The organism is Mycobacterium sp. NGS68, from assembly GCF_059812195.1.
The window spans coordinates 1-57,671 of sequence record NZ_JCALCE010000002.1 but is presented as its reverse complement, the minus strand read 5'-3'; the positions used below and the strand labels follow the sequence as shown (position 1 = coordinate 57,671).

53 protein-coding genes and 1 tRNA gene (1 of these 54 running past the window's edge) are annotated in these 57,671 nt (G+C 67.1%); 22 read left to right on the top strand and 32 right to left on the bottom strand.

Annotated elements, in window-relative coordinates:
- The 18 genes from atpA to argS all read right to left on the bottom strand — a co-directional run.
- Positions 1-303 carry the 5' portion of a F0F1 ATP synthase subunit alpha gene (gene atpA / locus AC5Y5V_RS03185; RefSeq protein WP_499931163.1) on the bottom strand. The gene continues 1,377 nt to the left of window position 1, outside the view, so the window shows 303 of its 1,680 coding nt (coding positions 1-303); it begins with the start codon at positions 301-303; the stop codon falls past the left edge of the window.
- Between the two features lie 60 nt (positions 304-363).
- Positions 364-1,719, bottom strand: a complete 1,356-nt coding sequence (locus AC5Y5V_RS03180; RefSeq protein WP_499931162.1) for a F0F1 ATP synthase subunit B/delta — start codon at positions 1,717-1,719, stop codon at positions 364-366.
- Positions 1,720-1,722: 3 nt separating this feature from the next.
- Positions 1,723-2,235, bottom strand: coding sequence for a F0F1 ATP synthase subunit B (locus tag AC5Y5V_RS03175; protein ID WP_499931161.1), 513 nt, complete (start codon positions 2,233-2,235; stop codon positions 1,723-1,725).
- A gap of 6 nt (positions 2,236-2,241) precedes the next feature.
- Complete coding sequence (locus tag AC5Y5V_RS03170; protein ID WP_499931160.1) at positions 2,242-2,502, bottom strand: F0F1 ATP synthase subunit C; 261 nt, start codon at positions 2,500-2,502, stop codon at positions 2,242-2,244.
- A gap of 70 nt (positions 2,503-2,572) precedes the next feature.
- Positions 2,573-3,328 (bottom strand): F0F1 ATP synthase subunit A, encoded by a 756-nt coding sequence (gene atpB, locus AC5Y5V_RS03165; RefSeq protein ID WP_499931159.1) that lies wholly within the window; start codon positions 3,326-3,328, stop codon positions 2,573-2,575.
- Positions 3,321-3,794 (bottom strand): ATP synthase subunit I, encoded by a 474-nt coding sequence (locus AC5Y5V_RS03160; protein WP_499931158.1) that lies wholly within the window; start codon positions 3,792-3,794, stop codon positions 3,321-3,323. Before AC5Y5V_RS03160 ends, atpB begins: the two co-directional genes overlap by 8 nt.
- A gap of 228 nt (positions 3,795-4,022) precedes the next feature.
- On the bottom strand, positions 4,023-5,261 hold the full coding sequence (gene rfe / locus AC5Y5V_RS03155) for a UDP-N-acetylglucosamine--decaprenyl-phosphate N-acetylglucosaminephosphotransferase (protein WP_499931157.1): 1,239 nt from the start codon (positions 5,259-5,261) through the stop codon (positions 4,023-4,025).
- 6 nt (positions 5,262-5,267) lie between these two features.
- Positions 5,268-5,924: an L-threonylcarbamoyladenylate synthase gene (locus AC5Y5V_RS03150; RefSeq protein ID WP_499931156.1), complete on the bottom strand. Its 657-nt coding sequence runs from the start codon at positions 5,922-5,924 to the stop codon at positions 5,268-5,270.
- On the bottom strand, positions 5,917-6,768 hold the full coding sequence (gene prmC, locus AC5Y5V_RS03145; protein ID WP_499931155.1) for a peptide chain release factor N(5)-glutamine methyltransferase: 852 nt from the start codon (positions 6,766-6,768) through the stop codon (positions 5,917-5,919). The genes AC5Y5V_RS03150 and prmC overlap by 8 nt, the downstream gene beginning before the upstream one ends.
- Positions 6,765-7,853, bottom strand: a complete 1,089-nt coding sequence (gene prfA, locus AC5Y5V_RS03140; RefSeq protein ID WP_499931154.1) for a peptide chain release factor 1 — start codon at positions 7,851-7,853, stop codon at positions 6,765-6,767. Before prfA ends, prmC begins: the two co-directional genes overlap by 4 nt.
- A 99-nt stretch (positions 7,854-7,952) precedes the next feature.
- Entirely contained in the window at positions 7,953-8,189 is a 237-nt protein-coding gene (rpmE, locus tag AC5Y5V_RS03135; RefSeq protein WP_499931516.1) for a 50S ribosomal protein L31, read from the bottom strand.
- 172 nt (positions 8,190-8,361) lie between these two features.
- Positions 8,362-9,957, bottom strand: coding sequence for a fatty-acid--CoA ligase FadD1 (gene fadD1, locus AC5Y5V_RS03130; RefSeq protein WP_499931153.1), 1,596 nt, complete (start codon positions 9,955-9,957; stop codon positions 8,362-8,364).
- A gap of 31 nt (positions 9,958-9,988) precedes the next feature.
- Positions 9,989-11,905, bottom strand: a complete 1,917-nt coding sequence (gene rho / locus AC5Y5V_RS03125) for a transcription termination factor Rho (RefSeq protein ID WP_499931152.1) — start codon at positions 11,903-11,905, stop codon at positions 9,989-9,991.
- 275 nt (positions 11,906-12,180) lie between these two features.
- Positions 12,181-13,134 carry a homoserine kinase gene (gene thrB, locus AC5Y5V_RS03120; protein ID WP_499931151.1) on the bottom strand — a complete coding sequence of 318 codons (954 nt, stop codon included), beginning with the start codon at positions 13,132-13,134 and terminating at the stop codon, positions 12,181-12,183.
- 13 nt (positions 13,135-13,147) lie between these two features.
- A complete protein-coding gene (thrC, locus tag AC5Y5V_RS03115; RefSeq protein ID WP_499931150.1) occupies positions 13,148-14,218 on the bottom strand; it encodes a threonine synthase in 1,071 nt (356 codons plus the stop codon).
- A complete protein-coding gene (locus tag AC5Y5V_RS03110; protein WP_499931149.1) occupies positions 14,215-15,549 on the bottom strand; it encodes a homoserine dehydrogenase in 1,335 nt (444 codons plus the stop codon). The genes thrC and AC5Y5V_RS03110 overlap by 4 nt, the downstream gene beginning before the upstream one ends.
- 3 nt (positions 15,550-15,552) lie before the next feature.
- Positions 15,553-16,971: a diaminopimelate decarboxylase gene (gene lysA, locus AC5Y5V_RS03105; RefSeq protein WP_499931148.1), complete on the bottom strand. Its 1,419-nt coding sequence runs from the start codon at positions 16,969-16,971 to the stop codon at positions 15,553-15,555.
- Complete coding sequence (argS, locus tag AC5Y5V_RS03100) at positions 16,968-18,620, bottom strand: arginine--tRNA ligase (protein WP_499931147.1); 1,653 nt, start codon at positions 18,618-18,620, stop codon at positions 16,968-16,970. The genes lysA and argS overlap by 4 nt, the downstream gene beginning before the upstream one ends.
- A 114-nt stretch (positions 18,621-18,734) precedes the next feature.
- Here argS and AC5Y5V_RS03095 point away from each other — a divergent pair.
- Positions 18,735-18,810 (top strand) — tRNA-Arg (locus tag AC5Y5V_RS03095).
- Positions 18,811-18,899: 89 nt separating this feature from the next.
- A complete protein-coding gene (locus tag AC5Y5V_RS03090) occupies positions 18,900-19,781 on the top strand; it encodes a hypothetical protein (protein WP_499931146.1) in 882 nt (293 codons plus the stop codon).
- Between the two features lie 303 nt (positions 19,782-20,084).
- Here the strand turns inward: AC5Y5V_RS03090 and AC5Y5V_RS03085 are convergent, their stop codons facing one another.
- Entirely contained in the window at positions 20,085-20,321 is a 237-nt protein-coding gene (locus AC5Y5V_RS03085) for a hypothetical protein (RefSeq protein WP_499931145.1), read from the bottom strand.
- A gap of 182 nt (positions 20,322-20,503) precedes the next feature.
- On the opposite strand from AC5Y5V_RS03085, the gene AC5Y5V_RS03080 reads away from it, so the two are divergent.
- The 3 genes from AC5Y5V_RS03080 (at position 20,504) to AC5Y5V_RS03070 (ending at position 24,175) form a co-directional block, all read left to right on the top strand.
- The gene (locus AC5Y5V_RS03080; RefSeq protein ID WP_499931144.1) at positions 20,504-21,835 is read left to right on the top strand and encodes a DUF1214 domain-containing protein; all 1,332 of its coding nucleotides are present in this window, start codon (positions 20,504-20,506) and stop codon (positions 21,833-21,835) included.
- 23 nt (positions 21,836-21,858) lie between these two features.
- On the top strand, positions 21,859-23,241 hold the full coding sequence (locus tag AC5Y5V_RS03075) for a DUF1254 domain-containing protein (RefSeq protein ID WP_499931143.1): 1,383 nt from the start codon (positions 21,859-21,861) through the stop codon (positions 23,239-23,241).
- Positions 23,242-23,836: 595 nt separating this feature from the next.
- On the top strand, positions 23,837-24,175 hold the full coding sequence (locus tag AC5Y5V_RS03070) for a hypothetical protein (RefSeq protein WP_499931142.1): 339 nt from the start codon (positions 23,837-23,839) through the stop codon (positions 24,173-24,175).
- Between the two features lie 252 nt (positions 24,176-24,427).
- On the opposite strand, the gene AC5Y5V_RS03065 is transcribed toward AC5Y5V_RS03070, so the two are convergent.
- On the bottom strand, positions 24,428-24,934 hold the full coding sequence (locus AC5Y5V_RS03065) for a DUF4334 domain-containing protein (protein WP_499931141.1): 507 nt from the start codon (positions 24,932-24,934) through the stop codon (positions 24,428-24,430).
- A gap of 83 nt (positions 24,935-25,017) precedes the next feature.
- Positions 25,018-26,442, bottom strand: coding sequence for a PE domain-containing protein (locus tag AC5Y5V_RS03060; RefSeq protein ID WP_499931140.1), 1,425 nt, complete (start codon positions 26,440-26,442; stop codon positions 25,018-25,020).
- A gap of 266 nt (positions 26,443-26,708) precedes the next feature.
- On the opposite strand from AC5Y5V_RS03060, the gene AC5Y5V_RS03055 reads away from it, so the two are divergent.
- Positions 26,709-27,122, top strand: a complete 414-nt coding sequence (locus tag AC5Y5V_RS03055) for a hypothetical protein (protein ID WP_499931139.1) — start codon at positions 26,709-26,711, stop codon at positions 27,120-27,122.
- Between the two features lie 326 nt (positions 27,123-27,448).
- Complete coding sequence (locus AC5Y5V_RS03050; protein ID WP_499931138.1) at positions 27,449-27,898, top strand: hypothetical protein; 450 nt, start codon at positions 27,449-27,451, stop codon at positions 27,896-27,898.
- A 62-nt stretch (positions 27,899-27,960) separates the two neighbouring features.
- Here the strand turns inward: AC5Y5V_RS03050 and AC5Y5V_RS03045 are convergent, their stop codons facing one another.
- On the bottom strand, positions 27,961-29,976 hold the full coding sequence (locus AC5Y5V_RS03045) for a serine/threonine-protein kinase (RefSeq protein ID WP_499931514.1): 2,016 nt from the start codon (positions 29,974-29,976) through the stop codon (positions 27,961-27,963).
- Between the two features lie 347 nt (positions 29,977-30,323).
- Here AC5Y5V_RS03045 and AC5Y5V_RS03040 point away from each other — a divergent pair, with 347 nt between their 5' ends.
- Positions 30,324-32,588, top strand: coding sequence for a SpoIIE family protein phosphatase (locus tag AC5Y5V_RS03040; protein ID WP_499931137.1), 2,265 nt, complete (start codon positions 30,324-30,326; stop codon positions 32,586-32,588).
- Between the two features lie 11 nt (positions 32,589-32,599).
- Here AC5Y5V_RS03040 and AC5Y5V_RS03035 read toward each other — a convergent pair whose 3' ends face one another.
- On the bottom strand, positions 32,600-32,836 hold the full coding sequence (locus AC5Y5V_RS03035; protein ID WP_499931136.1) for a hypothetical protein: 237 nt from the start codon (positions 32,834-32,836) through the stop codon (positions 32,600-32,602).
- 179 nt (positions 32,837-33,015) lie between these two features.
- On the opposite strand from AC5Y5V_RS03035, the gene AC5Y5V_RS03030 reads away from it, so the two are divergent.
- The 4 genes from AC5Y5V_RS03030 (at position 33,016) to AC5Y5V_RS03015 (ending at position 36,547) form a co-directional block, all read left to right on the top strand.
- The gene (locus tag AC5Y5V_RS03030) at positions 33,016-34,194 is read left to right on the top strand and encodes an SPFH domain-containing protein (protein ID WP_499931135.1); all 1,179 of its coding nucleotides are present in this window, start codon (positions 33,016-33,018) and stop codon (positions 34,192-34,194) included.
- Positions 34,191-35,579, top strand: a complete 1,389-nt coding sequence (locus AC5Y5V_RS03025) for a TFIIB-type zinc ribbon-containing protein (protein ID WP_499931134.1) — start codon at positions 34,191-34,193, stop codon at positions 35,577-35,579. Before AC5Y5V_RS03030 ends, AC5Y5V_RS03025 begins: the two co-directional genes overlap by 4 nt.
- Before the next feature lie 3 nt (positions 35,580-35,582).
- Positions 35,583-36,092: a hypothetical protein gene (locus tag AC5Y5V_RS03020; protein WP_499931133.1), complete on the top strand. Its 510-nt coding sequence runs from the start codon at positions 35,583-35,585 to the stop codon at positions 36,090-36,092.
- A 113-nt stretch (positions 36,093-36,205) separates the two neighbouring features.
- The gene (locus tag AC5Y5V_RS03015) at positions 36,206-36,547 is read left to right on the top strand and encodes an SdpI family protein (RefSeq protein ID WP_499931132.1); all 342 of its coding nucleotides are present in this window, start codon (positions 36,206-36,208) and stop codon (positions 36,545-36,547) included.
- Positions 36,548-36,564: 17 nt separating this feature from the next.
- On the opposite strand, the gene AC5Y5V_RS03010 is transcribed toward AC5Y5V_RS03015, so the two are convergent.
- Positions 36,565-37,518, bottom strand: coding sequence for a 2-hydroxyacid dehydrogenase (locus tag AC5Y5V_RS03010; RefSeq protein ID WP_499931131.1), 954 nt, complete (start codon positions 37,516-37,518; stop codon positions 36,565-36,567).
- Positions 37,519-37,566: 48 nt separating this feature from the next.
- Here AC5Y5V_RS03010 and AC5Y5V_RS03005 point away from each other — a divergent pair, with 48 nt between their 5' ends.
- The 5 genes from AC5Y5V_RS03005 to AC5Y5V_RS02985 all read left to right on the top strand — a co-directional run bounded on the left by AC5Y5V_RS03005 (position 37,567) and on the right by AC5Y5V_RS02985 (position 45,199).
- Entirely contained in the window at positions 37,567-37,920 is a 354-nt protein-coding gene (locus tag AC5Y5V_RS03005) for a VOC family protein (protein ID WP_499931130.1), read from the top strand.
- A 123-nt stretch (positions 37,921-38,043) separates the two neighbouring features.
- The gene (locus tag AC5Y5V_RS03000; protein ID WP_499931129.1) at positions 38,044-39,840 is read left to right on the top strand and encodes a fatty acyl-AMP ligase; all 1,797 of its coding nucleotides are present in this window, start codon (positions 38,044-38,046) and stop codon (positions 39,838-39,840) included.
- Between the two features lie 26 nt (positions 39,841-39,866).
- On the top strand, positions 39,867-40,142 hold the full coding sequence (locus AC5Y5V_RS02995; protein ID WP_499931128.1) for an acyl carrier protein: 276 nt from the start codon (positions 39,867-39,869) through the stop codon (positions 40,140-40,142).
- Entirely contained in the window at positions 40,139-44,401 is a 4,263-nt protein-coding gene (locus tag AC5Y5V_RS02990) for a type I polyketide synthase (RefSeq protein WP_499931127.1), read from the top strand. The genes AC5Y5V_RS02995 and AC5Y5V_RS02990 overlap by 4 nt, the downstream gene beginning before the upstream one ends.
- Positions 44,402-44,518: 117 nt before the next feature.
- Entirely contained in the window at positions 44,519-45,199 is a 681-nt protein-coding gene (locus AC5Y5V_RS02985; protein WP_499931126.1) for a thioesterase II family protein, read from the top strand.
- 246 nt (positions 45,200-45,445) lie between these two features.
- On the opposite strand, the gene AC5Y5V_RS02980 is transcribed toward AC5Y5V_RS02985, so the two are convergent.
- Positions 45,446-47,233, bottom strand: a complete 1,788-nt coding sequence (locus AC5Y5V_RS02980) for an alpha/beta hydrolase domain-containing protein (protein ID WP_499931125.1) — start codon at positions 47,231-47,233, stop codon at positions 45,446-45,448.
- Between the two features lie 122 nt (positions 47,234-47,355).
- Between AC5Y5V_RS02980 and AC5Y5V_RS02975 the strand changes: the two genes are divergently transcribed.
- A complete protein-coding gene (locus tag AC5Y5V_RS02975) occupies positions 47,356-47,727 on the top strand; it encodes a hypothetical protein (RefSeq protein WP_499931124.1) in 372 nt (123 codons plus the stop codon).
- On the opposite strand, the gene AC5Y5V_RS02970 is transcribed toward AC5Y5V_RS02975, so the two are convergent.
- Positions 47,704-48,201 (bottom strand): Rv2253 family sensor-like surface protein, encoded by a 498-nt coding sequence (locus AC5Y5V_RS02970; protein WP_499931123.1) that lies wholly within the window; start codon positions 48,199-48,201, stop codon positions 47,704-47,706. The genes AC5Y5V_RS02975 and AC5Y5V_RS02970 overlap by 24 nt on opposite strands.
- 85 nt (positions 48,202-48,286) lie before the next feature.
- Positions 48,287-48,853, bottom strand: coding sequence for an NUDIX domain-containing protein (locus tag AC5Y5V_RS02965; RefSeq protein ID WP_499931122.1), 567 nt, complete (start codon positions 48,851-48,853; stop codon positions 48,287-48,289).
- Positions 48,854-49,036: 183 nt separating this feature from the next.
- On the opposite strand from AC5Y5V_RS02965, the gene AC5Y5V_RS02960 reads away from it, so the two are divergent.
- A complete protein-coding gene (locus tag AC5Y5V_RS02960) occupies positions 49,037-49,867 on the top strand; it encodes a cellulose binding domain-containing protein (RefSeq protein WP_499931121.1) in 831 nt (276 codons plus the stop codon).
- Positions 49,868-49,928: 61 nt separating this feature from the next.
- A complete protein-coding gene (locus AC5Y5V_RS02955) occupies positions 49,929-51,650 on the top strand; it encodes a potassium channel family protein (protein ID WP_499931120.1) in 1,722 nt (573 codons plus the stop codon).
- A 24-nt stretch (positions 51,651-51,674) separates the two neighbouring features.
- On the opposite strand, the gene AC5Y5V_RS02950 is transcribed toward AC5Y5V_RS02955, so the two are convergent.
- Positions 51,675-52,556 carry an LLM class flavin-dependent oxidoreductase gene (locus AC5Y5V_RS02950; RefSeq protein ID WP_499931119.1) on the bottom strand — a complete coding sequence of 294 codons (882 nt, stop codon included), beginning with the start codon at positions 52,554-52,556 and terminating at the stop codon, positions 51,675-51,677.
- A gap of 37 nt (positions 52,557-52,593) precedes the next feature.
- On the opposite strand from AC5Y5V_RS02950, the gene AC5Y5V_RS02945 reads away from it, so the two are divergent.
- A complete protein-coding gene (locus tag AC5Y5V_RS02945) occupies positions 52,594-53,007 on the top strand; it encodes a VOC family protein (RefSeq protein ID WP_499931118.1) in 414 nt (137 codons plus the stop codon).
- A gap of 21 nt (positions 53,008-53,028) precedes the next feature.
- Positions 53,029-53,418, top strand: coding sequence for a VOC family protein (locus AC5Y5V_RS02940; protein WP_499931117.1), 390 nt, complete (start codon positions 53,029-53,031; stop codon positions 53,416-53,418).
- A 108-nt stretch (positions 53,419-53,526) separates the two neighbouring features.
- Here AC5Y5V_RS02940 and AC5Y5V_RS02935 read toward each other — a convergent pair whose 3' ends face one another.
- Genes AC5Y5V_RS02935 through cysD form a run of 4 tightly spaced genes read right to left on the bottom strand, consistent with a single transcriptional unit; the run spans position 53,527 to position 57,522 of the window.
- Positions 53,527-53,997, bottom strand: coding sequence for an Rrf2 family transcriptional regulator (locus AC5Y5V_RS02935; protein ID WP_499931116.1), 471 nt, complete (start codon positions 53,995-53,997; stop codon positions 53,527-53,529).
- Between the two features lie 17 nt (positions 53,998-54,014).
- Entirely contained in the window at positions 54,015-54,743 is a 729-nt protein-coding gene (locus AC5Y5V_RS02930) for a 3'(2'),5'-bisphosphate nucleotidase CysQ (RefSeq protein ID WP_499931115.1), read from the bottom strand.
- A complete protein-coding gene (cysC, locus tag AC5Y5V_RS02925) occupies positions 54,740-56,593 on the bottom strand; it encodes an adenylyl-sulfate kinase (protein WP_499931114.1) in 1,854 nt (617 codons plus the stop codon). The genes AC5Y5V_RS02930 and cysC overlap by 4 nt, the downstream gene beginning before the upstream one ends.
- Positions 56,593-57,522 carry a sulfate adenylyltransferase subunit CysD gene (gene cysD / locus AC5Y5V_RS02920; protein ID WP_499931113.1) on the bottom strand — a complete coding sequence of 310 codons (930 nt, stop codon included), beginning with the start codon at positions 57,520-57,522 and terminating at the stop codon, positions 56,593-56,595. Before cysD ends, cysC begins: the two co-directional genes overlap by 1 nt.
- Positions 57,523-57,671 lie beyond the last annotated feature (149 nt).

Below are 57,671 nucleotides of genomic sequence, written 5' to 3'. Positions count from 1 at the left end.
CGGAACCGACAGGACTTCGCCGGTGCGCTTGACCTGCTGGCCTTCTTCGATGTTTTCGAAGTCACCCAGGATGACCGCGCCGACGCTGTGTTCGTCAAGGTTGAGGGCCACGCCGAGGACCCCGCCGGGGAACTCCAGCAACTCCTGGGTCATCACCGACGGCAAGCCCTCCACGTGCGCGATGCCATCCCCGGCGTCGACGACCGTGCCGACCTCTTCGCGGGAGGTGTCGGCGGTGAAGGAGCTTACGTACTCCTCGATGGCACTCTGAATGTCATCGGCGGAGATTGTCAGGTCTGCCATGGCTTTTCGTACTCCTACTTCGGTTTGTACAGGCTAGTTCGGGTTTGTCGGGCTGCGCTTCTAATCTGGCAGTTGGGCTTCGGCCGCGGTCAGGCGAGACGAGAGCGTACCGTCGATCACCTCGTCGCCCACGGAGATCAATAGTCCTCCCAGCAACTCCGGGTCGATCTGCAGCTGGATTGCCACCGGGTGGGCGTAGATGCGGCTCAGCACTTCGGTAAGGCGCGTGCGCTGGGCGTCGCTGAGCTCTGCCGCCGCACTGACCTGCGCGACGACTTCGCCCCGGCGCGCCACCGCCGCCTCGGCCAGAAACAGCACGGCCTCGTCCGCCGACTGGCCGCGCAGCAGCTCCACGGTGTGGGCCAGCAGCGAGTTCGTGATCCTGTTGGCCCTGCCGGTCGCGCACTTGAGCACATTGCGCAGCAATCCGACGCGTCCTTCGGCCGGGACACCGTAGTCGCCCAGGAGGATGGCCAGGCGAGGCTGAGCTGCGAGAATGCGGGAGAAGCGGAACAATTGGTCTTCGACCTCGTCGACCCGCTCTTCGCGTTCGGCGACCTCCAACAGCGCTTGCCTGGACACGTGTTCGATCGCGTCGACTAGATCCGAGTTGGTCGACCAACGCTCCGAAACGGCGGCCCGCAGCACGTCGAGGGTCGGGGCGCCAACCTTGTCGGCCACCAAGCGCTCGAGCAACTTCACCCTCGGGGACGCGTCTTCGGCGGGCACGGTGAGGTACCGGGTGACGACGAGTTCCTTATTCAGCAGTTGCGCCACCGATACGAGCTCGTCGGAGAGCTTCTCCAAAGCCGGGTTGTCGAGGTCCTTGGCGATGGAACCGAGCCGGTCCCCCAGGTTGCCCAGCGCGCGCCGGCTGGCCGAGCGGAACTTCGCCAGCAGGGGGAACTGAACTTCCGCCGGCTCCGGCGCCATCTCGTCGAGTTCGTCCAGGAAACGATCGACGGTGGCCGACTGCTGACCCGGGTCCGCGACGTAGTTGCGCACCAATTCCCCTGCCTGGCGCACGGACTCGTGGCCCAGCTCCAGACGAAGCTGACGGCTGAGCTGTGCCCGCAGCAGGTCGACCTGGCGGCCGCCTTGTGCCTTGATGCGGTCCGCATCGACTTCGGACTGGGCCTGCAACTGTTCCCTGATGCGTTCGGTATCCGCCTTGGCCTCCGCGACGACCCGCTCGGCCTCTTCCTTAGCGGACTCCACGGCGTTGCTGTGCGCCGTGGTCGACTCGGTCAGCCGCTCAGCGGCCGCCAACGAGTCCTTCAATTGCTGGCGCACGGTGTCCTGGCGCGCGGTCATCAACTTGCGCACCGGCGGCACGGCGTAACGCACCACGATGAACACGATGATCGCGAACCCGGCGAGCTGCGAGAAGAAAACCGGCCCGAAAAACGTCGACATCGCCTACCTCGTCGTGGTTGAAGGGGTGACGTCGACACCGAGGATTCGGCTGGCCAGGGTCGTCGACATGGACGCGACATTGGCGCGCAGATCCAATTCGACGGCGTCGCGCTCCCGCTTCAATTGGTCGTTGGCCTGCGCCAACGTCGCGGCAACGTGCTGCTCGGCCGCGGCGCGAGCGTCGTCGACGACCTTACGGCCGTCCGCGCGGGCATTGTCGCGCAACGCCGACGCCTCGACCCGGGCCTCTTTCAACGCCGCTTCGTAATCGTCCTGCGCAGCGGCGAACTGCTCGGCCGCCTTCTTGCTGTCGGCGGCCGTCTTGGCGACCATGGCGTCGCGTTCCCGCAACACCTTCATGATCGGCGGCACCACGAAGGTGCCGATGATGGCCAGCACGAGAAGGAAGATGGCCAGCACGAAGAAGAACGTGCCGTTGGGGATGAGGAAGGAGCTTCCGCCGCCTTCTCCGCCCTCGCCTCCGGCCAGAACGAGAGTGCTCGCGTCGCCGATCACAGTGGATTACTGAGTGGGAGAGATTGGCGCGCCGAAGACGAACAACGCCATGAAGGCCAGGTTGATGAAGTACGCCGCCTCGACCAGACCGACGGTGATGAAGAACGGGGTGAACAACCGTCCCTGCGCCTCGGGCTGCCGGGCGATGCCGGAAACCAGCGCGTTACCCGCAATACCGTCACCGATACCGGCGCCGATCGCACCGCCGGCCATGATCAGGCCACCGCCGATGTAGGCGCCGAGTCCGAGCAGATTTGCATCCGCCATTTCTTTATCCTCCTTGATAACTGGTAGCGCTCTACCAGGCTTCTGTTGTGGTGCTTCGGCTAGTAGTGGGCTAGTGGTGTTCGTCTTCCAGCTCCATCGCCTGACTGAAATACAACACGGTCAGAATGGAGAAAATGAAGGCCTGAATAGCCCCGACGAACAGGTCGAACGTTTTCCAGATCGCATTCGGCGCCCACATTACGGCCGGCCCCAGGAGCGCGATCAGCGACACGAGGATGCCGCCGGCGAAGATGTTGCCGAAAAGACGGAGGGACAACGAGATCGGCTTGGCGAGCTCTTCGACGATGTTGATCGGCGCCAGGAAGGCGACGTGTCCCTTGAGCACCCTGACCGGGTGCCCGATGATGCCGCGGCGCCAGATTCCGGCGGCGTGGTAGCACAGGAACACGAACAGAGCCAGCGCGAGCACATAGTTGATGTCCCCGGCGGCTGACGAAAGCAACTCCTTGGGATGCCCGTCCTTGTCGGCGTACTGCAACGGAAGGACCGACAACCAGTTGGAGATCAAAATGAACACGAAGATGGTGACCGCCAGCGGAAGCACGAACGGGGCGATCCGCATCCCGATGGCACTCTCGATCTGGTCGCGCATCTGGATGGTGATGGCCTCCCAGAACAACTGCACGCCGCCCGGCACGCCCTTCGAGGTCACCTTGGCTTTCAGGTAGAACGCCAGCGCAATCACGATCACCGCGGCGATCCCCGTCGACAACACCGTGTCGACGTTGACATGCATCCCCAGCCAGATCTTGGTGTCGTGGTGGCCGACCTCGATTCCGGTGCCGGCCAGGACCGTCTCAGTCATCGCTGGTAATGCTCCCTTCGGACCCGTCGGCGCCGCCGCCCGCGGACGCGAGGCGCTGCTCCTCGCGCAACTTCTTCAAGACCGGCAGCGACGTCGAGAACACCAGCATCACCTGGAACAGCGCCAGGCCGAACATCGCGCCCAGGCCATTGGGCCGGAACACACCCGCGAGGATCAGGGCGGCGATGGTGATGATCGCCAGCCGGGACGCCGAGTTGAGCGCCATCGCCTTCTTCAGCGGATGTTCTTTCGCCGTGATCGCGCCCACGGAACGCCGCACCAGAAGCGCGTTGAGCAAACCGAGCAACAGTCCGATACCGAAGAACACCCCGAACATCAGGCGGCCGGCCAGACCGGTGAGCACGGTCACCCCCGCTGCGAGCACGACGCTGATAACAAGGAGACGAACCGGGCGGAAGGCAACGGCGGGAAACACCAACGGCGCGTCCTGCGCTGGTGTCGTCACTTCAGTACCTCAATCCCGGGTTGGCGGAGCCGGTACCACCCATCCGACCGATCGGTGGCCCGCAGAGCGTATCGCAGTCGTCGCGCTGGAATCACCCAAGGGGTAGCTCCCTTTGTCGGTCGTGCGTCGGCGCGCTCGGATAGGTATCCGATGAGCCGGGTGGCCGGCAACCCACGAGGTTTGATTTCGGGGTTCTAGCTGCACCGTACCACAAGGTAGAGCCCCCTACTACCGAGCGTCGTAGTCTTTGCCGTCGTCCTCGTCGTAGTCGTCTCGGTAGTCGTCCTGGTAGTCGTCGCGGCGGCGCAGCAGCGGGATCGCCGTCGCGATGCCCGCGACGACAATCGCGCCCAGCATCACCGCCGCGGTATGGCGCGGATTGAAGAAGATCGTGCTCGCCGCCCCGAACGCGACGATGCCGACCCACAGATAGATCAGCAGGACCACTCGGCGATGGGAATGACCGATCTGCAGCAACCGGTGGTGCAGGTGCATCTTGTCGGGGCTGAACGCGCTGCGGCCCGCGCGGGTGCGGCGGACGATCGCCAGCAGAAGGTCGAGCATCGGCACGAACATCACCGCCACCACCAACAGGAACGGTGACAGCAGAGCAAACACGTCGCGGGCGCCGTAGGCGTTCTGCGAGATGGGGCCGGCGGCGGTGGTGGACGCCGCCGCGAGCATCAGGCCGATCAGCATCGAGCCCGAATCGCCCATGAAGATCCGGGCCCGGTGGAAGTTGTGCGGCAGAAAGCCCAGACAGGCGCCGGCGAGCACCACCGAAATCACGGCGGGCGGATAGAAGAGCACGTCACCGCCGTGGTCACGGAGCAGGCCGACCGAGAAGACACAGATCGCCAGCGCGGTGATCAGGCCCAGCCCCGCGGCCAGCCCGTCGAGCCCGTCGACGAAATTCATCGCGTTGACGATCGATACGGTCAGCGCCAGGGTGAGCAGGATCGACGACGCCTGGTCCAGGACGATGGTGCCGACGCCGCCGATCGGGATGTATAGGACGCTCCACGCGACGCCCATGGTGACCAGCACGCTCGCCGCGGTGATCTGGCCGGCGAACTTGGTCAGCGCGTCCAGCCCCCAGCGGTCGTCGATCAGGCCGATGCCCATGATCACCGCGCCCGCCACCAGGACCGCGGGCATGCCGGTCGAGTAGACGAAGCCGCGGGTCAGGGCGGGCAGCTGGGACGCCAGAAACACGGCCGCCAGCACGCCCAGAAACATCGCCAGCCCGCCCATCCTGGGAGTGGGTGTGACGTGCACATCGCGCTCTCGGGGGTAGGCGACCGCTCCCAGCCGGGTGGCCAGCACACGCACCGGACCGGTCGCGAAGTAGGTGATGATCGCCGCGGTCAGCCCGACCAGAGCCAACTCGCGCAGGGGCACCCCGGCGCCACGATCCGCCAATGCGAGCAACCCTGCGGCAAGGCTGGTTACGTCGCTGGACACCACGAGACCCTACTGCACCGTCAGGCTTGCCGGGTCCAGGCCGAGGACCTCCGCGATGCGGTCGGTGCCGACGGGGCCCGGCCGCAGGACGCGCGGCGCGTCGCCGGTCAGGTCGACGATCGTGGACGCGGCCTGCTGGGCGGACGGGCCGGCATCGAGGTAGACCTCGACGAGGTCACCGAGTTGCCTGCGCGCGTCGTCGGCGTTGACCGCGGGCGGGCGGCCGGAGACATTTGCGCTGGACACGGCCATCGGACCCACCTCGCGGAGCAGTTCGATCGCGACGGGGTGCAACGGCATTCGCACCATCACCGTGCCGCGGGCATCGCCGAGGTCCCACTGCAACGACGGGGCCTGCGTCACCACGAGGCTCAGCGCGCCGGGCCAGAACGCGCGGATCAGTTCGCGCGCGCCCTCGGGCATGGCGTACACCAGACCCTCGATCGTGTGCCACGAGCCCACCAGCACTCCCACCGGCATGTCGCGTCCGCGCCCCTTGGCCGCCAGCAGCGCGGCCACCGCGTCGCTGTCGAAGGCGTCGGCGCCGATGCCGTAGACGGTGTCGGTCGGCATGACGACCAGCCGGCCCGCCTTGAGTGTGTCTGCCGCCGCCGAGATTCCGCGCGCACGCTGCTCGTGGTCGGCGCAGTCGTACAGTTCACTCATCTGCGCCGCCCCCTCTGCGAGCCGTCACGAACCTGGGTCGGCCGGCCAGATCCTGCCGAGCCCGGATGTCCTCGAAAACCCCTGCATCCGACAGTAATTCGATGGTCGATGCCGATGTCGAGTCGTCGTGCTCGATGGCCACCAGGCCGCCGCAACGCAACCAGCGCGCCGCGCGGGCGACGACGCCGGCGATCACCGCCATCCCGTCCGGCCCGCCGAACACCGCGTGCGCGGGATCGTGTTGAGCCACTTCGGGTTCCAGCACCGCGCCGTCCGGAACATAGGGCGGGTTGGCGACGATCAGATCGACGCGTCCGTCGAGTTCGGGCAGCATGCCGGGCGTGCCGACGTCGGCGCGCACGAGTTCCACCGCGGTGCCCTCGATGTTGCGACGGGCGTAGCGCAGGGCCGCGTCCGAGTCGTCGATGCCGATCACCCGGGCCGCGGGCCAATGGTGGGCCAGGGCCACGGCCAGCGCGCCGGAGCCCGTGCACAGGTCGACGATGACCGGCCGCGCCGCGATCGGCTGCGCCGTGGCCCATGCCAACATCGCCTCGGTCTCCGGCCGCGGGATGAACACCCCCGGACCGACGCGTAGCTCGACCGGCCCGAACATCACGGATCCGGTGATGTGCTGCAAGGGAATCCGTCGTGATCGTGCGGCGACGGCGTCGTCGTAGCGCCCGAAGAACTCCGCGGCGGGCGGGGCGAGCAGCGGCAACCGGCCGCGGTCGGTGCCCGTCAGATGAGCGGCCAGAAACTCGGCATCGTGACGCGCGGAGTCGATTCCGGCGTCGGCCAGGACTGCCGTCGCGGAGTCGATCGCGCGCCGCAGGCTGGTCATGGCGCCTGTTGCAGCCGGGACTGCTTGTCGGCCGCGCTCAGCGCGTCGAACAGCGCATCCAGGTCGCCGTCCAGCACCTGATCGAGGTTGTGGGATTTGTAGTTGATTCGGTGATCGGCGATCCGATTCTCCGGGAAGTTGTAGGTGCGAATGCGCTCGCTGCGGTCTACCGTGCGGATCTGGCTCGCCCGATCCGCCGAGGCGTCGGCCAGTGCCTGTTCCTCGGCCGCGGCCTGCAACCGCGCGGCCAGTACCTGTAAAGCGCGCGTCTTGTTCTGCAGCTGCGAGCGTTCGTTCTGGCAGGTGACCACGATCCCGGTGGGAAGATGGGTTATCCGCACCGCGGAGTCGGTGGTATTGACACCCTGGCCGCCCTTGCCGGAGGAGCGGTAGACGTCGATGCGCAGGTCCGACTCGTCGATCTGGACCTCGCCCACCTCCTCGGGTTCCGGGTAGACCAGCACACCCGCCGCCGAAGTGTGAACGCGGCCTTGGGATTCCGTCACCGGAACGCGCTGCACCCGGTGCACGCCACCCTCGAACTTCATCTTCGACCACACTCCGTCGGCCGTGTCGCCCTTGCTGGCGATGGCCAGCGTGGCGTCTTTGTAACCGCCCAGGTCCGAGGTGGTTTCGTCCAGCACCGTCACGTTCCAGCCGTGCCGCTCGGCGTAGCGGATATACATCCTGGCCAGGTCCGCTGCGAACAACGCGGACTCCTCGCCGCCCTCACCGGATTTGACCTCGAGCAGAATGTCGTCGGCGTCGTGCGGGTCACGCGGCGCCAACATGTCGGTCAGCTGGGTATCCAGTTCGGCCACCCGGGATTCCAGTTCGGTGACCTCTTCGGCAAAAGACTCGTCGTCGGCGGCCAACTCGCGCGCGGTCTCCAGATCCTCGCGCGCGGACACCAGCTTGCGGTGCGTGGCGACGATCGGGGCCAGTCGGGCGAACCGGCGGCCGGCCTTGCGGGCCTCGTCGGGCTTGCTGTGCAGTTCGGGGTCGGCCAGCGCGCGCTCGAGGTCGGCGTGTTCGGCGAGCACCACGTCGATGGTCTGCGTCGGCTTCTGAGCTGGTGGTGTCATGTCAGACCTCCTAGCACCTTGCCTCCGCTGTCAACCGCAAACACGAACCGACGCCCGGCCTGTGCGGTTACCAGCACAGTTCGGGCGTCGGTCAGCCAGCTATTTGTCGGCCGCGGCGGCGTCGGTCTTGGTGCGCTTGCCGTAGCGCTTCTCGAAGCGGGCGACCCGGCCGCCGCTGTCGAGGATCTTCTGCTTGCCGGTGTAGAAGGGGTGGCACTGCGAACAAACCTCGACCACGATGCGGCCGCCCGGCTTGGTGCTGCGGGTCTGGAAGGTGTTGCCGCAGCCGCAGTGCACTGTGGTCTCTTCGTACGCGGGATGAATGTCAGCTTTCATCATGTCCTCTTCGATCGTTGGCCGCCCGGTGCCGCCGTGTTAAGCAGGGCTCGATCAGGCGTTTGGGCTCGAACTCCTAAGGACCTTTGCCGGTCCCGGGTGGTCGACCGTCGATTATGCCAGGTCAACCGCCATCACCCCAAACACCGAGATGCGCCCCCGCATTCCCGGGTCACCCGTCGCGGTCCAGGCGGGTGTAGACCTTGCTTCTCGCGTCGCGCGTCCAGATCGCACCGCCGTCGGGCAGCGGGCCGCGGGCGGAAAGCTCCCGCTTGAGGACCTTGTTGGTCGCCGTGGCGGGCAGCTCGTGGGTGAGCCAGACCCGGCGGGGCCACGCCTTGGGCGACAGATCGGGCTGGGCGGCCAGAAAATCGCCGAACTCCTCGGGCGTCAGGTGGGCATCGTCGGCCAGCACGATGGCGGCCATCACCTGGTCGCCGACGTGCTCGTCGGGCACCGCATACACCGCCACCTGGCTGATCGGCGCCAACCGCAGCAGGATCCGCTCGATCGGAGCGGCGGTCATGTTCTCGCCGTCGACGCGCAGCCAGTCACCGCTGCGGCCGGCGAAATAGATCCATCCGTCGGCGTCCCGATAGGCGAGGTCTCCCGACCAGTACATCCCGTTGCGAAGCCGCGAACTGGTGGCGTCGGGGTCGTTGTAGTAGCCGGAGAACAAGCCGCCGCCGGTGGTGTTGACCAACTCCCCGATCGCCTCGTCGGCGTTGGTCAGCGACCCGTCTTCGTCGAACGTGGCCACGGGGCATTCGGCCAGCGTGTCCGGGTTGTAGATGGCGACCCCGGGAAATCCGCGGCCCAGCGATCCCGGCGGGCAGCCGTCTTCGCGGGCGATGATGATGGCGCCCTCGGTGGCGCCGAAGCCGTCCCACACCGTGCAGTCGAAGCGTCGGCCGAATTCGGCGATGTCGCGCTCGCTGGCCTCGTTGCCGAACGCGACCCGCAGCGGATTGTCCTGGTCATCGGGCTGCTCGGGAGTGGCCAGGACGTAGGCGAGCGGCTTGCCGACGTAGTTCATATAGGTGGCGCCGTACCGGCGCACATCCCGCAGTAGCCCGGAGGCCGAAAACGTCGCGGGAACCATGGCCGCGCCCGCACCGACCGCCACGCTCCACCCGGCCAGCAGCGCGTTGGAATGGAACAGCGGCATCGACAGATAGCAGACGTCGGAAGAGTCGACCTTAAACCTCTGGGTGAGGTTGATACCGGCGAACAGCACGGTCAGGTGGGCTATTTGCACCGCCTTGGGCTCGCCGCTGGTGCCGGAGGTGAAGATCATCATGAACGTGTCCGTCGGCGTGACCTCGCGATGCGGGGTGAGCGTTCCGGCATCCAGCGACGAGGCCAGCAGCTCCTTCCAGGACTCGCTGGTCACGTCGAACACTTGCACGCCGGGCAGGTCGAGGCCGTCCAGCAGCTCGCGGTGCGCCGGGTCGGTGACCAGGATCTGGCAGTCGGCCCGCAGAATGTCTCTGACCAGCGCCTCGCCGCGGCGCGTGGTGTTGATGCCGCACAGCACGAACCCGCCCAGCGCGGCCGAAGCCATGAGGGTGAGCATCTCGGGCGTGTTGCCCAGCAATGCGCCCACGTGCAGCGGGCGGTCGGGGTCGGCCGCGCGGATCAGGGCCGCCGCGGTTGCGCTGGCATCCGCGAGATGCTCCCGCCAGGTCCACACCTGGTCGCCGTATCTCAGCCCTGGCGTGTCCTGGTCCAGCCGCTCACGAAGCAGTTGTTGAAGCGTCTCCGGCACGGCTCAACAGGCTAGTCCGGCTAATCCGAAACTAGTCATTGTCCATGTTGCCCGGTGTCGTCTTGGACACCTGGACCAGGAACTCGTAGTTGGTCTTCGTCTTGCGCAACTGCGACATCAGCAGGTCGATGGCCTGATGCGAGTCCAGACCCGACAGCACGCGGCGCAGCTTGTGCACGATGCCGAACTCGTCGGGCGAGAGCAGCAGCTCGTCCTTGCGGGTGCCCGAGGGGTTGACGTCGACGGCGGGGAAAACCCGTCGTTCCGAGATCTTGCGGTCCAGCTTGAGCTCGGCGTTGCCGGTGCCCTTGAACTCCTCGAAGATGACCGTGTCACCGGTGGACCCGGTCTCGACCATCGCGGTGGCGATGATGGTCAGCGACCCGCCCTCTTCGATGTTGCGGGCGGCACCCAGGAAGCGCTTGGGCGGGTAGAGCGCTGTGGAGTCGACGCCACCGGACAGGATGCGGCCCGACGCCGGCGACGCGTTGTTGTAGGCACGGCCCAGCCGGGTGATCGAGTCGAGCAGCACGACGACGTCCTTGCCCTGCTCGACGAGCCGCTTGGCGCGTTCGATGGCCAGCTCCGCGGCCTGGGTGTGGTCCGACGGCGGCCGGTCGAAGGTGGAAGCGATGACCTCGCCCTTCACCGAGCGCTGCATGTCGGTGACCTCTTCAGGACGCTCGTCGACGAGCACGACCATGAGGTGGCATTCCGGGTTGTTCCTGGTGATCGCGTTGGCGATGTCCTGCAGGATCGTCGTCTTACCCGCCTTGGGTGGCGACACGATGAGCGCGCGCTGGCCCTTGCCGATCGGCATGATCAGGTCGATGACGCGGGTGGTCAGCCGATCCGGGGTGGTTTCCAGGCGCAGCCGCTGGTTGGGGTACAGCGGTGTCAGTTTCTGGAAGTCGGGGCGCTTCCTGGCGTCTTCGACCGGTCCGCCGTTGACGCTGTCCAGACGCACCAGCGGGTTGAACTTCTGCCGCTGATTGGGCTGCTCGCCCTCCTTGGGCACTCGAACCGCGCCAGTCACCGCGTCGCCGCGGCGAAGGCCGTTCTTGCGCACCATGTTCATCGAGACGTAGACGTCGTGCGGGCCGGCGAGGTAACCCGACGTGCGCACGAAGGCGTAGTTGTCGAGCACGTCAAGGATGCCCGCCACTGGCTGGACGACGTCGTCCTCGCGCAGTTCGGTTTCGGTGCCTTCGCCGGTGCGCTCGCCGCGCCGCCTGCGGTCGCGGAACCGGCGCCCGCGTCGACCCTGACGACCGTCACCGTCGTCGTCCTGCTGATTCTGGTTCGAGTTCTGGTTCGAGCCGCCGCGCTGCTGACCCCCGGAGCCTTGCTGGTCACCGCCGTCCGATCCGCTGTCGTCGGACTTGCGGTTGTCGTCGGACTTGCGGTTGTCGTCCGTCTTGGCGTTCTGCTGGCCCTTCTGGCGCTTGCCGTCCCCGTCGGCGGCCGCGTTGCTGTCGCCGTCCTGTTCGCCGTCGCGGGAGGCTGATCCCGCTTCGCGGGCGGCGCCGCGACGTTCGCGACGGGGTGCCTCGGCAGATGAATCCTTTTGTTCCTCTTGGGCGGCGGTGGCTTTCGCGCTGGCCTCTTTGGGCTCTTTCGGCTCTTTGGGCTCTTTAGGCTCTGAAGCCTCGGCGGTGCCGTTGGCTTCGGTCGACGGCGCCCGCGAGGCGGCGGAGGCGCCGTTGGCTTGTCCCCTGGTTTCCTGAATCGCCGCGATCAGTTCGTTCTTACGCATGCCCGACGTCCCCTTGACGCCGGCCTGGTTGGCCAACGCGCGCAACTCGGGCAGCACCATCGTGGACAGTGAGCCGCCCGGCGCAGCCGCCTTGACGTCCGGCGTGGCAGGGGGTGTGTCAGTGGTCACAGAGTTCGACGGCGCACCGCTCTCAGTGCTTTCGCCAGCCGTGATGAGGTCCGTATCAGTCACGGATTTCCTTTCTTCCCTCGCTGATCAGTTGATGCGGGGGTTTCTAAAAGCCGCGCATTCAGCACAGTTGCCGAGTGCGTCCAAATCATCGACTTCGCAACGGTGATCGCCAGGACTGGCGGTTGAGACGGCGAACCTCGTTTACGAGAAGAATTGGTGGTGTCCTAGCGGCAAGGCAGTATGGATGCAGATGCAGATGCTGCGATTGCTGGACGGCTCCGAGGATAGCCCGCTTCCCAGCCTGAAGCAAGCAAACTCACCCGCAAAGGTGTGGATCAACTTGGGACTGTGACTCCCGGGCTCCAGCGTACTCCGTCGCCGGCGGTCATCGTGACAATCTTGAATCCATTTGCGGAGCCGTACTCCAACGCTTCCGCAGGCAACTGCGAGTCGGTGCTCAAGGCAATGACCGCAGGTCCCGCCCCAGAAAGCGTCGCCGCGACGTTATGACGCCGCAGCAGCCCCAAATATTCCGCGGACGCCGGCATCGCGGGGGCGCGTTGCGGCTGATGCAGTACGTCTTCGGTGGCCGCGAGCAGTAGGTCGGGGCGTTCGGTCAGCGCCACCACCAGCAACGCGGCGCGGCTGAGGTTGAACCGCGCGTCTTCGTGGCTGACCTGGGCGGGCAGCAGCACCCGCGTCTCCGCGGTCGACGAGCGTTCCTCGGGAATCGCAAGGAACAGCCGGATTTCGGGATGCAGCCGCAGGGGCGCCGCCGAATAGACGGGCTCGTCGCCGCCGCAGTCGGTCCACGAGACCACCGCACCACCGAGTACGGCCGCCGCGGCGTTGTCGGGATGACCCTCGAACTCCGACGACAGCTGTATCAGCTGCCGCTGGCTCAGCGGTGTCGAATCAGTCTGCGCGACAAGCCCATTGACCGCCGCGAGCCCACCCACCACCGCCGCCGCGGAGGAGCCCAGGCCGCGGGAGTGCGGGATGGCGTTGCGGCAGCGCACCAACATGCCGGCGGCACTGACCCCGACGGCTTGCAGCCCACGCAGGACCGCGCGCACCACCAAGTGATCGGGCCCCAACGGCACCTGGTTGGCGCCCTCGCCCTCGACCAGCACCACCAGAGCGGAGTCCTCGGAATCTATTGTCTCGACGACTATCTCGTCGCACAGATTCAGCGCCAGGCCGACGCTGTCAAAACCCGGGCCGAGGTTGGCGCTTGACGCCGACACAACCGCACTCCCTGCCAGCCCGGCAGGCAGTATCCGCGTCACCGACAAACCGCCACTAGACAAGCCCCAGCTTTTCGACCACGAGAACCGGATCAACAGGCAGCGCGGACACTTTCGGCATATCCTTCAGCGCCGTGTCAGGGTCCTTGAGGCCGTTGCCGGTCACCGTGCACACCACGGTCGACCCGGGCGCCACCCAGCCGTCGTCGATGGACTTCAGCAGGCCGGCGATGCTGGCCGCCGACGCTGGTTCGACGAAGACGCCCTCGGCACCGGCCACCAGATGGTAGGCGGCCAGGATCTCCTCGTCGGTGGCGGCCAGGAAGCGCCCGTTGGACTGCTGCTGAGCCTCGACGGCCGACGTCCACGACGCCGGGGCACCGATGCGGATCGCGGTGGCGATGGTTTCCGGATTGCTCACGGGCTCACCCCGCACCAGCGGCGCCGCGCCCGCAGCCTGGGTGCCGAGCATGCGGGGCAGCTTGTCGATCACGCCGTCGCGGTGGTACTCCGTATAGCCCTTCCAGTACGCGGTGATGTTGCCCGCGTTGCCCACCGGCAGGGCATGCACGTCGGGGGCGGTGCCCAGTGCGTCCACGATTTCGAACGCCGCCGTCTTCTGGCCTTCGATGCGCACAGGGTTCACCGAGTTGACCAGCGAGATGGTCGGGAAGTCGGAGGTCATCTTGCGGGCCAACTCGAGACAGTCGTCGAAGTTGCCGTCGATCTGGATGATCTTGGCGCCGTGCATCACCGCCTGCGCGAGCTTGCCCATCGCGATCTTGCCCTGCGGAATCAGCACGGCGCAGGTGATGCCGGCGCGGGCGGCGTAGGCGGCCGCCGAAGCCGAGGTGTTGCCCGTCGATGCGCACAGCACGGCCTGCTGCCCGCGGGCGACGGCGTCGGTGACCGCCATCGTCATGCCGCGGTCCTTGAAGGAGCCGGTGGGATTGAGCCCCTCGACCTTCAGATGGATGGTGCAGCCGGTCCTTTCGGAGAGCCTGGGCGCAGGGATCAGCGGGGTGCCGCCCTCGAGGAGGGTCACCGGGGTCCAGTCGTCGCCGACCGGCAACCGGTCGCGGTAGGCCTCGATCAGACCCGGCCACGGCGTGTGCACGGCGGTCACAGGCTGGTTCCTTCCAGTCGCAGCACGCTCGCCACACTTTCCACGACGTCCAAATCGGCCAGTGCCTCCACGGTTTCGGCCAGCGCGGCCTCCGTGGCGTGGTGGGTGACGACAACGATGCGGGCGCCCACCCGGCGACCGCCATCGTCCACCACACCCTCCTGGCGGACCTCGGCGATGCTCACCTCGCGCTTGGCGAATTCGGCTGCCACCGAGGACAACACGCCGGTCTTGTCCGCGACGTTCATGCTGACGTAGTAGCGCGTCGAGATGAAACCCATTGGTGCAACCTGAAGTTGGGCGTACTTGGATTCGCGTGGTCCGCGACTGCCCAACACCCGGTTACGCGCGGCCATCACCAGATCACCGGTCACCGCCGACGCGGTCGGCGCGCCGCCCGCCCCCTGGCCGTAGAACATCAGGCGTCCGGCGGCCTCGGCCTCGACCACCACCGCGTTGAACGCCCCGCTGACTGAGGCTAACGGATGCGACAGCGGCACCAGCGCCGGATAGACGCGGGCCGAAACCCGTTGCTGGCCTTCGTCGGTGGTGATGCGCTCGCAGATCGACAGCAGCTTGATGGTGCAGCCGAGCCCGCGCGCGGACACGAAGTCGGCCGGGGTGATCTTGGTGATGCCCTCGCGGTATACATCGTCGGCGGTCACCCGGGTGTGGAAGGCGATGGAGGCCAGGATCGCGGCTTTGGCGGCGGCGTCGTAGCCCTCGACATCGGCGGTGGGGTCGGCTTCGGCATAACCCAGCGCACCGGCGTCGGCCAGGGCGTTGTCGTAGTCGGCGCCGGTGCTGTCCATCGCCGAGAGGATGTAGTTCGTGGTGCCGTTGACGATGCCGGCCACCCGGAGCACGGTGTCACCGGCCAGCGACTGCGTCAGCGGTCGGATGACCGGGATGGCGCCGGCGACGGCGGCCTCAAAATACAGGTCGACATGCGCGTTTTCGGCGGCCTGCGCCAGTTCGCCGGTGGACGTGGACAACAGCGCCTTGTTGGCCGTGACGACGGACTTGCCGTGCTCGATCGCGGTCAGGATGGCCTTGCGGGCCGGCTCCACCGGACCCATCAACTCGACGACGATGTCGACGTCGTCACGCGACACCAGCTCCTCGATGTCGTCGGTCAGCATCCCGATCGGCACCCCGCGGTCGGCCGAGACGCGGCGAACGCCGATGCCGCGCAGCACCAACGGCGCCCCGACGCGGGCCGCGAGATCCTCCGCGCTGTCCTCGATGATGCGGACAACCTCGCTGCCCACGTTGCCAAAGCCGAGTACCGCTACGCCGACTGGCTTTTCTGCCTCTCCTTTACGGGGCACGGGTCACCTCACTTCCAGACTCAGGAGATCGTCGACCGTCTCGCGGCGCAGGATCAGGCGGGCCCGTCCAGCGCGCACCGCCACCACGGCGGGACGGCCGATCAAGTTGTAACGGCTCGACAGCGAATAGCAGTAGGCGCCGGTCGCGGCCACCCCCAGCAGGTCGCCGGGCGCCAGATCGTCGGGCACCCACGTGTCGCGCACGACAATATCGCCGCTCTCGCAGTGCTTTCCGACCACACGCGCCAGCACCGCCGGGGATTCGCTGAGCCTAGAGACCAATCGGGCGTCGTACTGCGCGTCGTACAGGGCGGTGCGGATGTTGTCGCTCATGCCGCCGTCGATGCTGATGTAGCGGCGGTGTGCGGTGGTGCTCACGTCGACGTCTTTGACGGTGCCGACCTCATACAGCGTGATGGTGCCGGGCCCGGCGATCGCGCGGCCCGGTTCGACGACCAGCTTGGGCGCCGGCAGCCCGACGGCCGCGGACTCCTTGCTCACGATGGCGCTCAGCTTGGCGGCCAGGTCGGCGATCGGCGGCGGGTCATCGGGCGGTAGGTACGAGATGCCCAGTCCCCCACCCAGATCGACCGTCGACAGCTGGGCGGTCTTTTCGGGCCCGAATTCGGCGACGACCTCGCGCAGCAGGCCGATGACGCGGTGCGCGGCCAGTTCGAAGCCGGCGACATCGAAGATCTGCGAACCGATGTGGCTGTGCAGCCCGACCAGCCGGAGATGGTCGGTCGCGAAAACCCGGCGGACTGCGGCGATCGCCGCGCCGCTGGAGACCGACAGGCCGAACTTCTGGTCCTCATGCGCGGTGGAGATGAACTCGTGGGTGTGCGCCTCCACGCCTACGGTGAGTCGCACCAGCACGTCCTGCACGACGCCGGCCTCACCCGCGATCGCGTCGAGACGCTCGATCTCGATCATCGAGTCCAGCACGATGTGCCCCACACCGGCTTTGACCGCCGCGGTCAGCTCCGCGATCGATTTGTTGTTGCCGTGCAGGTTGATCCGCTCCGGCGGGAAGTTCGCGTGCAGCGCGACGGCGAGCTCGCCGCCGGTGCACACGTCGAGGGACAGGCCCTCCTCGTCGATCCAGCGCGCTATTTCGCCGCACAGGAAGGCTTTTGCGGCGTAGTGCACGTTCGCCCCGCCGCCGAAGGCTTTCGCGGTCTCCCGGCAGCGGGAGCGGAAGTCGTCCTCGTCGATGACGAACAGCGGAGTCCCGTACTCGGCGGCCAGATCGGTCAGTTTGACGCCCGCTATGGCGGCGGCACCAGATTCGTCGCGAGTGGTGTTGCGCGGCCACACATTCGCGGCCAGCCTCAGGAGTTCGTCGGCTGACTGGGGCCGCGGCGGGCTGCTGGCGGGGCGTGTCTCTTCGGCGTGCCGGGGACCGGCGGGGTGGACGTTCACATGCGCTCCGGGGCGGTGACGCCGAGTATCGCCAACCCGTTGGCGACGACCTGCCGAGTGGCCTGGCACAGCGCCAGGCGCGCGGTGTTCAGGTCGGTGGGCTGCTCGTCGCCCTGGGGCAGGATCCGGCATGCGTCGTAGAACCGGTGGTAGTCACCGGCGAGGTCTTCAAGATAGCGGCAGACCCGGTGTGGTTCCCGCAGGGACGCAGCGGTTTTGAGCACGCGCGGGAATTCCCCTATGGTGCGCAACAGCGTGCCCTCTTTGTCGTGGCTCAGCAGTTCCAGGTGGGCTGCGTCGGGAATCAGGCCTAGTTCGGCGGCGTTGCGGGCCAGCGCGGAGAGCCGGGCATGCGCGTATTGCACGTAATAGACCGGATTTTCGTTCGACGCCGACGACCACAGGGCCAGGTCGATGTCGATTGGGGTGTCCACCGACGAGCGGATCAGGCTGTAGCGCGCGGCGTCGACGCCGATAGCCTCGACGAGGTCGTCCAGCGTGATCACGGTGCCCGCGCGCTTGCTCATCTTGACCGGCTGCCCGTCGCGGACCAGGTTGACCATCTGCCCGATCAGCACCTCGACGGTGGCGGGGTCCTCACCGAATGCGGCGGCCGTCGCCTTGAGCCGCGCGATATAGCCGTGGTGGTCGGCACCGAGCATGTAGATCAGCAGGTCAAAGCCGCGCTCCCGCTTGTCCAGGTAGTAGGCGAGATCCCCGGCGACGTAGGCCGGCTTGCCGTCGCTCTTGATTACGACGCGGTCCTTATCGTCACCAAAAGCGCTGGTGCGCAACCAGGTTGCACCGTCCTTCTCGTAGATGTTGCCGTTCTCACGGAGTTTCGCGATGGCCTGGTCGACGCGGCCGCTGGTGTGCATCGAGTCTTCGTGGGTGAAGACGTCGAAGTCCGTGCCGAACTCGTGCAACGACTCCTTGATGTGGGCGAACATCAGATCGACGCCGATCGCGCGGAAGGTTTCGCACATCTCGGCGTGGGGCAGGTCGAGCGCGTCGGGCGCCTTCGCGAGCACCTGCGCGGCGATGTCGTTGATGTAGCTGCCCGCGTAGCCGTCTTCCGGCGCCGGCTCCCCCTTGGCGGCGGCGACCAGGGAGTTGGCGAATCGGTCGATCTGCGCGCCGTGGTCGTTGAAATAGTATTCGCGCACCACGCGGGCGCCCTGCGTGCTGAGCAGGCGGCCCAAGGCGTCGCCGACGGCGGCCCAGCGGGTGCCGCCGATGTGGATCGGCCCCGTCGGGTTGGCGGAGACGAATTCCAGGTTGACGTTATGCCCGGCCAGGGCGTCGGAGTGACCGTACGTGGCGCCGGCGTCGATGACGTCGTTGACGACCTTGGCCTGCGCGGAGGTTTCCAGACGGATGTTGATGAAGCCCGGCCCGGCCACCTCGGCCGAGGCGATTCCGTCGACCCGGGTAAGCGCCTCGGCAAGCCAGCCGGCCAGCTCACGGGGGTTGGCCCCTACCTTCTTGCCGACCTGTAAGGCCAGGTTGGAGGCGTAATCGCCGTGCTCGGGGTTGCGCGGGCGCTCCACCGTGACCGTCTGCGGCAACGCGGACACGTCGAGGTCACGCTCAGCGAGCACCGCGGCGGCGGCGATCTTGAGCAGCTCAGCGAGGTCGACGGGGGTCACGAGCGTCCATCCTATTGGCTGGGGTACTCGCGCCTCGAATCCATTGCGGTGGCCGAGCCGTCATCGCGATGGGTTAGTCTGTTCGGGCCCAATGGCGCAGCATCTCGCTAAAGCGCCCCCGTAGCTCAGGGGATAGAGCGTCTGCCTCCGGAGCAGAAGGCCGCAGGTTCGAATCCTGCCGGGGGCACCAGGTCGTTGCGGGTTTTGGATTCACGCGGGCTATATCCGGGCTATTTCGGTGGTGCGCTGTCGGACCGCCGCCCTACCCTGATCGGCACTATGACCGGCGTTCTCGATCTCTCTGACTCCCGCGCTCGCCTCATCGAGGCCAAGGCTCAGCACGGCGAGCTGATGAGCGTGTTCATGGGCTGGATGGAGAGCGGCGGCATTGGTGTTCGGACCATCCGACACCCCCAATTCGCGATGTACCGCTGGGAGGTCGCGGTCACCACCGAGCCGGCAAAGAACCTGTCGTTGATGGCCGGACAGATCATCAACAACATCCGCTCGGCGCTCGAATATGTTGCCTTCCAGGTCTATCTGGTCGCCGGGGGCGAACCAGACGGCAAGCTGGCTGACAAGGTTGCATTCCCCATCGTCAACACTGCTGACCCCTGGGACTCTATGGTCAAGAAGAAGGTGCCCGATGTCTGGTCGGAGGCCGCTGACCTCATGAAGGCCGCGCAGCCTTTCTCCCAGACGGGCGAGGAGGTCAACGCGCTCCCGACATTGCGGGGTCTGGGCGGCACCGACAAGCACCGCAACCTCGTCCTGTGCGCCGCGGCTGCGTTTTCGGCTAACGCAGTTTGGCCCTCGGGTAAGGGCATCGGCGTCGACATCTGGCTAGATCGTGCGCCCGGCGACGTCGACAAAGGGCCGGTCATCCCGATCAAGCCCGGTACGTCAGTCCCGGTGGCGCGAGTGTCGGTCTACCCCGAGGGAGTACCGCACGACGACGCAGTGATGCTCTGGTCGTCAGGTATCAGATTCGACCAGCCGCCTCCACCCAACGTCGACTTCAGTTTCCGCGCCAACAACGGCACCGAGGTCAGCCTGTTCGCCGTGGGCGATCTGATCGACCACGTGGCGACGATCGTTGAGACTTTCGCCGACCTGCAGGGCGCACGACTCCAACGAGTTGCCCCTTGGCCTCGCGGATGACCGCCTTCTCGCCAACGTCGTTCCTGCTGAGTTCACGACGCGCTGCGGGCTCACCGGCCAGATGACGTACTCGGCCTCCAGCGTCCCCGGTCGCTCGTTGCGCACAAACGGATTCAGCACGGGCGTCGCACGTCATGAACCGTGCTTTCGGGTCGTGTGCCAGACCTCGATCTGCCGCTTAATGAGCACGTCGGCGGCGTCCCACATGGCCTTGGACAACATCTCGGTGTGGATGCCCGCTGCCTCGGCCGGCGGTACCGCTTGGGGTGGCGGGTGGCGTTACCGGCGGGCCGCGCATCGCGATCATGCGGGCACCGCCGTGCGGAGGCGGGTGGCAAGGGCGTCGGCGTGCGCAGGATTGAGCGCGTCCGCCTCGGCGTCGATCACCCGGCGGCAGCGCCAATAACTCAGCGCCGCACGGCAAGCCGCGACGTCGGGGTCTTCATTGCCGCGTCCGCGAGCGAGGTACGCGGCCAGCCGACCCGACCACTGCGCCGGAGTCAGCGTGGTCGGATCGGTGAGAATAATCGTGCTCTGCATATCCCCACCATCTCAAGTGAGGGTGCAGCGACGGTCGAGGTGACATCCGGACGTACGACACAGCGCCTGAGATGCCCGCGACAACGCTTAACGCCTGCGGTCGGCCCGAAAATCGGCAACAGTGGACATCCGAGGGAGCTAGTAACGGAGGATCCGTCGCTGACGGCTGAAAAGGAGTTCACTTGCGCGATCTGATTGCCCGTGCCGTAGAGCGACGTGCCGTGGAGGCGGCAATTTGGGGAATGCCGTTAGTCAACGTCGATGCAATGCGGCAGGCGTACTTCCGGGCGGGCGCGCAGTACAACGACGTGATCTTCTGGTCGAACCCGAACACGTGGATGAACCAGACGACAACGCCGAACCACTCGACCAGTTATGTCATGTTCTTCGTGAACCTCCAAAACGGGCCGGTTGTGGTTGACGTCCCTCCCGCCAGGGAGCAGGCGCTATACGGAAGTCTTATCAACGCATGGAACGAGCCGATGCTCAACGTCGGCAATACCGGCCACGACCAGGGCGGCGGAGCGAAATATCTGATGCTGCCGCCTGACTTCGAGGGCGAAGCTCCCGAGGGATATGTGGCGGTGCCCTTCAGCACCTTCAACGCATACAGTCTGCTGCGCATCATCCTGAAAACCCAAGGCGCTGCTGACGTACGCAGGGGCATTGAATATCTCCACACGCTAAGGGTGTATCCGCTCGACGACGCCCTCGATCCGACTGGCAGGTTCATCGACGTCGCCGAGCGACCCTTCGAGGCCGTTCCTTTGTACGACGCAAGTTTCTACCAATCACTGGCACGAATGGTGGCCGAAGAGCCGGTTCAGGAACGTGACCTCGCAATCATGGGTCAGTTAAATTTGTTGCACATCGGTAAGGGTCTTACCTTCAACCCCGACGAGCCGATGAATGAAATTCTGGCTCGAGCAATTCATGAGGCGCATCAGTGGATGATGGAGGGCTACGCCACCAACGGCGGTCCTGTCTGGTCGGGCGCAGGAACACGGTGGCGCTTCCTGCTCGATATCCCGTTAGCGGAATCCACAGGACTCACGTTCCTAGAACCGGGCAAAGATCTCCGCATCGACGTCCGCAGCTATGCCTGGTTCGCCATGTTCGGACCAGGCGTTCCGCCGCCCCCGCAGCTATATGTCAAGAGCTACGAGACCAATACCGGAGAACGGCTCAACGGCACTCATCGGTACCACCTGCGAGTGCCGGCCCGTGTGCCCGCAAGCCAGTTCTGGGCCGTTGACGTTTACGACGCCGCAACCGGAGCCTTCATCCGAGAGGCAGCCGTCGTCGGCTTGGATTCCTATAACCAAGATCTGGCAGTAAACGACGACGGCACCGTAGACGTCTACTTTGCAACCGAGCCGCTGCCGGGGCAGGAGTCCAACTGGATCATGACCGAGTCGGGTCGTCCGTTCTTCGTCATGTTCCGCATCTACGGTCCGGAGAAGCAGGCGGTCGATGGCTCATGGATGCTCAACGACATCGAACAAATCGACTAACCACAATCGCGAAAGGCAATTCAGTGGACAACGGCGATTACGCGGTCGAAGACCTTCAGTTGACCCGTGACATGATTCAGCGAGCTTACGACGATGCGGACCTGGCTCGCGCTATTGAGGCTTACAAATTCTTCTATCCCACCGTCTCAGGAGCGGCCGTTGTCAAAGGTAGCGCACAGATCGGAGTCGTCCCGAACAAAGTTTTCGGCGTCCTGGACTGCGCCCCCGAACAACTTGTCTTCACGGGCAACTCCGATACCCCCTACGGGCCAATCTTGCTTGACCTAGGGGTCGGCCCGATGGTGGTCGAACTACCTCCCGGACCGCTGATCGTGTTCTCAATGGACATCAATCAACGCTGGATCGCAGACATGGGTCTTCCTGGCCCAGACGCCGGGAATGGCGGCAAGCACTTGCTGCTGCCACCCGACTACACGGGTGACCTTCCAAGTGAGGGCTACTACGTCCATCGGGCTACTGGTAACCGACTAATCGTCGGTGCGCGCTCGCTACCGGTCGGCGGCGACGTCGCAGCGGCCAAGGCCCGGCTGACGACCATCAAGGTATATCCGCTCAACCCAACGGCGGGCTGGACCGAACCCGAATGGCGCGACGTCACCGGCAAGACCCAAGACACCACGCCACTCGAATGGGAAACCAACATCGCCTTTTGGGAAGTTCTGCACCAAACCATCGACACCGAACCTGCCTTTGATGGCTACCGCACTGCCTACGGCGAACTCGCCGCACTCGGCATCGCGAAGGGTGCGCCATTCATCCCCGACGCAAGAATGGCGTCGATCTTGCAGCGGGCGGCGCAAGTCGCCAACGCGCAAATGCGTGTGCAGTCCTTCGCCGACCGACGCCCCGACTGCATCGTCTGGGAGGGCCGCCAGTGGCAGTGGGCATCGCTGCGGTACGAAGACGGCGACTTCAATAAGGCTGGCCGCGTTGACCTCGAAGCCCGCGAAAAATGGTTCTACCAAGCAATCGGGGCGTCGCCCGCAATGTTCCGACGAGATACCCGTGCCGGGTCGCTCTACTGGCTGGGCCTATGCGACAACGAGGGTGGCTACCTCGACGGCGGAGCAGCCTACAAACTCAGCGTGCCGCTACCCGTACCGGCCAAATTATTTTGGTCGGTTACCGTTTACGACATCGACACGCGGTCACAGATACAGACATCGCAGGGAAAGGCGGCTCTGCGGTCTCTATTCGAATTGACGGACATCTCGGGTAATACTGTCGAACTGTTCTTCGGCCCAACACCGCCGGATGGTGCGGAAGGAAGATGGATCGAAACGCTGCCCGGAAAGGGCTGGTTTGTGTACTTCCGCATCTACGGACCCGAAGAAGCCGCTTTCGACAGCACCTGGAAGCCTGCAGACTTCGAGCGAGTGGCTTAGTTCGCGATTAAACGTTTGAGCAAGTCAACTGATCGAGCTGAACCGACTTCGGGTTTTCGTCCTCGGTCGGGCCGCGCCCGTCCCACCGCGCCAGGGCGGTCGACAACTGCTCGACCAGCTGCGCCGGAATCATCGGTCGCCAGCCCGCCTCACCCGTCGACCTGTTGCTGCCGGATTCGGCTGCGAGCGTTGACGAGAGCCAGCCGGAATCCACTGACGACGACGGCGCACCGGAGGATGACGCCGACCCCGCCCTCCCGACCTGGGAGGATTTGTCCCTGCTGGGGAGGATCAATCTCGTGCCGACACCGTTTTCAGCCGAGTTCCGCGCCGATGTCATCGCCGTAGCCCGAAAAGGGTGAGGCAAGAGCGCACGGAGCCGCGAGCGCGCGGCCACCACCTATCAGCCTCACAGGACTACAAATCCCATTCGAGACCCAGATGCGACGGCCCGGCACCCCAATATTTGGTCGATTGAAACGGCTTATCGGGACCACCCGTGCGCGTAGGTTCGATACATCAACGAAGGCGGACGGCCGGGGGCCAGCAGGCCGGATTGGGGGATGTCAAGATGAGGCGCACGTGGAGGGTAGGCGTGACTTCGGTGATGTTGGCCGTCGCTTTGGCTGCGTGCGGGAGCAAACTGAGCACTGCTGATCTCAAGAACCGCGTAACGACCGACATGATGAAGGACGGTTGGCTCATCGGGGTCAACCTCACCTGCCCGGACAAGGTGGACTCTCACTACGGCGACTTCGAATGCGATTTCACCGGAAGAAAAGCATGGAGTAACCCGTACGATCCAAGCACAGGAAGCGTGCCCATGAAAGGCAAGGTGAAAGTGTGGCTCAAGGACGAGCAAGGGAAGAGCTGCGACTATGTGGGCGATTACAGCGGTGACGCATCCGGACATGTAAGTGGCCACGTGGGCTAAGCCTTGGAGATGGCGACTGATAACAACATTTCGGACGCAACAAAGCTCAGGGCAATCACAGAAGCTTTAGATCGCGGCGGCGTGCCCGTCAAAACTTGAAATCGAAGTATTCACACTGGCTTACGAAGGCCGTTTTTTCGCAGTCACTTCACGCACGGCGCGAGGGATGCACGCGAGGCGCCTTTTGGTGCAGCAACGGGAGGACAAATGGCCGATTCGTTCGCCGAACGTGTTGGCCGGAGCACCTGCGTATTAGACCCTTTCCAGGTAGAAGTAGGCGTAGCGACCGTTGTCGAGGGCGTTCTTGCCGTTCATGATGCCCATCACGGCGTGGTCGTCGATCTTCTTGAAGTGGTCGTGGACGGGTTGTCCGTCGAAAACCATCGTCGCGGTGACCTCGCCGCGAAATTCCTGCATCCAGAGGCTGGCTTCGCCGTTGACGGTGTTCGAGTACTTGTTGCCCTCGGCGTCCAGGCAGACCAGCGGCTTCGCGTCGCTGGCCGAGTTGAAGGTCTTGCCGAACCAGTTGATCAGGGACAACGTCCCATTTTCCCGGTGGCCGGTGTCGAACTCGCCGCCCTGCCACTCACCGATCATGAAGTCGATGGTCGCCGGCTCGAGTGTGGCCCAGAACTCGTCGAGGTCGGCGTCGGGGATCAACATGCGGTGCGGCCCGGTCACGAGACGCTGTCCGGCGCGCTCCTTGAACTCGGTGAACTTTTGGCGCGCGAGGGCGTGGGTGTTTGCTGCAATGTTCATGGCATCGATGCTTCAGCCAGCGACGACGTCGCGGTAGCGGCCGGGTTTTTGTGGCGATACAAGCGTGCCTTGTACCAACAGGCTCAGACCGGCAGCACGGTCCCCGTGGCCGGACCCAGGATGATCTGCTGGCCGCCGGGCGGCAGGTACCCACCGGTGGGGCCGTAGATGCCGTAGATCGGGGTCATCGGCCCCCCGCCGGCGTAGATGTCGTTGATCCAGCCCGTGGCCAGGGTTTGCACGGCTTCGGGGTTGCCGCCCGGCGAGAAGCTGGTGAACAACTGCGCGATGAAGTCGATCACCGGCTTGTCGCCCACCAGCGAATCGACGTGCGAGCCATTCAGCAACTCGACCCCGACGAACTGCCCCGGGTACAGGCTGACAAGTTGACTCGTGGTGGCGCCGTTGGCATTCCACGCCTGTGGCGGTGCCGCCACCACATAGTCGGGGATGTCCAGCGTCTTCAGGTTGGCGATCGCGGCCGCGAAGGACGAGGAGTTGGATGCCACCCCGTCGAACATCACCACGCCGAGCAGGTGGTTGCTGGTGGTGTCGCCCGCAAGGCCCGTGATGTAATCGCCGGCGGCGATCGTGGCCAGGCCGCCGCCGGCGGAGTGGCCGGTCATCGTGAAATCCTGCGGCAGTGTGCCGTGGTACCCGGCCTGGCTCGCGCTCGCGTTCAGCGCCGACTCGCTGCCCAGGAACAACGTGCTGACGGCCTGCTGCATTGGCGCGCCGCTCAGCGAGACGCCGTTCGGCAAGGGAATCGATGACACGGTGGGGACGACCACGATGCTGTTGGTGCCCTTAGCCAGGGCGATGGCCAACGTGCTGTACCAGCCGCCCGTGCCCAGGAAGCCGTGCTGCAGATAGATGACACCGCGGGCGTTCACGGTGCCGTCGGCCTGGGTCGGGAAGTACCAACGCACCGGCGCGTCGTAGCCGTGGGGACCGACCGGAATCTCCAGGTAGGACGACCCCTGGGCGACCCCGGTCACCTGGCCCGGGGTTCCCGTCCCCTGCGTCACACCGCCACTGCCGGAACCGAGGGTCCCGTTAAAAAAGCCGCTGATCAGCCTGCCGCCCAGACCGGGGCCGGTGGTTCCGGCGACGGCAGGACCGACGGCGGCCTTGCCGAAGAGCGGTTTCCCGGTCAGATAGATGAAGGGCGAAAAGAATCCCTGGTCGAAGAACTGCTGCTGCACCCCTTGGACCAGCAGCGACACATTCGAGACCTCGGCGGCCGCGTACGTCGCCCCGGCGCCGCTCACCGCCCGCACAAACTCCGCATGGAACTGCGTCGCCCATGCGCTCAATTCCCGAAACGCCTGGCCATAACCACCAAACAATCTGGTGATGGCCACCGACACTTCGTCACGAGCCGCCGCGGCGATCGCCGTCGTCGCGGGCGCCGCGGCCGCGGCCGCCCCCTCAATCGCCTCCCCGATCCCGGTCAAGTCGGACGCAGTCACGGCGAAAGCCTCGGGCGCTGCGATCACATACGACATTGGCGGCTCCGATCACGCGGCGCGACAACCTCAGGACCAGCTACAGAATGGCACACTCGGCGACGACTCCGCGATGGTTCATATTTATCTTCGACGTCGGCTCGCGGCGCGGTCCCCGCCTATACGAGTCCTCTATGAGAACGCCTCTACATGCGCTTTCACCTGCACTTTCCCGACTACTTTCGCTGATGTAGCCCGCAGACAATCTCCCGAGGACATCAGGCGGAAGCATGAGAATTAACGGGTTCATCGCGACAATTGCGGTCTTGTCCGGCTTGGGTTTCGGCGGACCAGCGCCACTGGCCCGGGCGGAGCTTCCGTCGATGGACGGCGTCTACACGTACGAGGACGAAGACGGCATGGTTGCCACGTGGATCGTCAGGACCACGTGCACCCCGGAGTGCGTCGCACACGTGACGACGGGGCCGGGCTTGGGTTTCGACGCCCCTCTGGTCGACGGCCGTTACGCGGTCACCCGGACAGTCCCCCAAGGTGCGATCTGCCCGCCGTACACCATCGGGGACACCGGCTCTGTGTTCGACGGTGGAAAGCACCCGGTCAGGGTCTACCAATGGTGGGACCCGCAGACGCTGCGGGGCGAAGTGGACTTCCTGGATACCTCCGCACCCTGCGGTCTGCACGACCTGCGTGACACGTTCACGCTCACCAGAATCGGCTAGAGCCTGTCCCGCAACTAGCGCCTAACGGCAAGGTGTTTGCCCACCTGCCGCGTGCCCGCGTCTAGTTGCCCCACGATTTAGTCCGCGCCAACGCATCAGGCGCGTAACCCGGTCCCTAGAAGCGTGCCCTCGACGCGCGGGCCTTGGCCGTCGCCGCCGCACAGACAGCTCGACTCAAGACATTTTGTGCAACGTGAGTGAAATGTGCCTGGTCAATCGTAGGAATCTCGTTTGAACACCCCGAAACGCGTTTCAGCAGCCCATATGCTGATACATTGCGTACACATTGTCCTTGGGCAACTAGGCTCCGACCGTAGGCGGGGAAGATGAGGACGAACAGCGTCATCGCAATCTTTGCACTAGGATGCTGCGCCTGTCTGGGCGTAGCCGGATCACCCGCCAGGGCTGAAGTCCCGGCAACGGACGGCGTCTACGCGTACACGGAGTCCGACGGCGTGGCGGCGTACTGGACGATCAGGACTACGTGCACACCGGACTGTGTCGCTCATGTCACGACGGATCCGGGCCACGGGTTCACCGCTCCGCTGGTCAACGGCCGCTACACCGTTACCCGGGATGTCCCCGACGGCGTCCAATGCCCCGGCTTCTTCCTCGGGAACAACGGCGCGATGTTCCCCGGCTGGACGTATCCGGTGACCGTCCGCCAGTGGTGGGACCCAGTCACACTCGCCGGTCGGGTGGACTTCCTGGACAGCCCGTCGCCGTGCGGTATTCCGCACCCGCGTACCCGGTTTGTACTTACTAAAGTCGGTTAGCCGGACGATCGACTGCCGAGGAGTTCATCTGGCGTGGCCCAAGGTGTGCTGGTGTGTAGTTCTTATCGGTCATTCCGTCGCGCGCGCTTCACCGCGTAACGCACCGCCCACTTTCTTGGGCCGGACGAACTAGAACTGGCAGAGAACACGAGCGTCTTATCGCCGGGCTGCAGCGTGACAAACCCCGCCTTACGGTAAGTCTGTGCGCCAACGTCGCTCGCATCGATCACGCTCGGCGTCCAGCCGTGGGCCTGGCACAACGAAAGCCACGCCTGAAGAGCCTGAAACCACGCATCCGGATCGCCGACCGGATCTCCTATGGCTAGGCAAACGCCGATCTTGACGCGGTAGATGATGGCAGCACGGCCACTTTCGGCGAACAACACCGCGGTCTCCCGGCTCTCGAATTGCGATACGGGAGCGGATTGGCCATGAGTTTCAAGCAGGCCGCGAACAGCCGACTCGTCCCGGGCAGTGAGCGCATTGGCGGCGAACTGCGACCGGGACCACACCACCGCTGCGCCCATCAGAGCCAGCGCGCCCAACAAGCCCATGATCGTGTTGACGAACGCCTGCGGTCGGCCGGTGAACAAATTGGAATCCGCGACGGCGAACCCGGCCACCCGGTTGAGCACATACAAGAAACGATGATCCGGTGTCAGCGTCCCGGGAAACATCTGGATCAGGCCCCAGGACAACAGGATCCCGATCATCCACCCGATGATCAGCGCTGCGGCGGCTTTGACCGACGCACCCCTGCGGACCTTGGCCCGAAACTCCGGATAGCTCAGGATCAACAGGATCACAGCCACGCCGTGGAACGCGAATCCGAGACTTTCACCGAAACTCTGCGCCGGGGTGTTGCCGCCCTGGGCAATGTCAGCGACATTCAAAACGGCGGACAGCACCATGATGCCGAGCAGCAGCGACCAGGCAATCCGCTTGCGCGCGATCAACCCCGCGGCGAGCAGTGCCAGCAGGACCGACCACGCGATGCTGGTATCCGGGAATAGGAACAGGTAGCCGTTGATGAATTCGCGAGGTACCCGGACAAGTTTCCGTACCGGCGCGAGAACGCTGGTAATCAGCACCAGCATCGCGATGATTCCGACCGTCCAGCCCGCAGCGGCCGGCACCCAGCAGAACAACGACGTTCGGCGACTCGATGCGGTTACCACACCACCAGCCGCGCCGCCGACGGGCGCGGGCTCTGTCTGGCCAGACGGCGAGGCCTTCTGAGTGGGCGGCTCGGCGCCGGCGCGGTGGGGAGCCGGCTGCGTGTCTCGCACGCGGGTCGGATTCGCGACGGGTTGCTCTGCCGGGACGGTGATGGCGTCGCGCGCGGCGGTGGCCAACTCCACGGTGGTCGGATAACGCTGGTCGGGGTCCTTGGCCATTCCTGTGGCGATCACCTTGTCGACGCCGGCGGGCAGGCCCGGTCGAGCGGCAGAGGGCCGCGGCGGCGGGCTATTGAGGTGGGCGGCGATCAGGCGCGGCGTCGTGTCGCCGGCAAACGGCTGCTGTCCGGTCAGGGCTTCATACAGCACACACGCCAGCGAGTAGACATCGACACGGCCATCCTCCTCGGCGCGGCCGTCCAGGCGTTCTGGGGCGATGTAGGCAAACGTGCCAATGGTGTTGCCCGACTTGGTCAATCGTGTCTCATCGATGGCGCGGGCGATCCCGAAGTCGATCAGATACGCAAAATCGTCCTCGTCGAGCAGAACGTTGGAGGGTTTGACGTCGCGGTGGATCAGGCCGACCTTGTGGGCGGAGAGCAAGGCTCTGGCAACTTGCTCGACGATGCGCACCGCCCGCGCAGGCTCCAGCGGCCCGTCGGACAACACGCTGGCCAGGTCGCGGCCCTCCACCAGCCGCATGCTGACAAACAGCCGGTCGTCGATCTCGCCGTAATCGTGGATGGGTATGACGTGGGGGCTGTTGAGGCCGGCGGCTGCCTCGGCCTCGCGGCGAAACCGCACCGCGAACTCTTCGTCGTGACCCGACTGAACGGGCAAGACTTTTATGGCCACCGTGCGTTTGGTGATCGTGTCGAATGCGCGCCACACCTCGCCCATGCCGCCGCGGCCTAGCACCTCGATCAGCCGGTAGCGACCGAACGGTGTGCCTTCGCTGGCACCGTCCACTTTCCGATTCCTTCCGACCCGGGCAGGGAACAAACCCCGGAACATGACCCTAGAAGCTGCGATGGACTAACACCGGTGAACGCCGCCGAAAGCGTCCGCGAAGGAGCTTGCAGATTTCTTGGAGTGGCGACGAGTTTGTCTGGTATGCCTACGCCGACAGCAGGCTATTCGCCGCGTGCACGGGAACTCCTGGTTTGATGGACGGTGATCAAGAACGAGCGCGGTTGAGCTGGTCCAGCAAGCGGCGAGCCGACCCGGATACCCACAGAGCTGATCATTTGACCGGTCAATCCGACGACTGGCTCGTCCCAGTCGGCACCCCCATCGACCTCGACAACTGTGCCCGCGAGCCCATTCATATTCCGGGCAGCATCCAGCCGCGCGGCGTGCTCGCGGTGGTGCGCGAGCCCGATTTCGTGGTGCGCCAAGTCAGCGCCAACGTCGGCGACCTGCTCGGTCACCCGGTCGACGCCGTCCTGGGCCGGCATCTGTCGTTGCTGATCGGTGCCGAGCAGGCGGCACTGGTCGAACAGGCGGCGTCGACCTTCGGCGACCTGCGTCAACGCAACCCGATCGAGTGTGTGATCGACGTCGCTGGTACGACACGCGCGTTCGACGCCATCCTGCACCGGGAGCCGGGCGGCGCGCTGCTGGTCGAACTGGAGATCGCCTATGGCGCTCGGCCGTTCTCCTTCCCGAACACCTATCAGGCCGTGCGCAACTCGGTCGAGGAGCTGAACCGGGCGGCCACGCTGACCGAGCTCTACGGCACCACCGCCGGCGCGGTCCGCGACCTCACCGGCTTCGACCGGGTGATGGTGTACCGCTACGACGAGGACTACAACGGCGAGGTCGTCGCCGAGTCCAAGCGCGACGACCTCAACTCGTTCCTCGGCCTGCACTACCCGTCCACCGACATTCCGGCGCAGGCGCGGGCGCTGTACGAGAAAAACTGGCTGCGGCTCATCTCGGACGTCAACTACACGCCCGCCCCGCTCGTGCCGGCTGTCGATCCGGACAAGGGCACCCCGCTGGATCTCACGCACGCCGTGCTGCGCAGCGTGTCGCCCATCCACGTCGAATACCTGCAGAACATGGGCGTCCATGCATCGATGTCGATCTCGCTGCTGCGGCACGGGCGGCTGTGGGGGCTGATCGCCTGCCACCACTACGCCGGTCCGCATCTGCCCCCGTTCGGCACCCGGGCAGCTGCCGAGTTCCTCGGTTCGACCCTGTCGCTGCGACTCGTCGACCGGTTCGAGGGCGACCAGCTGCAGCAGCGCCTGGCCGCGCAGGCGGTGCAGGCCAAGCTCACCGCTGCCATGCTCGACGACACCGAGTCGTTGTCGGCGGTGCTGCTCGGCGCCCCCGACCTGTTCGACCTGGTGCCCGCGGACGGCGTCGTCGTCGACATTCAGGGCGACCGCCGGGAGAGCGGGTCGGTTCCACCGCCGCGGGTGGTGTCAGCCGTCGCCGCGTGGGCGCGCGAAGCCGACGACGAAATCGCGAGCACGGAATGCCTGGCCCGCGAGCTGCCCGACCTCGACCTCGATCCGAAACTGGCGTCGAGCGTGCTCGCGCTCAATCTGCCCGACGGGCAGTACGCGATCTGGTTTCGGCGCGAGGTGTTGCGCCCGCTGGATTGGGGTGGCGATCCGCGCAACAAGGCGATCATGGTCGGCGACGGCGACGGCAAGGAGGTCCGCCTCAGCCCACGCAAGTCGTTCGAGCGTTGGCGCGAGATCGTCAGCGGCTGCGGCGAGGCGTGGACGCTGAGCGAGACCGAGTCCGCCGAGGCGTTGCGGCGCGATCTGGTCGAGGCGCTGTACCGGCGCACGCGGGGCGCGCTGCGCGTGGCCGAGACGCTGCAGCGCAGCCTGCTGCCCGAGTCGATCCCGACGCTGGCGAGCTGGCACCTGTCCGCGCACTACGAGCCGGCGGCCGGCGACAACGTCGGCGGCGACTGGTACGACGCGTTCGAGCTGCGCGACGGCCGGTTGATCGTGCTGATCGGCGACGTCGCCGGGCACGGCATCACGGCCGCGGGCACGATGGCCCAGCTGCGCAACGTGCTACGCGCGCAACTGTTCGCCGGCGCCACACCTGCCGAGGCGCTGAACCAGCTCAACGACTTCTGCCTGCACATGATGCCGGGCGCCTTCGCCACCGTCATCGCCGCGCGGGTCGACCTCGACTCGGGGCGGGTGGAGGCCGCGTGCGCAGGGCACCTGATGCCGTACCTGACGAATCCGCTCAAGGCGGCCGTGCCGGCGCCGATCCAGCTATCACCGCCGATCGGCGTCAAGGGCGTGACCTACGCGCCGAGCGAGTTCACCGTCGAGTCCGGGGATGGACTGGTCTTGTACTCCGACGGCCTGGTCGAGCGTCGGGGCGAGCCGATCGACGACGGCCTCGCCCGATTGGCAGAGACCCTCGGCGGCGTCCGCGACGCCCCGGCGTCGTGGATCTCGGCGGCGATGGCGCGGCCACAGCTGGGCAATGTCGACGACGACATCACCATCGTCGTCCTGCGCCGGCCCTAACGTTCGCGACGTCAGCGCCGAAGCCGGTATCTGAGCTCTCCGCTGTCGGAGTCGACGACGCGCCCGTCGTTGCGGATGAGAAACAGCAACTGGCTCCGGTCGGCATCCACGATCCGGGTGCCGCTGCGAATGCGGAACACCAATTGCCGCGTCCTGGCATCGACGATCCGCGGACCGTGTACGCGAAAGAGGGTCCGGCCGGAGTTCGCATCGATCATCCGGTGCCCGTCGAAGCGGCCCTCGTCCACACCCCAGAGCGTAGGACTAGGGCGGCCGCGGCGACGGGCGGACGCCGCCGCGTCAGGCTTTGCAGCAAGGGCCATCCCGCTAAGTAAAGCCGCGTATGATTCGCCGGTAAATCGCAGATCGAGCTCGCTGAGCGACGCCAGGGTCGTGCCAGTGGGCCGCCGAAGAGGGGGCTTGGGCCATGGGCATGCGCGACATGATCCGGGGCGAGTTCGTCGACATCATCGAGTGGTTCGACGATACGAACACGACGCTGGCGTGGCGCTTCCCGCGGTATCACAACGAGATCAAGAACGGCGCCGAGCTGATCGTCCGCGAGGGCCAGCGGGCCATGTTCGTCTACCGGGGGCAGCTGGCCGATCAGTTCAATCCCGGGCACTACACCCTAACCAGCGAGAACATGCCGATCATGTCCAAGCTGCAAGGCTGGCGGTACGGTTTCAATAGCCCATTCCGGTCCGAGGTGTACTACGTCAACACCCGTCCGTACACCGACCTGCGTTGGGGCACACCGCAGCCCGTCACCGTTCGGGACCCGGATTTCAAGATGGTGCAGGTCCGGGCGAACGGCACCACGGTCGTCAGGGTGACCGACCCGAGCGTCTTTCTGCGTCAGGTGCTGGGCACCCAGAGCGTGGTCGACATGGAGCAGATCACCGAGATGATCCGGCGCAATATCGCGCTGGCGTTCAACGACATGGTGATGGGCACCGGCCTCGGCGCGATCGACTTGCAGGGCCGCCAGGTCGAGTTGTCCGACAAGCTGCGTGAGTTCGTCGCCCAGCGGGTGCAGGCGTTCGGCCTTGGCATCGACGCCGTCACCATGACGATCTCCTTGCCGGAGGAGATCCAGCAGGCGATGACCCGCGGCGTGGCCCGCGGGGTGGAGGAGAGCGGCTTCCTCAACAACGTCGGCGATCTCAACCGCTTCGAGCAGGCGCGCCGGGCCGACGCGATGCTGGCGGCGGCGCAGAACGAGGGCGGCGGTGCCGCCGGTTCGGCGATCCAGGCCGGCCTTGGCGTAGCGCTGGGCAGTCAGATGGCCAACGCCGCACAGGGCGGGTATGGCCAGCCGCAACAGCCCCAGCAGCCGCAACACTTTGCGCCGCAAGGGGCGCCGCCGCCGTTGCCGCCGCAGCCGCAGTTCCACTTCGAGCAGGACGGCCAGCCGGCCGGGCCGTATCCCCTCGGCGGGCTGCGGCAGTTCGTCGCCAGCGGGCAGCTGACCCGCGACACCGTGGTGTGGACCGAGGGAATGTCGGGGTGGGCCCCCGCGTCGACCGTGCCGGCGCTGCAGTCGCTGTTCAGCACGCCGCCGCCGCTGCCCGGCACCCCGCCGCCGCTGCCGCCGCAGCAATGACCTTCGAACCGGGGGATCGGCCGGGTCCGCCGCGCCCGCAGCCGCCGCCGCTGCCGCGGCACCAGGGCCCACCGCCGCTGCCCAGACCGGGCCCACCGCCGTTGCCCCGACCGGGGCCGCCGCCGCTGCCCAGACCGCAGGCGCCGCCGCCGCCCCTGCCCCCGAGGCCACCGGCGGCCGCCCCGCCGCCCATCCGTTCCTTCACCGGCCAGCAGGGTCCGGCGATGTTCCATCACACCGAGCGCACCCGCACCTACCCGTGCGGGTCCTGCGGCGGGCAGCTGAATTTCGACATCGCCAGCCAGAAGCTGCGCTGCCCCAACTGCGGCAACTACTACGACATCACCGCGCCGAACACCGGCGTCAAATCGCGCGAGTTGCGCAGCGCCATGCAGCAATTGAAGGAGCTGCAATGCAGCCAGCAGGGTCCCGACGTCAGCGGCATGCGGGAGGTCGCCTGCCAGAACTGCGGCGGCACAACCGAATTCGCGGGCACTCTGACGGCCACAAAATGCCCCTACTGCGCCACGCCTATTCAGCGCGACGACGTACACAACGCTCCGGCGCGGCTGCCGGTCGATGGGCTGGTGCCCTTTCGGATCGACGAGAAAAACGCCCGCGAGCTGATCGAGAAGTGGGTCACCAAGCGCTGGTTCGCGCCGACCAACTTCAAGAAATATCGAGAGATCGGCGCATTTTCCAGCCTGTATACGGCGTATTTCACCTACGACGCCGACACCGACACGCAATACGACGGTGAACGCGGCGAGGACCACCGGGTCCGGGTCGGCACCGACGACGACGGCAACGACATATACGAGACGCAGACGTTCTGGTATCGCGTGTCAGGCCAGGTCTCCAATAACTTCGCCGACCTGCCGGTGCTGGCCAACGACGGCGAGAACCTCAACCGCAAGCGGATCAAGTCGCTCGAACCGTGGCCCGTCGAGCAGGCCAGGACGTACTCCGGAGAATTCGTCGCCGGCCACCTGTGTCGCACCTACGACAAGGACGCGGAGCAGGCACTGCCGGAAGCGAAGCAGGAGATGGAGAAGGCCGTCGAGCGAACGGTCCGGTCCGACATCGGCGGGGACCGTCAGCGCATCCACCGGCTCAGCACCACGTGGAACTACCTGGGGTTCAAGCACATTCTGCTGCCGATCTGGCTGCTGACCGTGCTGTACAGCAACCGGCCGTTCCAGGTATGCATCAACGGGCTCACCGGGGAGGTGGCCGGCGACCGGCCGTGGAGCAAGGTCAAGTTGGCCGTCGCCATCACGATCGCGGTGCTGGTCGTGATATTGCTGATCACGATCTTGGTCTACCTCCGCTCGCACGGGCATCACTCGGGCGGCGGCTCCCACCGAAACGTCCGCAGGAGGTAGGCGATGGAAATCGCCCTGGTGGTGATCCTGGCGCTCGGCCTCATCGTGGGCCTGACGGTTGCCGTCATCGCGGCGGTCAACCACAACCAGCAACGGGCGCTCGCGCGTGACAACCAGCTCATCCCCGGCCATCCGACGCACGCACCCGGCTCGTGGGCGGTGTCGCACGAACCCGAAGCCCGGTTGCACCGCCGGCTGCGGGACGCGATGACGGCGCTGTCCGCCGCGAACGCACTGGATACCGGCTCGACGGTGGTGCTGCGCGCCGACCTGGAACAGACGGCGCTCAACCTCGACGACCACCTCGTGGCCGTTTCGCGGCTCACGTCGGTGCACAAGGACCAGATGCTGCAAACGGTCACGACGACGGTCGAGTGCATCGAGGACGCCGTCGCACGTTATGCCGCCGCAGCGACCATGCCCGACACGGCCGCCCTGGAGGCCGACCTCGCCACCGTCCAACGTCAGATCGACATCACGAGGGAGCTGCAACGCCGGCTTCCTCCGGGGTGAACGGTCGCCAAGATTTCGTCGAGAAGTCCAAGAGGCTGGCGATCGACCCTGTAGTCCTCGGCCGTCACCGGCCCCACCAGGGGGCCACGACCGCGTAACCAGAGGACACGACCATGTACATTCCCCTGCTGTCACTGTGGCTGCTGCCCGTCTTGACCATCCCGATCAGTTACCTCGCGGCGGCGGGAAGGCTTCAGCGCAACCAATTCGCGGGTTTCCGCATCCCCAGCGTCATGGCATCCGACGCCGCCTGGCGCGCCGGGCACCGGGCCACCATCCCCTTCGTCTGGCTGACCGTGCCGGCGGCACTCGGCGCCACCGTCGTCTGCCTGGCGGTGACCAGCCCCGGCTTACGCGCCGCCGCCGTGTTGGCTTCGGCCGTAGCGTTTTTCGTGATCCTGATCGGTGCAGCCGTGGCCGCGAGCCGGGCCGCACGGGGCGTTGCTAAGGACTGACCCGCCCTGCCGCACGGTCATCGGCGGGGGCGCAGCACCGGCGTCACCAGCTCGCCGGTGCTCAGGTAACTGTCCAAGTTGCGGATCGCCAGCAGCGCCATCGCCCGCCGGGTCCGCTCGGTCGCGCTGCCGATGTGCGGGAACAGCACCACGTTGTCCAGGTCGACCAGCTCGGCGGGCACGTTCGGCTCGTCGGCGAACACGTCCAGCCCCGCACCGCCGAGCCCCCCGCCGGCCAGCAAGTCCACCAACGCGGCCTGGTCGACGACGCTGCCGCGCGCGATGTTGACCAGGTAGCCCTGCGGACCCAGCGCCTCCAGGACGGCGCGGTCCACCAGATTGTGGGTCTCGCCCGTCGTCGCGACCACCAGAACATCCACCGACTCGGCCAACTGCACCGGCGATTCCGCGTACCGATACGGCGACCCGTCGACCCGATGGCGGTTGTGATACGCGATGGCACAGTCGAATCCGAGCAACCGGGTGGCGATGGCCGAACCGATGCGGCCCAGACCCAGGATGCCGACCTGCAGGCCGCTCAGGTCCCGGCCGTAGGGAAACGGCCCCTGGCGCACCCACCGACCGGCCCGCACGTAGCGCTCGGCGGCGCCGAACCTGCGCAGGGTCATCAGGATCAGCCCCAGCGCGGTGTCGGCAACGGTGTCCGACAACACATCCGGGGTGTTGCTGACGCCGATGCCCCGGCGCTTCGCCGCTTCCAGGTCGATGGCGTCCACGCCGGCACCATTGTTGACGATCGCCTCCAGATTCGGCAGCGCCGCAATGGTGTCGGCGTCGATGCCGGGTTTTCCCCACGTCAGCACCACGCGAACGTCGGCCGCGTGCTCCGCAAGAAACTCGTCCCGTTGCGGACCGTCGGGAAGCGTGGGGATTTCGTAGCGGGCCGCGAGCTCGCCATCAAACGTCGGCTCGAACTCCCCGATTCGCAGCACTTCGTTCGTTTTCTTCACCGCCCGGGAGATTACCCTTGGCCACAAGGAAATCCACGGGAGGCGGCAGTGAGCGGACACGAAGTACGCATGATCGTCCTGTCGACCGACGACCTGGAGGAATCGATCCGCTTCTACAGCGAGACCCCGGGGATGTCGCTGAAGTTCCGCGACGGCGACCACTTCGCGGCGCTCGACGGCGGGTCGGTCACCGTCGCGCTGGCCACTGCGGTGGATCATCCCATCCCCGGGCAGGTCGTCGTCGGCATCAAGACCGCCGATGTCGACGCCGCGGCGCAGGCCGTCGAGGCCAGCGGGGGCGGCATCGTGCGGGGTCCATACGACGACGCGCACGAACGTCGCGCCGTGGTCTTCGACAACAAGGGCAACGGCCTGGTCTTTTACAGCCCGCTGGCCCGGTAGCGGTTCGCCGCACAAGGGCGCCAAGCGCTCTCCAAGGATCCGTAGAGGATCCGTCCAGAATCCCAGTAGAGCCCTGCGCGATGGTCATACACGCAAGCAACCGACTCGGATTTGGGAGCGCAGATGACCGCAGTATTCGTCGACCGCCGCACGGACGACGCCCACGTGGCCCTGACCCTGCATGGTCGGGACAACCTTGTCGCACACCTTCGGTCGCAGTTCGCCACCTACGGCGACACCCGAAGCTTCACGTACCTGCGCGAATTCGGCCGCGGCCTGGTCGAGGAAACGACCTCGTTCCGCGACCTGGACCGCGGTGCCCGCGAGGTCGCCGCCTGGCTGCGCGCACAGCCCGCGGCCTCCCGCCCCGTGGTGCTGTTGTTCGAGCCCGGCGCCGAATTCTGGCGGGCCTTCCTCGGCTGCCTCTTCGCCGGGGTCGTCGCCGTACCCGCCCCGCTTCCCCACGACGAGCGCAGCCTCAAGCGCGTGGCGGGCATCCTGCGCGACGCCGCCTGCGGCCTGGTGCTGACCAGCGCGCACCTTTTCGACGCGATCACGACGGGCATCGAGAACCTCGGCCTGCAGAGCCCGGTGCGGTGCGTCGCGACGGACGCGGCGGCGCTGGCCGACGCGGCGGCGTGGACCATGCCGGACTTGCCCGCCAGGACCGTCGCCTTCCTGCAGTACACCTCCGGATCGACCGGCGACCCGAAAGGCGTCGCGGTGACCCACGGCAACATGCTCGATAACGCATCCGCCATCGCGCGGTTCCTCGAACTCGACGAGACCGCAAGGCTGATCGGCTGGGTCCCGCACTTTCACGACATGGGCCTGATCAGCCAGATCATGACGTTCCACGCCGGAATGGACGCGGTCGTCATGTCACCGCTGGCCTTCCTCAAGCAACCGATCCGCCTGCTGCAGGCGATCGACAGGTACCAGGGCACCATCACCGCGGCGCCGAACTTCGCTTACGACTTGATCGCTCGCCGGGTTTCACCGGAGCAGCTGGACGGGTTGGACCTGTCCTCGCTGCGGTTCGCGCTCAACGGGGCGGAGCCGATCCGCCGCGGCACCGTCGAGCGGATCAACGCGCTGCTGGGCCCGGCCGGCCTCCGCCGCTCCGCGATCCGGCCGTGCTACGGGATGGCCGAGGTCACGCTGTTCGCCACGGGCAGCCCCGAAGCCACGTCCTTCATCTGCCTGGACGCCGACGCCGCCGCGCTCGAGCGCAACGAGTTCGCGCCGCCGGCGGGACGGGCGGTCAGCCTGGTCAGCTCGGGGCTCCCCGCCCCCGGCGCCGACGTCCGCATCGTCGATCCGCAGACGCGCAAGCCGTTGGCCGACAACCGGGTCGGCGAGATCTGGGTGCGCAGCGCCAGCGTCGCCAGCGGGTACCACAACCGCCCATCGGAGACCGCGGAGCGCTTCGGCGCCCGCACGGCCGACGGTGACGGCCCGTACCTGCGTACCGGCGACCTGGGTCTGATCCACGACCAGCACCTGTATGTCACCGGCCGTCGCAAGGATCTGTTGATCGTCAACGGCCGCAACCTGTATCCACAGGACATCGAGGAGCTGGTGGCCGAGGTGCACCCCGCGTGCGGCGGTCGCGGCGTCGCGGTCGCCGTCGACGCTCAGGACAGTGAGCGCGTCGTCGTCATGCAGAGCGTCAAGGCCGACCAGCTGAACGGAATGTCGTTGGCGCAGCTCGCCAGCGCCATCAAGGTAGCCGTGGCCCGCGGCTTCGAGATCCCCGCGCCGAGCGTGGTGCTTTTGGGCCGCAACGGAATTCACCTCACCACCAGCGGCAAGGTGCAGCGCGCGTCGATGCGAGCCGCCTTCCTGCGCAACGAGCTCAGCGACGTGCTCCACGAAAGCCTCGACGCCGCCGTCGTCGCCACCACCCAGATCGCTTAGACCACAACCAGATAGGAGAGTTCGAAATGTACGTGCTCCGATCACCACGCAACCCCGTACTCGGCTGGCTCACCTCCACGCTCGCGACCCACCTCGAGGTCGCGTCGCACGACCTCGACCCCACCCTGCCGCTCGCCGAGATGGGCGTCGACTCGGTCCGCGCGCTCGGCCTCGTCGGCGACATCGAGGCGCACTGGGACATCGACGTCGACCCGACGCTGGTCTTCGACTACCCGACCCTGGCGCACATCGCGGACTTCATCCGCGACGCCACGGGCGCGCGGGAGCTGGTGACGCAATGACCGCCAACGACATCGCGATCGTCGGGATCGACTGCCGCTTCCCGAAAGCGCCCGACGCCGCGGCGCTGTGGGACCTGCTGATGACCGGCGACGAGGGTATCGCCGAGGTGCCGGAGAACCGTTGGGACGCTGCGCAATTCTACGACGCGGGCGGCAAGCCGGGCGCGATCAACCACCGCGCCGGCGGATTCATCAGCGACGCAGATGCCTTCGACCACGAGTTCTTCGGCATCACGCCGCGCGAGGCCCAGGCGATGGACCCGCAGCAGCGCCTGCTGCTGCAGGCCGCCTGGCGGGCGCTGGAGGACGCCACGCTGGACCCGCGGTCACAGGCCGGCACGAACACCGGCGTGTTCGTCGGCGTGATGGCCAACGAGTGGGCGAACCAGCACATGCGCGACTACTCGCAGATCACCGCGCAGGCCGGTTCGGGCAACGGCTACTTCATGACGGCCAACCGGCTGTCCTACCAGCTCGACCTGAAGGGCCCCAGCCTGGCGGTGGACACCGCATGCTCGTCGTCGCTGGTCGCCGTCCACGTCGCGGCCGCCGCGCTGCGCGCCGGTGAATGCGACCAGGCGCTCGCCGCGGGCGTGAACATCATCATCACGCCGGCGCTGAACGTGTTCTACACGCAGGCAGGCCTTTCCGCGCCCGACGGTCGGTGCAAGCCGTTCAGCGGCGCGGCCGACGGCATCGGCCGCGGCGAGGGCGTCGCCGTGGTGGTGCTGCGCCGTCTGGACGACGCCGTGGCCGCGGGCCTGCCCGTATACGCGGTGATCAAGGGCAGCGCCGTCAACAACGACGGCCGCAGCAATGGCATCACCGCGCCGAACCGCTGGGCGCAGGAGAAGGTCGTGGAAACCGCCAACCGCGCCGCCGGCGTCGCTCCGGAGCAGATCAACTTCCTCGAAGCGCACGGCACCGGAACGCTGCTCGGCGACATGATCGAGGTCAAGGCCCTGGCCGCCGCGCACCGCCGCCGGCAGGGCGAGCTCTGCGCGATCGGGTCGATCAAGGGCAACCTCGGCCACACCGAGGGCGCCGCGGGAGTCGCGGGCCTGATCAAGGCGGTATTGAGCCTGCATCACCGCGTAGTCCCGACGTCGCGCTTCGCCGACCAGGAGAACCCCGCGCTGCGGCTCGCCGCGAGCGGCCTGCGCCTGGTCACGTCGCCGCTGCCGCTGCCCGCCGACACCTCGTACGCGGGCGTCTCCAGCTTCGGGATCGGCGGCACCAACTGCCACGTCGTGCTGGCGAGCGCCCCGGCGCGCGCGGAAGCGCCGGCCGCCCCGGGCGGTGGCGTGCTGACACTGTCGTCCAACAGCCGCGAGGGTTTGTACCTCAATGTGAGCCGCCTGGCGGACGACATCGCTTCCAGCCCAGCGCCTCTCGCGCAGCTGTGCTGGTCGAGCAACCGGATCAAGGGCTCTGGCAAGACCCGGCTGGCGATCGCGGTCGGCGATCGCGACGACGCGGTGCGGCGGCTGCGCATGCTCGCCCACCCGGCGGGCGGCCTCGACGCCGTGTCGGGAACCGCACAGGGCGTCGCGGCGGGATGGCTGTTCAGCGGCCAGGGCACGCAGTACCCGGGGATGTCGCGACGGCTGCACGACGAGTGCGACTTATTCGGCTCGGCGCTCGCCGTGACCGAGGCGGCCGCGCTGCCCCACCTCGGCCTGCCCATTCGAGACGTACTGTTCGGCGCCGACGACCGGATCAATCGCACCGAATTCGCCCAGCCGGCGATCTTCGCCGTGCAGTACGCGCTCGCCAGCACGCTGATCGAGCTGGGCGCCGAGCCCGCGTGGGTGCTCGGGCACAGCATCGGCGAATTCGCCGCCGCCGTGGTCGCCGGCGTGCTCAGCCTCGACGACGCGTCCCGGCTAGTCGTGGCGCGCGGGCGGCTGATGCAGCGACTGCCGCACGCCGGCAAGATGCTCGCCGTTCGCGCATCGACCGACGATGTCGCGCCGCTGGTCGACGCGGACCCGGCGCTGGCCGTGGCGGCCGTGAACGGGCCCGGCGAGCTGGTGCTGTCCGGCGCCGCCGACTCCATCGACCGGGCCGCGCTCACCCTGCGCGCGACCGGTGTGCAGGTGCGCGAACTCAGCGTCTCGCACGCGTTCCACTCGCCGCTCATGGAGCCGATGCTCGAAGAGTTTGCGGCCGAGGCGAACTCGTGCACGTTCGCCCTGCCGAGCATTCCGGTGTTCTCCACCCTGCGCGGCCGACTGCTCGGGGACGACGAGCCGATGGACGCCGACTACTGGGTCGCCCACGTGTCGGCGACCGTGCGGTTTGGCGACGCGGTGTGCGCAGCGCTGGCCGCCGAACCGACCCACATCGTGGAACTCGGCGCCAAGCGCACGCTCACCCCGATGATCACCCGTTCGCACCCGGCGGCCGGTTTCACCGCTCTGACGCCGCTGCCCGGCCCGGAAGCCACCGGGACCGAGCTCACCGAGACCGTCGCCGCGCTGTATCGGGACGGCCTGAACCCCAGGTGGGACAACCTTTATCCGCCGTCCGCGCGAGTCCCGCAGCGACTCAGCGGCTACCGCTTCACCACGACGAACCGTTCGTGGGTCGCGCCGCTCACACCCGTCACCGTCGACCCGTCGCTGCCGGAAACCGTTGAACCACAACCCGTCACGGAGGGAACCACAATGGACAACCTGATCGCCCTGTTCAGGGAGCAGAACGCCATGCTCGCCTCGCTGGCGAAGGGCGGCACGGCCGCCGCGCCGGTGGCGACCGCGGTCGCAGCCCGGCCGTCGGCCGGTGACGTGGCTTCGGTGGTGCGCGGCGAGGTGGCACGCGTCAGCGGCTTCCCCGAGTCCGCCTTGCGGCCGGCCCAGAGCATCGCGACGGACCTCGGTTTCGACTCGATCATGGTCGCCGACCTGTTCGGCGGGCTGGCCCGCAGGCTGCCCGGATTGGCCTTCGACCCGAGCGGGTTCGGGCCCACCACGACGATCGGCGACCTGGTCGCGGCCGTCGGCGGCGAACCGGCTCAGTCAGGTGGCGCGCTCTCGGAGGAACCGGCCGTGACGCCGGAAACCCGGATCGCGGATTTCCCCGAGGTAGTCGCCCTCGCCGAACGGCTGCAAATGGCCGAAGAAGCGGGCGTCGCAAACCCGTACTTCGTGCTCAACGACGGCATCACGCGGGACACCTCGATGGTGAACGGCCGACCGGTAGTGAACTTCTCGAGCTTCAACTACCTCGGCATGTCCGGCCACCCGGGCGTCGCCACGGCCGTGCTGAACGCCGCCGTGCGCTACGGCAGCTCCTGCTCGGCCTCGCGCGTGCTTTCCGGCGAGAAGACCATTCACCTCGAGCTCGAGCGCGAGCTGGCTGACCTACTCGGCACCGAGGACGCGATGACCCTCAACAGCGGCCACGCGACGAACGTCACGGTGATCGGTCACCTGCTCGGCGAGGGCGACCTCGTCATCCACGACCGCCTCGCCCACGACAGCATCGTGCAGGGCTGCAAGCTCTCCGGCGCGATGCGGCGTTCGTTCCCACACAACGACCACGCCGCGTTGGACGACATCCTCACCGCCGTGCGTCACCAGTACCGCCGGGTGCTCATCGTCATCGAGGGCGTCTACAGCCAGGACGGCGACATCCCCGACCTGCCCGCCCTGATCGCCGTGAAGAAGAAGCACGGCGCGCTGCTGATGATCGACGAGGCGCACAGCATCGGCGTGCTCGGCCGCACCGGCGGGGGTATCGGCGAACACTTCGACGTGGATCGCGACGACGTGGAATTGTGGGCGGGCACCGTGTCCAAGGCGTTCGGCGGCTGCGGCGGCTACGTCGCCGGCACCCGCGAGGTCATCCAGTACCTGAAATACACCACTCCCGGGTTCATCTTCAGCGTCGGCATGCCGCCGCCGATGGCCGCCGCGGCGCTGGCCGCGATCCAGCTGATGCGGACGGAGCCCAAGCACCTGCGCCGGCTGCGCGAGAACGCGGCGCTGTTCCTGGAGCTGGCCAAGGAGGCCGGCATCGACACCGGCGACAGCTCAGGCACCCCGGTGATCCCCTGCATCGTCGGCGGCTCGGTCAAGGCGCTGCGGCTGTCGGACGCGCTGATGCGGCGCGGCATCAACGCCAACCCGATCCTGTATCCGGCTGTGCCGGAAGACAAAGCGCGGGTGCGGTTCTTCGTCACCAGCTGCCACACCGAAGAACAGATCCGGTCGACGGTCAAGGTGCTGGCCGAGGAGCTGGAGCTGCTGCGCTGAGGGCTGCGGCCGTCAGGCGACGGTGGCGCAAGGATCTCCCAAGAATCCGTCAAGGATCCGCCAAGCCGCGTGCGCGATCTTAATTCTGCAAACGACTCACGGAAAGGCCTCGACACCATGCGGCTGTTCTGCTTCCACCACGCCGGCGGCGGCGGCTTGGCGTTCAAGTCCTGGAACAAGGCGCTGCGTCCGGCGTTCGAGGTGATTCCGGTCGAGGTTGCCAACCGTGAGCGGTTCTCCACGCTGCGCCACCTGGTCGACGAGGTCAACGCTCAGTTGGGGTCCAGCCTCGACGAGCCGCACATGTTCTTCGGGCACAGTTTTGGCGCCCTGCTCTCGTACCGGCTGGCGTGCGCCCGTGCGGCGGAGGGTTTACCCCTGCCGCGCGCCATGTTCCTGTCCGCCTACGCCCCGCCGCACCTGCCACCCCCGCTGCACGCCGTCGACAGCCTCGACGACCAGCAGCTCGCGATGCTGCTCACCGAGGTCGGCGGCCTGCCCGCGGAACTGACGCGCTGGCCCAGCCTGCACGAGCGCGCTGTCACCGTCACACGCCACGACCTGCGACTGTGCATGACCGACGAGGAATTCGGCGCCCCCGAGCTGCCCTGCCCGATCCACGTCTTCGGCGGCAGCGAGGACCCGCTGGTGAGCGCGTCGGACTTGCACGAATGGCGTTCGCGGACGGCCGCCGACTTCTCGGTCCAGATCCTGCGCGGGGGCCACTTCTACCTCCGCGACCGTCAGCCGCTTTTCGAGACGCTGCGGCCGCTGATGTCGACTATCGCTGCGGCATAAGGGGTTTAGCGCGATCGTACCGGCGGTCCCCGCGGGCCCCGATGGTCACTCCAGTCACGGGAACGGGAGCATGTGCCTGTCTGCCCGCCTACGAGCGACAAACTGCCTTGCGGCGCTATGGCGAGCAGACGCAAAAGTCCCCAAATCCCAATGGTTTTGGGGGCTTTTGCGTCTGCTCGTCCGTATGGCAGCGATATTTCCGCCGTCAGCGCACATCGGACGCGGCGGCCGTTTGTCAGAAACGCCCTAGTCGGCCGGGTACTCCGCGACCGCCTTCTTCACCACCGAGTCGACCTCGTCGGTCAGCAGAAACCGCTGCGCGACAAGCGCTTCGGCGGCGGCACGGACGACGGCGGCGTACGAGTCGCGGGTCGGGTAGCGCTCGGCGACCGACGGCCGTCCCGGCGGGAAGGGCAGCTTGCTGCCGATGCGCTCGTAGAGCACGTCGGGCAGCTCCTCGACGAAGCGGCGGGCGTTCCAGCCGGTGTAGCCGGCCAGCGGCGCGGCGACGGCGGGCAGGCGAATGCCGGCCACCTCGTTGCCGTCCGCGTCGACCGCCGACACCAAGTCGACGAATGATTCGCCGAGCCGGACGGGCCACTGGCCGACCCCGCGGTCGGCGTCGGGCCCAAGGTCGACGCGACGGGCATACGGCAGCCAGGCCGGCGCCGGAGTGTGCGCAAAGCCGAAGCCGGACAACACTTCCTTGCGGGACACGGCGGTGCCATCGCTGATCCGCGGCACCCGGCTGGCGGGGGGCTCAATCCCGTCGGCGACCCAGTTCTCCAGGGCGACGAGCAGCGCTCGGCTGACGGGTGTGACGTCCAGGTGGTGCACCGGGTTGGCGGCGGGGGCGGCGTCCTTGATCTTGCTGCTGCCGAAGTGGTCGGTCCCGGCCAGCAGATAGGTGCGGACGTCGGGGTCCTCGGGCAGGTCCTCGCCGGTATACGGATCGACGTGGACGAGTGCGCCATCGCCCTGCCAGTACTCGGTGGCGCTGTTGGTCAGGATCATCTTCGGCGCACCGCCGAGTTCGCGCTGCCGCGCCAGCAGATCGGCGCTCGCGTGCGGGGCCAGGGTCCCGAAGCCGCTCACCCCGGTGGCCGAGGGCTGCGCGTAGCGGTGGTTGAACTCGCCGCGGGCGGCGCTCGCGGAGTCGCTGAAGACGCCGTCGAAAACCCTCATCCCGGACTCGTCGACGTTGAGGCCGTCGGACACGAACTGGCGCAGCAGCCGGCCCGTCTGCGAGACGCCGTAAGCGAAGGTGTGGTCGATGCGGCCGGCCAGCGACTGGTCGGTCCGCAGGTGCGAAACGATGTCGCGGACGGCCAGCAGCCCGCAACCCGCGACCGGGGCCAGCGACGTCCGGTACACCAGCTCATACCAGTGGAACGGCCGGAATCCGCCGTCGAGGGCGACGTGCGTCTCGTCGGTGAAGCGCCAGGTGTTCCGCGGGATGGCCGTGGGCTCGGCGTCGGGCGCCGTGCGCACCGTGAGTACGGCTTCGGGGTCGTCGACGTCGGCGGTCGGGTAGTCGGTGAACTTGAACAGCTGCGCGGCACCGGGCACCGCGTCGAGTTCGGGCGCCGAGAAGCTCAGCGCATGGTCGGCCCGCTCGGTGTCGGACCGCCACTCCAGGCGCATGAAGCCGGGCTCCACGTCGGCCTGCGGTGCCGTAAGGCCCAGGGTCGCGGGGCCGCGCTGCACGTCCCACTGCCAGCCGCACGAGGCGATGGTCCAGCCGCGGTCGAGCAGGAAGCCGCCCTTGAGCCAGGGCGCGTAGGTGGGCACACCGCGGTTGGGCGCGATGAACAGCAGCTTGCCGTTGCCGCCGCTGACCGGCCGCAGCAGCTTGAGGTCGGCGTCGAAGCGCACCAGCCCGTCGTCGTCGCGGGGGGCGAGCTTGAGGTCGGCGATCCGCTCATTCGCCAGGTATTCGGGGTCGACGGCGAAGTTGACCGTGGCTTCTACCCATTCGTAGCGGGTGTCGGAGTGCGGGTAAACGTTGTTGACGTTCACGGACTCGACTGGCATCTGTGGCTCCTCGGGCGCGCAGGTGTCATGTTGTTGCGTTGACATTGCGGCAAGGGCCTTGACGCATCCTTGCGGTTTTCTTTAAGACTTCTTGGAGCGCGACTGCGTGGACAATGGCGGCCATGGCGGTATACCTGCTCAACGAGGCCGCAGTAGCCAAGGCACGCAAGCTCGTCGATGCGCGGCAGTACGTCCTAAACAGCGACTGGGGCGCCGTGCAGCCCCGCGCCGACGCCCAGAACACCTACCTCAAGACGCACTCGTGGGAGGAGTACGGCGAGTGGCATCTGGGCCTGACCGAGGGCGCGGCGGACGACACCAAGGCGCGGTATGCGTTCGTGTTCGGCGACTTTCGACGTATTCACCGCACCGGCCTGATCGCCTGCGTCTACCGGGCCGCCGAGTGGCGACACAAGGACGTCGAGCTCGCCGCCCACGACCTGCTGCAGTATCTCGACGCGAAGACCGGATTAACGCCCACCCGGCAGCGGTAGCGCCGCGACCGGCATTTCGACGGATCCCTGACAGGGGCCGCTACCGATATCGGTGTGCCAGGTACCGCGCAGCGTCCCGTCGGGCTGCGGCGTATAGAACGCCCACGACTTGGCCGGCGCCCACGCCTTCGGAACCCCTTCCCCCATATAGCAATCCCACTGGAAGTCGAAACGCTCGACCCACCTGGATCCGTCCCAGGTGTAATGCGACGGCACCGAGATCGTCGGGTTCTTCGGCGTCGGGCCGTTGTTGGCGGTGGCGACGCACTTGCCCGCCGAGCACGCCGTCGAGAAGACGTAGTCGGCGCTGAACGTGGGTTCGGCCTGGCGGGCGGCCACGCTGGTGCCGGACTTGTCGACGGCGTATCGCACCAGCGAGTACTTGCCATTCCAGGACGGCGTCGCGGCGTGCGCCGGCGGAGCGCCGATCACCGCCAGGACGGTCAGCGCTGCGCAGATCGCTACCGGACGCATCCGGTCCATGCTGTCCGATTCATGACGCGGCGGGGTATCGGCACGGACACGATCTCGTGCAGTGCGCGAGCAGACGCAAAAGCCCCTATTTCTGGGCCGAAAAGGGAGCTTTTGCGTCTGCTCGGCGGAGTAAAAGGAGCCCGTACGCGGCGACGGACTGCGCGTCGGCAATCACCCCGTCGCGGATCATCCGCTCGACGTCGGCACGCGCAAACCACGCGCTGCGCATGTCCTGCTCCTCGTGCTCGCGATCGGCCGGCCCCTCGGATATGCCCATGGCCAGAAACACCCAGCCGCGCTGGCTGCTCATCCCCGGCGCGACGTCCAGCTGCCCGAGGACCTCGAACGACGTCGCGCGCAGCCCGGTCTCCTCACGCAGTTCCCGCTCGGCCAGCGCGGCGGGCTCGAGGTCCGCCAGATCCGGCGCGGTGCCCTGCGGAAACTCCCAGCGCCGCGCGCCGAGCGGATACCGGAACTGCTCCACCAACCGGAAGCGGTCCCCGTCGTACGGAATCACGAGCGCGTACGCCGGTTTGTCCACCACCGCGTAGATTCCGGCGCTGCCGTCGGGCCGGCGGATGTCGTCCTCGCGCAACACCATCCACGGGTTGCGGTAGACCTCCCGGGACCCGACGCGTTCGATGAAAGTCACGCAGCCAGTATCACCGGGCGACGATCGGATTGGTGCCCGAGGGGGTGGGGATCGCGGACCCGTCGGCGCGGATGTGAAACACCGGCCGGGCCTGAATTTCACCACGATTACGGTTCGGCCAAGATACGGCAAAAGCAGAATTCGATAACGTCGACAACGACTTTCGGACTATAGCTTTGCCGGATGGTTCGACTGAGCCGATTCGCCGCGTGCTGCGCTTTGCTCGTCGCTGCCGTTGCGACCATTCAGCCGACGGCGGCGCATGCGGCCGACGCGACAGCGACCTTGGCGGTGACGTCCCAGTGGGACAACGGATTCGTCGCCAACTACAACATCACCAATACCGGTTCGGCGCCGTTGACCGACTGGAAACTCGAATTCGACCTGCCCCCAGGAGAATCCATCACGAATGCGTGGAGCGGCAAACTCGCCCACACCGGGTCGCACTACGTGTTGACCCCGCAGGAGTACAACGGCACCATCGCGCCCGGCAGTTCGGTCACCGTCGGCTTCCAGGCGGCGCACGACGCACCGTATTCGCCGCCGACGAACTGTCTGATCAACGGCCAACCCTGCGCCGCCGCCGCGCCCCCGACGACGACCACGACGACGACCACCACCACCACGACGGCACCGACCACGACCACGACGACGACCGCGCCGCCGCCGCCGAGTACGCCCGCCGCCGCACCGGCCGGCCCGGCCTCGGCGAAGCTGGCGGTGACGTCGCAGTGGCCCAACGGTTTTGTCGCCAACTACGACGTCGCGAATCCGGGGACCACGCCGCTAAGCGGTTGGAAGCTCGAATTCAACCTGCCCGCAGGCGAATCCATCACCGGCTCCTGGGGTAGCACCGTTACCCAGTCGGGTGCGCACTACACGATGACGCCGCAGAGCTACAACACCACCATTGCACCGGGTAGTTCCACGATGGTCGGGTTTCAGGTCACGCAGAGCGGACCGTACGCGCCGCCGGCGGACTGCCTGATCAACGGGCAACCCTGCGGCGGATAGCAGAAATCCCCATGGTGCCCGATAGTCATAGGGTGTTTGAGCACGTTGCGGCGAAACGCGCATGAGCGGGCACGGTCACATCATCGTCAGCGGTGACAACGCACTGGCTGCGACGATCGTCGACGAGCTGACCAGGACCGGCGCGGACATCGTCAGGATCAAGGCCGCCGTCGACCTTGCGGAAGCTGACGTCGGGAACGCGTTGGCCGTGGTCTGCGCCGGCGGCCAGGATGCGACCAACCTCGAAATCGCCCTGCTGGCAAGGAAAGCCAACCCGCGGCTGCGTGTGGTCGCGCGCCTGGGCAATGAGGTGCTGCGGTCCGCGGTGGCCGTCGACAACGGCCCGGGCGCCATTCTCGACGTCGCCGAACTCGCGGCGCCGTCCGTCGTCGAGGCCTGTCTGTCGCTCACCGCGCACCCGCTGGAAGCCGCCGGCATCGAGTTCGTGGTGTCGGGCGCGGAGGTGTCGCGCAGCGCCACGCTGCGTCAGATCTACGGCGACCTGGCGCCCGTCGCGGTGATCCACGGCGAAAATTCCCCCGCCCCCGGGGAGGTGGTGGCGTGCCCAGGGCGCGACGAGCCGGTGCATGCCGGTGATTGGACCGCGATGATCGGCACCGCCGACGACCTCGCCGCCCGCGGTATCACCGTCAAGCCGCCTGCGGCGAAACGCATCCGCCGGACCAGGCTGCAGCGGGCATACGACGCCGCGGTCACCCTGCGCCACGACGCGAATCCGTTGTTCCTGCGCGCCGCGGCGACCGCGCTGATGCTGTTCGTCGGCTCGGCGCTGCTGCTGCGCTTCACCTACCACAAGCCGGGGATGTCGTGGGTGGACGCGGTGTACTTCGCCTCGGAGACGATCACGACGGTGGGCTTCGGCGATTTCAGCTTCCTGCAACAGCCCACCTGGCTGCGGCTGTTCAGCGTCATGCTGATGTTCGCGGGCGTGACCACCATCGCCGTACTCGTCGCGTTCGCCGCCGACCTGCTGCTGTCGCGTCGCATCGCCCATTCGGCCGGACGTCGGAGGGTGCGCCACCTGCGCAACCACATCATCGTCGTCGGGCTGGGGTCGTTCGGCATCCGCGTCGTCACCGACCTGCATGCCGCCGGACACGACATCGCCGTCATCGAACAGGACGAGAACAACCGCTTCCTGTCGTCGGCCGCCGAACTGAAGGTGCCGGTGATCTTCGGGGACGCCACCCTGCACCAGACGCTGGAGCTGGCCGGCGTCGAGCACGCCCGCGCGGTGGCGGTGCTGACCCAGGACGACATGGTCAACATCGAGACCGGGATCGTCCTGCGCGAGATGCTGAGCGCCCGGTACATGCCCGAACTCAACCGGACCGACGTCCCGATCGTGCTGCGTGTCTACGACCGCGCACTGGGCGCCGCGGTGTCGCAGCGGTTCGGTTTCGAGAACGTCCGGTCCACCGTCGACCTGGCCGCGCCCTGGTTCATCGGCGCGGCGATGGGCCTGCAGGTGCTGGGGACGTTCTCGGTGGGCCAGCGCTCGTTCATGGTCGGCGGTATGCGCGTGGCCGTCGGCAGCGAACTCGACGGGCTGCTGATGGTCGAGCTGTCCACGCAGACCCGCGTCATCGCCATCACCCGCGGCGATGCCGACGTTATGGTGCACCCGCGCCGCGACACCCGGCTGTGCGGCGGTGACACCGTCTACCTCGTCGGGCCGTACCGCGAACTGCTGGCGACGCTGCGCAAGGGCCGGGCCGCCGAAGAAGCCACCGACGACCGGCAGCGCAAGGCGGCTGGTTAGAGCTGGTCGGCGCACTCCTTGCGCTCACGTAGCCGCACCCGCAACATCGGCCGCGCGACGCAACTGCTCGACGTCGGAGCTGGTCGGGATGAGCTGGACCTCGTCGGTGCCGATCGCTTCGAACGTCCGCAGCACCTCTAGCAGTTCGTCTTCCGTGCCGGCCCAGCCGGTCGTCGGCGCCATGGCGTCCACGTACTCCACCGGGATCCAGTTCATGTAGCGCCGCAGGTGACGGTGCACCTGCTCACGCGCCTGCTCCGCCGGTCCCAACGCGAACCAGAACGACGTCGCCAGATGCGGCCTGGGCTTGCCGGCCTCGGCCCAGGCCACCCGCGCCACGTCGAACAGCTCGTTCTGCTTGGCGACGTCAAGGTCGAGGGTGGTGCCGGCCATCCCGTCGGCCCAGGGCGCCGCGCTGCGCACGGTCTTGGGCCCGATGGTGCCGACGAACAGCGGTGGTCCCCCGGACTGCACCGGCGCAGGGCCGACGGGCACCACCGACTCGGTGATCTTCTCGCCCGCCCACACCCGCTTCATGACGGCGACTCGGTTGGCCATAGCGCGCATCGTCTGCGTCGTCGGGTCGGCGCCGACGGCGTGGTAGTCCTCGTGCCTGCCGCCCACGCCGAAGCCCACGGTCAGCCGCCCGCGGGACAACATGTCCCCGGTGGCCAGCGCCTTCGCCAGCATCACCGGGTCGTGCAGCTGCGGCACGGTAACCGTCGTGACCAGCCGGACCCGCTCGGTCCAGGCGGCCAGCGCGCCAAGCATCGTCAGGTGCTCCGGGTTGTCGAAGGCGATGCGCTCGCCCCAGCACAGCGACGAGAACGGGCCCTCGTCGATGCCGCGCGCCCACGTCTCCAACACCGCCGCATCCAGGTCCGGCTCCATCACCGGCATGGTCATTCCTATTTGCACCCTGCGATTCTGGCAGCATGGGGCGATGGGCTTAGCCAGCACATCCATCGCGCACGTGCGCCTGACGGTCACCGACATCGAGCGCTCCCGGCAGTTCTACGAGAGTGTGTTCGGCTGGCCGGTGTTGATCGAAGTTCCGGAGAACGCCGACGAGAAGACGCGGCGCCAGTTGGGCTTCCTCTACGGCGGCGTCATCTACGACATGGGCGGGAGCCTGCTCGGGCTGCGGCCGGTCGGCGGGGACCGCTTCGACGAGGGTCGCACCGGCCTGGACCACATCGCGTTCCGCATGGCCAGCAGGGCCGAATTGGACTCCGCTGCAGCGCATCTCGACGAGTTGGGCATTGCGCACGAGCCGATCAAGGACATCGGGCCGTCCTACATCCTGGAGTTTCGCGACCCGGACAACATCGCGCTGGAGCTCACCGCACCGAAGTAGCGCCCCGGGAAAGGAGAACCTGTGCCCATCAGCTTCAACCACACCATCGTCGCGGCGCGCGACAAGCGCGAGTCCGCAGAGTTCCTCGCCGAACTGTTCGGCCTGCCCGCGCCCACCCCGTTCGGGCCGTTCATCGTCGTCGCGCTCGAGCACGGCGCCAGCCTCGACTACGCCGACGTCGCCGCCGGCCAGGAGATTCACCGCCAGCACTACGCGTTCCTGGTGTCCGAGGACGAGTTCGACGCCATCTACGGCAAGATCCGGTCGCGCGGGCTGCAGCATTGGGCGGACCCGGGTGCCTCGCGGCCCGGCGAGATCAACCACCGCGACGGCGGCCGCGGCGTGTACTTCCCCGACCCCGCCGGCCACTCGATGGAGATCCTGACCCGCCCCTACGGTTCGGGCGGCTGACGCCAGTCGCGTCGCTTGACCGTCAGCGGCCTCAAATTGCAGGCAATCGCCCGGTGTCTTGCCGCATTTTGGGCCGCTCACCCTCGGCGGGTCACACGCGGGCACGCCCTAGTCGCGGTGCCGCTCGCTCTCCTGGTCGCGGTAGTCGTCGGCGAGCTGCGCGACGTGCGTGGGCAGGGCGTCGGCGGCGACGTCGGCCAGCGTGGTTTCCTCCAGCACCGAGCGCATGCTGGCGCGCAACGCCCGCCAGACGTCCTTGAGCGCGGTGGTCGGGCCGGAGTACGGCAGGTCACCGAGTCCGATGTCGCGCACGCTGGCCAGCGGCCCGTCGATGGAGCGCAACACGTCGGCGATGCTGATCTCCGATCCCGGCCGGGCCAGTTCGTAGCCGCCCTCACGCCCGCGGTGGCTGCGCACCAACCGGTCGGTGCGCAGGTTGGTCAGGATGTCGACGAGAAACTGCGGCGGTATGCCCTGGGCCTGGGCCAGATCCTCGGTCTTGACCAGCGTTCCGCCGTCGGCGGCGGCCAGCTGCACCATCGCCCGCACCGCGTATTCCGCCTTGGCCGACATTCGCATCAGGGCAATTCTGCCAGTCAGGCGGTCACGCTGAGCACCGCGTCGGCGTACTGGGGGCGGCACACCACCAGATCGGGCAGCAGTGGGTCGGGCCGGTTGTACTGCAGCGCAGACCCGTCCAGGCGCGATGTATGCAGGCCCGCCGCGCGCGCGACGGCGACCGGCGCGGCGGAATCCCATTCGTACTGTCCGCCGCCGTGCACGTAGACGTCGGCCAGCCCCTGGATCACCGCGGACACCTTGGCGCCCGCCGACCCCATCTCGACCAAGGTGCCCTCGAGGTGGTCGCGTACCTGCAGCGCGACGGCCGGCGGCCGGGTGCGCGACACCACGATCCGCGGCGGCCCCGAATAGGGCGACGGCGGCGCGACGCCGGGCGTGGCCAGCGTGATGCCCTGCGCCGGAAGCGCGACCGCGCCGGCGACGAGTTCACCGGACTCCCACAGCGCGACGTGTACGGCCCAGTCCTCGCGGCCGTGTTCGGAGAACTCGCGGGTGCCGTCCAGCGGGTCGACGATCCACACGCGATCGGAGCGCAGCCGTACCGGGTCGTCGGCGCCCTCCTCCGACAGCACGGCGTCGTCGGGCCGGGCCTGCGCCAGCGCCTCCATCAGGAAGTCGTGTGATCGCCTGTCCCCCGCCGCTTTCCGTTCCGCCGCCGGCGCGTCGGCCAGCTCGTCGCGCACGACGAGCAGTAGCTCGCCGGCCTGCGTCGCCAGCCGCTCGGCCAGCTCGTGGTCGCTCACGCTTGTGCCTCCAGCAGGTCGATCACTTGCTGCGCCAGCTCGTCGAGCGTGCGATCCGAGCTGAGCCGCAGGTCCGGATTCTTCGGCCGCTGGTACGGGCTGTCGATGCCGGTGAAGTGGGTGATCTCGCCGGCACGTGCTTTGGCGTACAGCCCCTTGGCGTCCCGCTTTTCGCATACCGCCAGCGGGGTGTCGCAGAACACCTCGAAGAATTCGAATCCGGCGTCGGCGTGCACCTTTCGGGCCAGCGCGCGATGCTCCTCCAGTGGGCTGATCGCCGGAACGAGGACGATCTGACCGGAATCGGCCAGCAGCGTCGCCACGTGCGCCAGACGCCGCAGGTTCTCCGCCCGGTCGGCCATGGAGAATCCGAGGTCGGCGTTCAGGCCGTGCCGCAGGTTGTCGCCGTCGAGAACATAAGCGGGCGTGCCCTTTTCGAGCAACTTCTGCTCGACCAGCATGGCGACCGAGGACTTGCCGGCACCGGACAGGCCGGTGAACCACAGCGTCCGGCCCCGACAGGCCCGGTCCGCTGCGGTAACCAGGGACTGGTGCCGCACGGTGTTCGGGCTGGCCGTGTGCGCCGACACGTCGCGCAACACCATGCCGGCCGCCACCGTGCCGTTGGTGTCGGGGTCGATCAGGATGAACGAGCCGGTGCTGGCGTTGCGGGTGTACTCGTCGAGCAGCAGCGGCACCTGCGTGCGCAGCGAGATGCGACCAAGCTCGTTGAGCTTCAACGCCGTTGCGGACTTGTCGCGGTGCAGGGTGTTGACGTCGAGCCGATAGTCGAGCTCGGTGACCCGGGCCCGCGTGGTCCGGGTGGTGTGCTTGATGACGTAGTCGCGGCCGGGTTCGAGCGCCGCGGAATCGGCCATCCAGCACACGGTCGCGTCGAACTGCTGCGCGATCCTCGGCTGGTTGTTGGTGCGCGCGATCATGTCCCCGCGCGAGATGTCGATGTCGTCGGCCAGACTCACCGAGACCGCCATCGGCGGAAACGCTTCGTCCACAGGCCCGTTCGGGCCTTCGATCGCGGTGATGCGGGAGGTCTTGCCCACGGGCAGCACCACCACTTCGTCTCCGGGGCGCATCACGCCGCTGGCAACGGTGCCCGCATAGCTGCGGTGGTCCTGATGCTCGTGGGTCTGCGGGCGGATGACGTACTGGACGGGGAACCGCACGTCGACCAGGTTCCGGTCACCGGCGATGTACACCTCTTCGAGGTGCGACAGCAGCGCCGGCCCCTCGTACCACGGCGTCTGGTCCGACTTGGTCACCACGTTGTCGCCGTGCAGCGCCGAGATCGGGATGGTGGCGACGTCCTGCACGTCCAGGCGCGCGGCGAAGGCGTGGAACTCGTCGCGAATGGCCTCGAATTTTTCTTTGTCCCAACCGATCAGGTCCATCTTGTTGACCGCGAGGACGACGTGCTGAATGCCCAGCAGCGACGCCAGGAATGCGTGCCGGCGGGACTGCTCGAGCAAGCCGTGCCGCGCGTCGACCAGCACGATCACCAGTTGGGCGGTGGATGCACCGGTCACCATGTTGCGGGTGTACTGGATGTGCCCCGGGGTGTCGGCGATGATGAATTTCCGCTTGGGCGTGGCGAAGTAGCGGTAGGCGACGTCGATGGTGATGCCTTGTTCGCGTTCGGCACGCAGGCCGTCGGTCACCAACGCCAGGTCCGTGTAGTCGTGGCCGCGGTCCTTCGAGGTCTGTTCGACGGCCGCCCACTGGTCTTCCATCACGGCCTTGGAGTCGTAGAGCAGCCGTCCGATCAGCGTGGACTTGCCGTCGTCGACGGACCCGGCGGTGGCCAGGCGAAGCAGCGTCGCGGTGGGAGACATCAGAAGTACCCCTGTCGCTTGCGGTCTTCCATGCCGGCCTCCGAGATCCGGTCGTCGGCCCTCGTCGCGCCGCGTTCGGTCAGCCGGGCCACGGCGGTCTCGGCGATGACCTCCGACACGGTGGCGGCGGGCGACTCCACGCAGCCGGTACAGGTGACGTCGCCGACGGTGCGGAACCGCACGGTGGCCTCGAAGACCCGCTCGTCCGCGCGGGGCTGCATGTGCCGGTGCACCGCCAGCAGCATGCCGTCGCGCTGAAACACCTTGCGGCGGTGAGCAAAATAGATCGAGGGCAGCTTGACCTTCTCGGCGCCTATGTAGGACCAGATGTCGAACTCGGTCCAGTTGGACAGCGGGAAGACCCGGATGTGCTCGCCCTTGTGGTGGCGTCCGTTGTAGAGGCTCCACAGTTCGGGCCGTTGTGCCTTGGGGTCCCACTGGCCGAACTCGTCGCGGAAGCTGAACACCCGCTCCTTGGCGCGCGCCTTCTCCTCGTCGCGCCGCGCCCCGCCGAAGGCCGCGTCGAACCTGTTCTCCCGGATGGCGCGCAGCAGCGTCACCGTCTGGATCGGGTTGCGCGACGGGATGGTCTCGACGACCCGGCCGGCGTCGATGTCGTCCTGCACCGAGGCGACCACCAGGCGCACCCCGAACTCGTCGACCAGTTGGTCGCGGGTGGCGATGACCTCGTCGAAGTTGTGGCCGGTGTCGACGTGCATCACCGGGAACGGCAGCCGTCCTGGGCGGAAAGCCTTGAGCGCCAGGTACAGCATGACGATCGAGTCCTTGCCGCCGGAGAACAGCAGCACCGGCCGCTCGAACTCCGCCGCCACCTCGCGGATGATGTGGATCGCCTCCGCCTCCAGCGAGCGCAGGTGGCTCAGTTCGTATTGGCCGGCGGCGGGGCCGGCGCTCACTTCGACGGTCATCGAAACCCTTCGTTGGGATCTTCGCTGCAATTGCTGGTAATTCTGGTAGAACTGACCATATTTATTGGCATTGTCATACATAAAAGCAGCAGGTCGCGCCGCTGTCAACGACCGTTTCCTTGGCGAGCAGACGTCAAAGCCCCCGACAC

Bases quoted from the DNA above. Each gene is read 5' to 3' on its own strand.
- AC5Y5V_RS03180 (WP_499931162.1), bottom strand. From the start codon at position 1,719: ATGTCGACGTTTTTCGGGCCGGTTTTCTTCTCGCAGCTCGCCGGGTTC.
- AC5Y5V_RS03170 (WP_499931160.1), bottom strand. From the start codon at position 2,502: ATGGCGGATGCAAATCTGCTCGGACTCGGCGCCTACATCGGCGGTGGC.
- atpB (WP_499931159.1), bottom strand. From the start codon at position 3,328: ATGACTGAGACGGTCCTGGCCGGCACCGGAATCGAGGTCGGCCACCAC.
- AC5Y5V_RS03150 (WP_499931156.1), bottom strand. From the start codon at position 5,924: ATGAGTGAACTGTACGACTGCGCCGACCACGAGCAGCGTGCGCGCGGA.
- prmC (WP_499931155.1), bottom strand. From the start codon at position 6,768: ATGACCAGCCTGCGGCGCGCGATCGACTCCGCGACGGCAGTCCTGGCC.
- prfA (WP_499931154.1), bottom strand. From the start codon at position 7,853: ATGACACCACCAGCTCAGAAGCCGACGCAGACCATCGACGTGGTGCTC.
- rpmE (WP_499931516.1), bottom strand. From the start codon at position 8,189: ATGAAAGCTGACATTCATCCCGCGTACGAAGAGACCACAGTGCACTGC.
- AC5Y5V_RS03090 (WP_499931146.1), top strand. From the start codon at position 18,900: ATGACCGGCGTTCTCGATCTCTCTGACTCCCGCGCTCGCCTCATCGAG.
- AC5Y5V_RS03085 (WP_499931145.1), bottom strand. From the start codon at position 20,321: ATGCAGAGCACGATTATTCTCACCGATCCGACCACGCTGACTCCGGCG.
- AC5Y5V_RS03065 (WP_499931141.1), bottom strand. From the start codon at position 24,934: ATGAACATTGCAGCAAACACCCACGCCCTCGCGCGCCAAAAGTTCACC.
- AC5Y5V_RS03060 (WP_499931140.1), bottom strand. From the start codon at position 26,442: ATGTCGTATGTGATCGCAGCGCCCGAGGCTTTCGCCGTGACTGCGTCC.
- AC5Y5V_RS03050 (WP_499931138.1), top strand. From the start codon at position 27,449: ATGAGGACGAACAGCGTCATCGCAATCTTTGCACTAGGATGCTGCGCC.
- AC5Y5V_RS03045 (WP_499931514.1), bottom strand. From the start codon at position 29,976: ATGGGCGAGGTGTGGCGCGCATTCGACACGATCACCAAACGCACGGTG.
- AC5Y5V_RS03030 (WP_499931135.1), top strand. From the start codon at position 33,016: ATGGGCATGCGCGACATGATCCGGGGCGAGTTCGTCGACATCATCGAG.
- AC5Y5V_RS03025 (WP_499931134.1), top strand. From the start codon at position 34,191: ATGACCTTCGAACCGGGGGATCGGCCGGGTCCGCCGCGCCCGCAGCCG.
- AC5Y5V_RS03020 (WP_499931133.1), top strand. From the start codon at position 35,583: ATGGAAATCGCCCTGGTGGTGATCCTGGCGCTCGGCCTCATCGTGGGC.
- AC5Y5V_RS03015 (WP_499931132.1), top strand. From the start codon at position 36,206: ATGTACATTCCCCTGCTGTCACTGTGGCTGCTGCCCGTCTTGACCATC.
- AC5Y5V_RS03000 (WP_499931129.1), top strand. From the start codon at position 38,044: ATGACCGCAGTATTCGTCGACCGCCGCACGGACGACGCCCACGTGGCC.
- AC5Y5V_RS02995 (WP_499931128.1), top strand. From the start codon at position 39,867: ATGTACGTGCTCCGATCACCACGCAACCCCGTACTCGGCTGGCTCACC.
- AC5Y5V_RS02990 (WP_499931127.1), top strand. From the start codon at position 40,139: ATGACCGCCAACGACATCGCGATCGTCGGGATCGACTGCCGCTTCCCG.
- AC5Y5V_RS02985 (WP_499931126.1), top strand. From the start codon at position 44,519: ATGCGGCTGTTCTGCTTCCACCACGCCGGCGGCGGCGGCTTGGCGTTC.
- AC5Y5V_RS02980 (WP_499931125.1), bottom strand. From the start codon at position 47,233: ATGCCAGTCGAGTCCGTGAACGTCAACAACGTTTACCCGCACTCCGAC.
- AC5Y5V_RS02975 (WP_499931124.1), top strand. From the start codon at position 47,356: ATGGCGGTATACCTGCTCAACGAGGCCGCAGTAGCCAAGGCACGCAAG.
- AC5Y5V_RS02970 (WP_499931123.1), bottom strand. From the start codon at position 48,201: ATGCGTCCGGTAGCGATCTGCGCAGCGCTGACCGTCCTGGCGGTGATC.
- AC5Y5V_RS02960 (WP_499931121.1), top strand. From the start codon at position 49,037: ATGGTTCGACTGAGCCGATTCGCCGCGTGCTGCGCTTTGCTCGTCGCT.
- AC5Y5V_RS02955 (WP_499931120.1), top strand. From the start codon at position 49,929: ATGAGCGGGCACGGTCACATCATCGTCAGCGGTGACAACGCACTGGCT.
- AC5Y5V_RS02950 (WP_499931119.1), bottom strand. From the start codon at position 52,556: ATGACCATGCCGGTGATGGAGCCGGACCTGGATGCGGCGGTGTTGGAG.
- AC5Y5V_RS02945 (WP_499931118.1), top strand. From the start codon at position 52,594: ATGGGCTTAGCCAGCACATCCATCGCGCACGTGCGCCTGACGGTCACC.
- AC5Y5V_RS02935 (WP_499931116.1), bottom strand. From the start codon at position 53,997: ATGCGAATGTCGGCCAAGGCGGAATACGCGGTGCGGGCGATGGTGCAG.
- cysC (WP_499931114.1), bottom strand. From the start codon at position 56,593: ATGTCTCCCACCGCGACGCTGCTTCGCCTGGCCACCGCCGGGTCCGTC.
- cysD (WP_499931113.1), bottom strand. From the start codon at position 57,522: ATGACCGTCGAAGTGAGCGCCGGCCCCGCCGCCGGCCAATACGAACTG.